The sequence below is a fragment of the Agromyces ramosus genome (genome assembly GCF_030817175.1).
Lineage (GTDB): Bacteria > Actinomycetota > Actinomycetes > Actinomycetales > Microbacteriaceae > Agromyces > Agromyces ramosus_A.
In genome coordinates, this window is sequence record NZ_JAUSYY010000001.1 from 3,049,435 (window position 1) to 3,106,138 (window position 56,704).

The window sequence follows — 56,704 nt, forward strand, 5'->3', positions numbered from 1 at the left end:
GGTGAGGTCGGCCGCGTGCTTGCCGCCGAAGTAGTACTGCGCGGCCGATTCGATGCCGTAGACCCGTCCGCCGAACGCGGCGATGTTCAGGTACCCCTTGAGGATCTCGTCCTTCGAGAACTTCTTCTCGAGGGCGATCGCGTAGCGCATCTCCTTGAGCTTGCGATCGGGCGAGGTCTCGGTCGCCGCCTCATAGGCCGCGTCCTTCTCCTCTTCCGTCTTCGCCTCGCGCACTCCGTTGTTGATCAGCACATTCTTCACGTACTGCTGGGTGATCGAGGATCCGCCCTGCGTCGCCCCGCCGATCACGTACTCGTTGAGCGCCGCACGGACCGTGCCCTGGATGTCGATGCCGCCGTGCTCGTAGAACCGGGGATCCTCACCGGCGATGGCGGCATCCTTCACGTACTGGCTGATGGCGTCCCACTCGACCTCTTCACGGTTCTCGTCGAAGAATGAGGCGAGGTGGTACGGCGATCCGTCGGCCTGGATCGCGTAGATGTCGGTCTTCTCGGACAACTCGTTGATGTCGAGGTACCCGGGAAGGTTCTCGAACACCGCGATGCCGTTGTTCGCGGCCATGCCGGTGACGGCGAGGGCGGGCGTCACGGCTGCTGTCACGAGGACGCCGGCGAGAGCGCTCAAGCCGACGAAGCCGAGGATTCCGGTGCCGACGTCGCTCATCGTACGTTTTTGGGCAGACATATAGTGGAGCTTAACGGAGAAGGCTGACAAATCCCGCTATGACGGTGGGTGCCGCGAGCGGTGCCCGCACACCGGCGCGCGGTCGATCAGTTCTCGACCGGCCCCACCGGAAGCACCAGAGACGAGGAGTCCCATGCCTGCCTGGGAGTACATCACCACCCCGCTGCTCATCCACAACACCGCGGCGATCCTGAACAACTGGGGCTCCGAAGGCTGGGAGCTCGTGCAGGTCGTGCAAGGACCCGAGGGTGGGCTCGTCGCCTACTTGAAGCGCCCGGTGGGCGGGGAGTCCTCGACCGCGGCCTCCGCCGGCGCAGCGGCCGCGGCGCAGGCCGCGAAGCAGTTCGAGGGCGAGGCCTGATGGCCGGCTTCGAGGCGCGGCTGGCCGAGCTCGGCATCGAGTTGCCCGAGGTCGCGCCGCCGGTCGCCGCCTACGTGCCCGCCGTGGTCACCGGCAGCTACGTCTACACGTCGGGGCAGCTGCCGTTCACGGCCGGTGCCCTGCCCGCCACCGGAAAGGTCGGCGACGGCGACGGCCTCGTGCCCGCCGCCGACGCCAAGGGCTATGCGCGCACCTGCGCGCTCAACGCGCTCGCCGCGGTGCGTGCCGAGCTGGGCTCGCTCGACCGGGTGACTCGCATCGTGAAGCTCGTCGGCTTCGTGGCATCCGACCCCTCATTCACCGGTCAGCCCGGCGTCGTCAACGGCGCGTCCGACGTGCTCGGCGAGATCTTCGGCGACGCCGGGCGCCACGCCCGCTCGGCGGTGGGCGTCACGGTGCTCCCGCTCGACTCGCCCGTCGAGCTCGAGCTCGTCGTCGAGTTCGCGTAACGACCGAGAATCGCGGATGCCGCGGCCGGGACTCCCCGCCGCGGCATCCGCCATTCTGCTCGAGGTCTCTACCTGACCTGCGCGCTGATGACCTGCATGATCGAGGTGTCGGCGAGCGTGGTGGTGTCGCCGATCTCGCGCCCCTCTGCGAGGTCGCGGAGGAGTCGCCGCATGATCTTGCCCGACCGCGTCTTGGGCAGCTCGTTGACGATGAACACCTGACGCGGGCGCGCGATCGCACCGATCTGGGTCGCGACGTGACGGCGCAGCTCTTCACTCGCCTCGGCGGGGTCGGTGACGAGCTCGGCCTGGCTCGCCTTCAGGATGACGAATGCCACGACGGCCTGCCCGGTCGTCTCATCGGAGGCGCCGACCACCGCGGCTTCGGCGGTCCACGGATGGGCGACGAGCGACGACTCGATCTCTGCGGTCGACAATCGGTGCCCTGAGACGTTCATGACGTCGTCGACACGGCCGAGCAGCCAGATGTCTCCGTCTTCGTCGCGACGTGCGCCGTCGCCGGCGAAGTACATCGCCTTCGTGGGCTCAGTGCCGAACTTCTCCCAGTAGGTCTGCTTGAAGCGCTCGGGGTCGCCCCAGATGCCGCGGAGCATCGACGGCCACGGTTCGGTGACCACGAGCAGCCCGCCGCCCTCGCCTTCGACCGGCGTGCCGTCGTCGCTGAGGATGTCGATCGAGATGCCGGGGATCGGCACCTGCGCGCTGCCCGGCTTGAGGTCGGTGATGCCCGGCAGCGCGGAGATCATGATCGCGCCGGTCTCGGTCTGCCACCACGTGTCGACCACGGGGATCGAGCCGCCGCCGATGACATGGCGGTACCAGATCCATGCCTCGGGGTTGATGGGTTCGCCGACCGAGCCGAGCAGCCGCAGCGAGCGCAGGTTGAACTCCTGCGGGATCTTCCGGCCGAGCTTCATGAACGAGCGGATGGCCGTGGGCGCCGTGTAGAGGATCGAGACCTTGTACTTCTCGATGATCTCCCACCAGCGACCCGGGTGCGGCGTGTCGGGCGTGCCCTCGTAGACCACCTGGGTGGCGCCGTTCGCGAGCGGGCCGTAGACCACGTAGGAGTGCCCGGTGACCCAGCCGACGTCGGCGGTGCACCAGTACACGTCGCTCTCAGGGTGCAGGTCGAAGACGTTCTTGTGCGTGAACGCCGTCTGCGTGAGGTACCCGCCGCTCGTGTGCAGGATGCCCTTCGGCTTGCCGGTGGTGCCGCTCGTGTAGAGGATGAACAGCGGATGCTCCGCGCCGAACGCCTTCGCCTCGTGCTCCGCAGAGGCCTCGCCGACGGTCTCGTGCCACCAGTGGTCGCGACCTTCGGTCCAGTCGACCTCGTTCTCGCCGCGGCGAACGACGAGGACGTTCTCGATGCTGCCGCCGGTCTTCGCGATGGCCTCGTCGACAGTGGGCTTCAGCGGGAAGACCCGCCCCTTGCGATACCCGCCGTCGGCGGTGATGACGAGGGATGCCTCGGCGTCGTCGATGCGTGACGCGAGGCTGTCGGCGCTGAACCCGCCGAAGACGACCGAGTGAACGGCGCCGATGCGGGCCACCGCGAGCATCGAGACGATCGCCTCGGGGATCATCGGGAGGTAGATGGCGACCCGGTCGCCCTCGCCGACGCCGAGATCGGTCAGCACGTTGGCTGCCCGCTTCACCTCGGCGGTGAGTTCGGCATAGGTGATGTCCCGACTGTCGCCCGGCTCTCCCTCGAAGTGGATGGCCACACGATCGCCGAGGCCCGCCGCGACGTGGCGGTCGAGGCAGTTGACGGCGACGTTCAGTTCGCCGTCGTCGAACCACTTGGCGAACGGTGGGTTCGTCCAGTCGAGCGTTCGGGTGAAGGGCTTCTCCCACTGGAGGAGATTGCGGGCCTGGTCGGCCCAGAATCCGAGGCGGTCGGCGCGCGCGGCGTCGGCGAGGGACTCGTCGGCGACGGCTTGGGCGGCGAACTCGGGGCTCGGGCGGAATCGCCTGATCTCCTCGAGCGCGTGATCGATCTGCACGGTCATGGTTGTCCGGTCGCTCCTTCGCGATTCACTTTCATCGGTTGGGTCGCCTGCCCCACCAGCACCCTACCGCCCGCTCACGACGTGCTCGTAACAGCTCGGTCACACTGCGCCCCCTGCTCTTCCGAGCATCCGTCCGACCCGTTACTGTGCACTTGCGCAGAGATTTCTGAGTGTCCGCACAAATGGGGACAAAAAATACTTGCGCATCCTTCGGCAAGCCGTATGCTGAGTACCGCCCGAACACTCGTTTCGTGGCCTGCAGCGCTCGTGATTCCCCCCAATCCCTGCGCTGCCGAGGCGGCACCTGTTCCCCCCAATGGGTGCCGCCCCCTTTCGTTAACAGCACTGTTCAGTCAGTGCCGATCGAGTCCTCCTCCACAACGGTGTGGGGGAGGCTCTTTCTGTCTGTGGTGCCGAGCGGATGCCTCGAAACCCGCTGCGCTGCCTACGCTCGCCGCATGAGTATCCAGTTCGTCGCGACTCCGTCGTGGCAACGGCGTGCCTCGCGCGTCGCCGAGGCGACTGACATGGCGTTCGCGCCACCCGGGTCCGCGGGCCGCGCTCCCGAAGCAGACGGCGGCGTGTCGGCGGCGACCGCGACGGCGACGCCGGCAGATGCGGCTCTCGACGACGCCCGAGGAGTCAGCGGTGTCGCGAGCTTCGACGCGAGCGACCTCTCGGTGCTCGGTCCGCTCGCACCGTTCGCCGAGTCCGGCCCGGTCACCGACCTGTTCGTGAATGGCGCGCAGGGCCTCTGGATCGATCGCGGCGGCGGTGCCGAGCACGAACCCCGGTGGAGCGCCGACGAAGCCGAGGTACGGGCGCTCGCGGTGCGGCTGATTGCACGCGGGGGTCGTCATATCGACGAGGCGACGCCCGCCGTCGATGTGCGGCTCGGGCGAGGCATCCGCGTGCACGCCGTCCTGCCGCCGGTCTCTCCGCACGGCACGCTCCTGTCGGTGCGCGTGCCGCGCGCGGCCGGGTTCTCCCTCGCCGCGATGACGCGGGCGGGCATGCTGGATCCCGGCCAGGCGGCGTTCCTCGGCGAAGCCGTCGCCACGCGCAAGAACCTCCTCGTGACCGGAGCTGGCGGCACCGACAAGACCACGCTCCTCGCCGCGCTGCTCGGCGAGGCGCCGCACCGCGAGCGCATCGTGGTCATCGAGGACGTCGCCGAGTTGCGCATCTCCCACCCGCACGTCGTCACCCTCGAGGCGAGGCAGGCGAATCTCGAGGGCACGGGCCGGGTCGGCCTCGACGCCCTCCTGCGCGAGGCGCTGCGCATGCGCCCCGACCGACTCGTCGTCGGCGAATGCCGCGGGCCCGAACTCCGAGAGCTCCTCGCGGCGCTCAACACGGGTCACGACGGCGGCGCGGGCACGCTGCACGCGAACTCCCTCGCCGATGTGCCGGCACGACTCGAGGCGCTCGGGTCGACCGCAGGCCTGTCACCCGACGCCGTCACGCGGCAGACGGTGAGTGCGTTCGACCTCGTGCTGCACCTCGAGCGCGTGGGCGCCGGGCGTCGTCTCGCGGGGGTCGGCCGATTCGAACAGCGCGGCGACCGCCTCGCCATCGAGGCGCTGTGACGCTCGCAACCGGCGGGGCGATCCGACGCCGCCTGCCACGTGTGGACTCGATGATGAACCGGCTTCGACCCGCCTCCCGCGATGCGGCCGCCGACCTCGACACCATCGCCGCGGTTGCCGAGCGGCTCTCGGTGCTGCTCACAGCCGGAGTACCGGCCTCTGCGGCGTGGGGACATCTCGGCAGCGGCACCGTCGACCAGGCCGGCGACGGCGTGGTGCTCGCCGCCGCCGCTCGCGCGGCGGCGCACGGTGATCCCGTGGCTGTGGCGATCGCCTCGGCGCGTGCCGCGCAGCCGGCGGCCTCCGCGGCGTGGCCGGTGCTCGCCGCCGCGTGGAGCGTCGCCGAGGAATCCGGCGCCCCACTCGCCGTGAGCCTGCGCGAGCTCGCGGCCGGACTTCGCGACGAAGCGCAGTTGCGGCGCGAGGTGCGTGCCGCGCTCGCGGGCCCGGCCGCGAGCGCGCGCCTCGTCACCACGTTGCCCCTCCTGGCCATCGGATTCGGCGCAACGCTCGGCTTCGACACACTGGTGGTGCTCTTCGCCAACCCGCTCGGTCTCGCATGCCTGCTCGTCGGGTCGGCGCTGCTCTGGGCGGGTCGGCGCTGGAACGCGGCGCTCGCCCGACGCGCCTCGCGCCGACGGGGCGACGCAGGCCTCGAGTTCGAGCTCCTCGCGGTCGCGATGTCGAGCGGCGCGTCGATCGATCGTGCCAGGGCGACCGTCGATCGGGCGATGACCGCGCATCGGCTCGACCGGCACGACGCCCGTGGCATCGACGCGATGCTCGCGCTGGCCGCGCGAGCCGGCGCTCCGGTCGCCGAGCTGCTGCGATCCGAGGCGTTCCGACTTCGTCGAGCAGGCCGGGCCGCGGGCGCCGAGCGGGCCGCCGCGCTCGGCGTTCGGCTCATGGTGCCCCTCGGCGTCTGTGTGCTCCCGTCGTTCGTGCTGCTCGGCGTCGCCCCGATCATGATCTCCGTCATCTCGGGAACCCTCGCCGGTGCCTCATGACGATCCACGACTCGTGCCGACACTCCGCCGGGCCCCCGGCACCACAGGAAGGAACCACACCATGCGTCAACCCTCCACACCGACGGTCGACGGTTCGCCGGCAGACGATGGGCCGCGCGAACCCGGTCGTCGCGTCATCCGCTCGCTGCGTCGCGTCACTCGCCGAGTCGCGGGTGAACGAGGCGCCGCCACCGCAGAGTACGCCGTCGCCACCATGGCGGCGGTCGGCTTCGCCGGGCTCCTCGTCATCATCCTGCGCGGCGACGAGGTACGCGGCATCCTCACCGATCTCGTACGGAATGCGCTCACGGTCGGCTGACGGCGATCGGGGCAGCGTGACGGCGGAGTTCGCCGTCGCGCTGCCGGCGATCGCCCTCGTCCTCGCGGCCTGCCTCGCGTCCGTGCAGCTCGTCGCCGAGCAGGTGCGGTTGACGGATGCCGCAGCCGACGCCGCCCGCGCACTCGGCCGCGGTGAGACCGAGGCGGTCGCGGCGGCGATCGCCGACCGCATTACCGGGGGAGCGGCGCTCGCCGTCTCGGCCGAGGCGCCGTTCGTCTGCGTGACGCTCAGCTCCGCGGGCGACGGGTTCCTGGCTGCGATCGAGTTGCGCGCCGAGTCCTGCGCCGTCTCGGGTGGGCTATGAGCCGGGGCACGAGGGTGGAGCCCGTCGCGGACATGCCGCGCTCGTCGCGCGTCGCTCGCGACGAGGCGGGCGCGGCGTCCGTCGCCGCGCTCGGCATCGTCGGCGCGATCGTCGCGGTCTCGATCGCCGTGGTGCCGGTGTTGGGTGTCTTCGTCGCTTCGCAGGAGGCGGCCAACGCCGCCGACGCCGCAGCACTGGCGGCCGCCGACGCCATCTCGGGCGCCGTGCCTGGCGTGCCGTGCGAGATCGCCGACGCCGTCGCCTCGCGCAACGGCGCGGCGCTCATCGGGTGCACCGCCGACGGACCGGCGGCCGTCGTGCACGTCACGACCGGGCGCCTCGGATTCACGATCGAAGCTGCGGCGCGAGCCGGACCACCGGGGTGGGGCGGGTGATCAGTCGAAGACGGTCTCGACGAATCGGTATTCGACCGCCGTCGGGCGGGCGTCGCCGGCCGCGTCGAATTCGAGGCCGGAGCCTCGGGCGTAGACGTAGTGCTTGCCCTGGTCGCCGCCGAGCTCGAGTCGCGGACGTGGATCGCCCGATTCGAGGAAGGCGGTGGCGACCGTCTTGCCCTCGAGCGGTCCGTCGATCAGCTTGGCTGTGTACGAGCTCGTCGATGACGTTTCCATACGGCAATTCTCCTCCCCCCGGCGGGAACCGCAAGAGCCGCCGCGGCGTCGTCCGACGAAGGACGATGCTGCGGGGTGTAAGTGCACTCACGGTGTGGGTGTGTATGGTGTGGCTGTCGGTGCAGCAAGCGCCGACTGACGGCACACCGCTCCGGGGGGCGCGGCATTCGATGTGCGTTCCCGTCTCAACTGTCGAACAAGAGGAGTCTGGTGTCAGGCACGAAGAAACTGGTCATCGTGGAGTCACCGACCAAGATGAAGTCGATCGCCCAATACCTGGGCGACGGCTACCAAGTGCTGTCATCGGTCGGGCACATCCGTGACCTCATCGAGCCGAAGAACCTGCCTGCCGAGCTCAAGAAGGGCCCGCTCGGCAAGTTCTCCGTCGACGTCGACAACGGGTTCGAGCCGTACTACGTGGTCTCCGACTCCAAGAAGAAGACGGTCGCCGAGCTCAAGCGCGCGCTGAAGGATGCCGACGAGCTCCTGCTCGCCACTGATGAGGACCGCGAGGGTGAGGCCATCGCGTGGCACCTCCTCCAGGAGCTGAAGCCGAAGGTGCCCGTGCGCCGCATGGTCTTCCACGAGATCACGAAGGACGCGATCGAGAAGGCGAAGGACAACACCCGCGACCTCGACACCGCACTCGTCGACGCGCAGGAAACCCGACGCATCCTCGACCGCCTGTACGGCTACGAAGTGTCCCCGGTGCTCTGGCGGAAGGTCGGACCCGGCCTGTCCGCCGGGCGCGTGCAGTCCGCGGCCACGCGGCTCGTGGTCGACCGCGAGCGCGAGCGACTCGCGTTCCGTGCGGCGGGGTACTGGGATCTGGCCGGACGCTTCTCTGCAGAGGCATCCGAGTCGGCCTCATTCGAGGCCAAGCTCGTGCGACTGGGCGGCGAGCGTGTCGCCACCGGCCGCGACTTCGACGACCTGGGCCAGTTGAAGGGCAAGGCGGTGGTGCTCGACGAGGCCACCGCGAACGCGCTCGTCGCAGCGCTGAGCGCCTTAGGCGTCGCCCGCACGGTCTCCAAGGTCGAGTCGAAGCCGTACTCGCGTCGCCCGGCGGCCCCGTTCACGACCTCGACCCTGCAGCAGGAGTCGGCCCGCAAGCTCCGCCTCTCCGCGCGCGACACGATGCGCGTCGCCCAGTCGCTCTACGAGAACGGCTACATCACCTATATGCGAACCGACTCGTCGTCGCTCTCGCAGCAGGCGATCGCAGCGGCCCGCACCCAGGCGACGAAGCTCTACGGCCCGGACTCGATCCCCGACAAGCCCCGCGTCTACGCGAGCAAGTCGAAGAACGCGCAGGAGGCGCACGAGGCGATCCGGCCCTCGGGCGAGGTCTTCCGCACCCCGTCCGAGCTGCAGAGCGTGCTGCGCGGCAGCGAGTTCAAGCTCTACGACCTCATCTGGAAGCGCACCGTCGCGTCGCAGATGGCCGACGCCAAGGGCCAGACGGCCACCGTCACGATCGAGGTCGGTCCGACGGCACCGGATGCCGCCTCGCCCGCCGAGGCGACCGTTCCCGTTGCCCGCACGATCGCGGAGTTCACGGCGAGCGGCACCGTGATCACCTTCCGGGGCTTCCTCGCCGCCTATGAAGAGAGCCGCGACGAAGAGCGGAACGCCGACGACGCGCCCGGCGAGGCCAAGTTGCCGCCCCTCACCGAGGGGCAGGCGCTGAACCTGGCCGACCTCGAGGCCAAGGGCCACGAGACCACGCCGCCGCCGCGCTACACCGAGGCGAGCCTCGTGAAGCGGCTCGAAGAGCTCGGCATCGGCCGGCCGTCGACGTTCGCGTCGATCATCTCCACGATCCTCGACCGGGGCTATGTCACGCAGCGCGGGCAGGCGCTCGTGCCGAGCTGGATCGCATTCTCGGTCGTGCGCCTGCTCGAAGAGCACTTCGGCGACCTCGTCGAGTACGACTTCACCGCCGAGATGGAAGACGACCTCGACCACATCGCGGCCGGCGAGGCCGACCGGGTCGACTGGCTCTCGAGCTTCTACTTCGGCTCCGACAAGCACCGCGGCCTCCGGCAGGTCGTCGACAACCTCGGCGAGATCGACGCTCGCGAGATCAACTCCGTCGTGATCGCCCCCGACATCACGCTGCGTATCGGCAAGTACGGCCCGTACCTCGAGGTCGTCGATCCCGACGCCGCGGCCGACGCGACGCCGCGCCGCGTCAACCTGCCCGAAGACCTCGCGCCCGACGAGCTCACCGAGGCGAAGGCCCGCGAGCTCATCGAGGCGCCGGTGCAGAGCGACCGCGTGCTGGGCGTGAATCCGGCGAACGGCAAGGAGGTCGTCGTGAAAGACGGCCGCTTCGGACCGTATGTGACCGAGGTCGATCCCGCACCGCAGGTCGATGCCGACGCATCCGTCGACCCGGCGACCGGCGAGGTCGTCGAAGCGCCGAAGCCGAAGCGCGGAGCGAAGAAGGCCGCCGTCGAGAAGCCGCGCACCGCCTCGCTCTTCAAGAGCATGCAGATCGAGGAGGTCGACTTCGAGACGGCGCTGAAGCTCCTCGACCTTCCCCGCGTCGTCGGCCTCGACCCCGAGTCGGGTGACGAGATCACCGCGCAGAACGGCCGGTACGGCCCGTACCTCAAGAAGGGCGCCGACACCCGCACCCTGCCGAGCGAGGACGCGATCTTCGAGATCGACCTCGACGGTGCACTCGAGCTCTACGCGCAGCCCAAGTACGGTGCGCGCAGCGCGTCGAGCGCGCTCAAGGAGTTCGAGAACGACCCCGTCAGCGGCAAGCCGATCAAGGTCAAGGACGGCCGCTTCGGCCCCTACGTCACCGATGGCACGACGAACGCGACGATCCCCCGGGCGGAGTCGGTCGAGGAGATCACGTTCGAACGCGCCGTCGAGCTGCTGCAGATCAAGCGCGACAAGGGCCCCGCGGCTCCTCGGGCGAAGCGCGCCACGACGAAGAAGGCACCGGCGAAGAAGACGGCGACGAAGAAGTGAGTCCGACGGGCCTCTTCATCACCCTCGAAGGCGGCGACGGCTCGGGCAAGACCACGCAGGCCGAGCGGCTCGCCGAGTGGCTCGCGGGCGAGGGCCGCACGGTGCTGCGCACCCGTGAGCCAGGGGGCACCGAGGTGGGAATCGAGGTGCGCGAGATCGTGCTGCACCATCGGGGCGACATCACGCCGCGCGCCGAGGCGCTGCTCTACGCGGCCGACCGTGCGCACCATGTCGCCACGGTGGTGCGCCCCGCGCTCGGGCGCGGCGACGTGGTCATCCAAGACCGCTACATCGACTCCTCGGTCGCGTACCAGGGTGCCGGACGCGTGCTCGACCCCGACGCCGTTCGCCGCCTTTCGGAGTGGGCCACCGAGGGCTTGCGCCCCGACCTCACGATCCTGCTCGACCTCGATGCCGACGCCGCGCGTGGCCGCCTCGACGAGGCGCGCACACGATTCGACCGGCTCGAGGCCGAGGCATCCGAGTTCCACGATCGCGTTCGCAGCGCCTACCTCGAGCTCGCGGCCGCGGAACCCGAGCGCTTCCTCGTCATCGATGCGGCACTGCCGGTCGACGAGATCGCGGCGGCGATCCGCGACCGGGTGGCCGGGCTGCTCTGAGCCCCGTCGACGCCACGGTCAGCGGCGGAAGGTAGCGTTGAATCGTGAGCGTATGGAGTGAGCTGACAGGGCAGGATGCCGCGATCGCCCTGTTCCGCGCCGCAGCGGAGTCAGCGCGCGCGCCGGCTGGCGCCGGCGCCCAGCAGATGACGCATTCCTGGCTCGTCACCGGCCCCCCGGGTTCCGGGCGCTCCAACCTCGCCTTCGCCTTCGCCACGGCACTCATCTCGGGCGACCCCGACGGCGACGCGACGACCCGCATCCAGGTCGAGGCCCGCAGCCATCCCGACCTGCACGTGCTCGCGACCGAGGGCGTCATCATCAAGCGCGACGACGTGCGCGAGATCGTGAAGCGCTCGCACTACTCGCCGTCGGTCGGCCGGCACCGCGTCATCATCGTCGAAGACGCCGATCGCATGACCGAGCAGACCTCGAACTTCCTGCTGAAAGAACTCGAAGAGCCGCCGGAACGCACCGTATGGATCCTCTGCGCGCCGAGCGAAGCCGACCTCATCCCGACCATCCGCTCACGGGTGCGCTCGGTGCGCCTGCAGGTGCCGAGCATCACGGATGTCGCGGCGCTCCTCGAGCGGCGCGACGGCGTCGATCCCGTGCTCGCCGAGCGCGCAGCACGCGAGGCGCAGAGCCACATCGGCATGGCGCACCGACTCGCCACGAACGACGAGGCGCGGCGCCGCCGCCGCGAGACGCTCGAACTCGCGCTCGCCGTGCGCTCTGCGGCGACCGCGGTCGCCACGGCAGCGCGCTTCCTCGAGATCGCCGGTGAAGACGCGAAGGCCATCACCGAGCTCCGCGACGCCGAAGAGCGCGCCAACGCCCTGCACTCGCTCGGCGTCGCGCCCGGCCAGGCGGTGCCGTCAGCGCTGCGCCCGCAGTTGAAGGCGCTCGAAGACGACCAGAAGCGCCGCGCGACGCGGAGCCTCCGCGACGGCATCGATCGCATCCTCGTCGACCTCTCCTCACTCTTCCGCGACATCCTGCTCGTGCAGCTCGCCGCCGACGTCGAGCTCGTCAACCGCGAGATGCTCGCCGCGATCGAGGCGGCTGCGGCATCCGCGAGTCCCGCCCGCACACTCGCGACGCTCGATGCCATCCAAGAGGCGCGCACCCGCATCGACGGCAACGTGGCGCCCGCGCTCGCGCTCGAGGCGATGCTCGTCTCGGCGATCCGACGACCGACCACCGAACGAGGGGCCGCATGACCGCCAGACCGACGCAACCGATCACGCGACGCATGCCCCGAGGCGGGCGTCGGGCGGCCGTCGCCGCAGGCATTGCAGCACTGCTGGCCCTCAGCGGCTGCTCGCCCTCGTTCTTCGGCTCCCCGCAGCAGCCCGATTCCACACCAACGGGCGAGCAGGTCGACGCCGAGCTCGAGCCCTTCTACACGCAGGTGCTCGAGTGGGAGTCGTGCGGCGAAGCGATGGGCTGCGCCACCGCCACGGCGCCGCTCGATTGGGAGAACCCCGACGCCGGCGAGATCGAGCTGGCGCTCGTGCGCCACCTCGCCACGGGCGATCGCATCGGCTCCCTGCTCGTGAACCCCGGAGGGCCAGGCGGCTCGGGCTACGACTTCGTGAAGGACACGCTCGCGTTCGCCGTCGGCGAGCCCCTGCAGCAGCGCTTCGACGTCGTCGGATTCGACCCCCGCGGCGTCAGTCGCTCGACCGCGGTCGCCTGCTACGACGACGCCGCGATGGACGAATTCCTCTACGGCGTCATCCCCGCCGAGCGCGGCAGCGACGAATGGATCACCGCGGCCGGCGCGAACGCTCGAGCCTTCGGCGAGGCCTGCAGCGACCAGACCGGCGACCTGCTCGCCAACGTCGACACCGTGAGTGCGGCTCGCGACCTCGACCTGCTGCGAGCGATCCTCGGCGATGAGGAACTCAACTACCTCGGCTATTCCTACGGCACCTTCCTCGGTGCGACGTATGCCGAGCTCTACCCCGAGAAGGTCGGCCGGCTCGTGCTCGACGGGGCGATCGACCCGTCGGCGAGCGACTTCGACGTGAACCAGGCGCAGGCGGTGGGTTTCGAGGGCTCGCTTCGCGGCTACCTCGAGCAGTGCCTTGCGGGCGACGACTGTCCATTCGACGGCACCGTCGATGCCGCCATGGACGAGGTCGGCCGCCTCCTGGCATCCGTCGACCAGAGTCCGCTGCGCGGAAGCGACGGGCGCATGCTGGGCGCAGACGCGCTGTTCACCGCGATCATCTACCCGCTCTACAGTCCCGATACGTGGCTCTACCTCAATGACCTGTTCGAGACGGTGATGTTCGGCGACGCCGACGTCGCGCTCACCTTCGCCGACGCCTACTACGGCCGTGACGCCGACGGCACCTACCTCGACAACTCCTTCGAGGCATTCCGAGCCGTCAACTGCCTCGATTACACGTACCAGTCCGACGTCGCGGTCATGCGCGAGAACGCGGCGCTGCTCGCCGAGGCGGCGCCGACGATGGGCCCGTACATGGCCTACGGTGATCTCGGCTGCGCGAACTGGCCGTACCGGGCCGAGCGCGAGCGCAGCCAGATCCATGCCGAGGGTGCGGCCCCGATCCTCGTGGTGGGCACCACCGGCGACCCAGCGACCCCCTACGACTGGGCCGTCGCACTCGCTGAGCAGCTCGAGAGCGGGGTGCTCGTCACCTACGACGGAGAGGGCCACACGGCGTACAACAAGTCGAATGCGTGCGTGAGCGACGCCGTCGAGTCGTACTTCATCGACGGCACGGTGCCGGCCGAAGACCCGAAGTGCTGAGCTCCCGAATGCAGCCGAGCGGCGCGTCGACTCGACGGGCGTGCGCCGACGCATCCGTGGTCATGACCGCCCCCGAAACCGGCTAACATAGATTCTCGTGCCAGCCGGTGCACTTCGTGTGAACCGGATGCCACGCCGCCTTAGCTCAGTCGGCAGAGCGTCTCACTCGTAATGAGAAGGTCGTGGGTTCGATTCCCACAGGCGGCTCCGCACACGCGAACGGCCCGGGTCTTCCGGGCCGTTCGTCGTTTCACCGCTTGAGTCGCCTTCGGCGGCTCAGATCGCCGCGAGGATCGCGTCCGCGTAGGCGGCGTAACCCGCCGCGTTCGGGTGGAATGCGTCGGGGGCGGGCGGCCCGACCAGCCAAGGATCGGCACTCCCGAGGCCGTGGCCGGCGAACTCCGACTCGACGTCCACGTACACGAAGTCGTCTCCCGCAGCCATGACGGTCGCCTCGATGACGTCGTTGAGCGCGGCCACTCCCGCGTTCACGAGCGCTTGCATCTGGTCGGCCGGGGCGTTCACGAGCAATGGATATCCGGTGACGATGACGGTCGCCTTCGGCGCTGCCGCATCGATCGCCGCGAGCGTCGCGCTGAGTGACGCGGCGAGCGGGCCGAGGTTCGCCTGAGCGGCCGCGATGGCGGCCAGGCACAAGTCGATCGGCCCGCCCAGGCAGGCCGCGCTGAGTGCATCGAGTCCGAGGTCGTTCGCTCCCACGGTGAGCGTCACGAGCTTCGTGCGGTGGTCGAGCCCCGCGAGCTGCGTCCGCACGACGTCCGTTGTGGACGCGCTGGCGCAGCCGCGCAGCGCGACGTGCACCATCCCCGGCCCGTCGGCAACGATCGAGGCATAGCTGTTCGGGCTCCGGAAGCAGGGGTCGAGGTACTCCCCGCCACCCACTCCGGCGGCATACGAGTCCCCGAGGGCGGCATACGCCACCTTGCCCGACGAGGACCCCGGCTGGCCGGGTGCAGCCTGCGCGGGGAGAGCGCTGAAGATCGCCGTACCGGCGATGAGGAATGACGCGCTGACGAGCGTCGCAAGACGCCGGGTTCTCGACTTCGTGGTCATGGGGCGCAGCGTACGCCGGCCGGAAAGGTGCCGCACCACCCAGTTCGGGGAGCGACTAGACCTCGTCGGTCCAGTCGTAGTCGACCGCCTTCGGAGGAGTGGTGTCGGTGCGGGCGACCGGCCACCTCGGCGCAAGCGCGGCGGTCAACCGGCGCAGGCGTTGCACGAGGGATTCGTCGGTGACCTCCTTGCCGGCACTCTCGACCGGTTCCCGTACCAACTGGCTCGCGGGGCCGAGCAGGAGGCTCGCGGTGCCGATGCTCCCGTCGGGATGCCTCACCGGGATATCCACGGATGCAGCAGTGCGCTGCTGGGCGAGTACCGCCGCGTACTCCATCAGGGCCTCAGCGATCTCGGTCCCTGTCACGAGCTCGTCACCGGCGTAGTGAATACGTTCCATAGTCCACCTTGAGATCAGCGATCGCGGTGCGTCAATCCCTTGCGCCGGATCACGGCGCGTGGCGTGTGAAGCGGGCGCAGGCGCGCCCGGACCATCTCGCCGACCCGGATAGGCTGTGCGGATGACGGATCGACTGCGCTGGGGCATTCTCGCAACGGGCGGCATCGCCCGCCTCTTCACGAACGACTTGAAGCTCAACGGCTTCACCGTGCAGGCGGTCGGATCACGCTCGCAGCAATCGGCCGACGCGTTCGCGGCGGAATTCGAGATTCCGACCGCCCACGGCAGCTACGAGGCGTTGGTCGCCGATCCCGACGTCGACGTCATCTACGTGTCGACGCCGCATCCGATGCACGCCTCGAATGCGATGCTCGCGCTCGAGGCGGGCAAGCACGTGCTCATCGAGAAGCCGTTCGCCGTCAACGCCGGCGAGGCGCAGGCCATCGCCGATCTCGCTCGTGCGAAGGGCGTGCTCGTGCTCGAGGCGATGTGGACCCGGTACCTCCCGCACATGGTGCGCATCCGCGAGATCATCGCAGCCGGCACCCTCGGCGAGGTGCGCACGCTCATGGCCGACCACACGCAGTTGCTCTCCGACGATCCCACGCATCGCATCAACGCGCTCGAGCTCGGCGGCGGCGCGCTGCTCGATCTCGGCATCTATCCGATCTCGTTCGCCTGGGATCTCTTCGGGGAGCCCGTCACCGTGCAGGCGACGGCGACGTTCAAGGGCACCGGCGCCGACGCGCAGGTGGCCACCGTCTTCGGATACGAGGGTGGCCGCGTCGCGTCGACGCTCTCGGCGAGCGACACGAAGGGGCCGAACGTCGCCTCCGTGCTCGGCACCCTCGCACGCATCGACATCGACGAGGTCTGGTACACCCCGACCTCGTTCCGAGTGGTGGCTGCCGACGGCACCGTGATCGAGGAATACAGCTCGGAGGTCGTGGGTCGCGGCATGCACTTCCAGGCCGAGGCCGTCGAGCGGCTCGTGGCCGAGGGCAACCTCACGGGCGACGTGCTCCCCATCGACGAGACGGTGGCGATCCTGGGCACCCTCGACGCGATCCGCGGGCAGATCGGGTTGCGCTACCCGGGCGAGTAGCCGGGCGCCCCCGATGCAGGTTCCGGTCAGGTTCATCATGGCTGATCCGCGTACAATTCCGGGGTGATCGACGAGTCGGATGCCGCGGGCGAGCCCACGACGCCCGTCGACCCCGCACCCGCCGCGTCGAGTGGCGGTGCATCCGCACCGAGCGCCGGTGTTCCTGACATCCGTGGCGACGTTCGCCAAGCAGCACAGGCTGGCGCTGGCGATGGCCGGCGGCGTGCTCGCCGTCGCGCTCCTCGGCACGGGGGCGGTGTTCGCCGGTTCGGCGCTGGCCCCTGATGGCGACGCCGACCCGGTCGCGGTCACTGCTCCCACGCCGACGCCGACGCCGACCGCCGACCCCGCGAGGCCCGTACCGGCCGCCGCCGCGCCGGCCAGCCGCATCCGCACGTGCTCCGTCGCCGACCGCGCCGCCGACGGTCGCCTCGCGAACCTGCAGGCGCAGGTGATGAACGCGGCGACCGGCGAGGTGCTGTACGACCGCGGTGGCACGACCTCGTCGAGGACCGCGAGCGTCATGAAGGTGCTCACCTCGGCGGCGGCGCTGGCGGTGCTCGGCCCCGACCATCGCGCCACGACGACGGTCGTCAAGGGTGCGGAGCCGGGCTCGGTCGTGCTCGTCGGCGGGGGTGACGTCACGCTCTCGCGCACGCCGAGCGGCACCGAGACGGTGTACCCCGGAGCGGCGCACCTCGATGAGCTCGCACGTCAGGTGCGCGACGCCTGGGCGGCCGACCCCTCGAATCCGCCGCTCACCAAGCTCGTGCTCGACGCGAGCTTCTTCAGCGGCGACGAGTGGGAGCCCAGCTGGGAGATCGCCGAGCGCGAGCTCGGCTACATGTCGAACATCACCGCCCTCATGGTCGACGGCGACCGCGACGATCCCGGCAGCAACACCTCGTGGCGCAGCCCCGATCCCGTGGGCCGCGCGGGCGATGCGTTCGCGGGTGAACTCGGCGGCATCAGCGTGATCGAGCGTGGAACCGCACCTGCCGGTGCGCAGCAACTCGGCCAGGTGGCATCACCGACCGTCGCGCAGCTCGTCGACAAGGCACTCGTCGTCTCCGACAACACCGTCGCAGAGATGCTCGCCCGCCTCGTCGCGATCGAGACGGGCTCGGGCAACACCTTCACGGCGATCAACGCCGGCGTGCTCCAGGGCCTCGCCGCATACGGCCTCGACACGACCGGCATCACCGTGGTCGACGGCTCGGGGCTGAGCGACAACAACGCGGTGCCGCCGTCGTACCTCACGCGGCTCTTCGTGAAGATCAATGCTCGCGAGGCCCACCTCGGCGTCATCATGGACGGCCTGCCCGTCTCAGGCCAGCGCGGGTCGCTCTCGTACAGCGACCGCTTCTCGGGTGACAGCGCGGTCGCCGATGGTGCGGTCTTCGCGAAGACCGGCTGGATCGACTCCGGCTATACGCTGTCGGGCGTGGTGCATGCTCAAGACGGCGCGACGCTCACCTTCGCGATCTACGCGCTCGGCGACGTGTCGGATGACACGAAGCAGGCGATCGACATCCTGACGACCGGCTTCTTCCTCTGCGGCGACAACCTCTCGAACCGATGACGCACGGTGCCGAGGTCGCGGCGCTCACCCGGCGCCTCGTCGCGATCGATGCGACGAACCCCTCACTCGTGCCCGGCGGTGCCGGCGAGCGGGAACTCGCCCACCTCATTGCCGAATGGCTCATCGCGCGCGGATTCGAGGCGCGCCTGCTCGGCGCCGACCCTGCCCGTCCGAGCGTGCTCGCGCGCCGGCGCGGCACGGGCGGCGGCCGAACGCTGCTGCTCGCCGGGCATCTCGACACGGTGGGCGGCGCGGGAATCGGCGCGGGCGAGGTGGGCCGGCCGGAGCGCGGCGGTCCGGTTGCCCCTGCCGACCGCATCGTCGGCCGTGGCGCGTACGACATGGCGGGCGGACTCGCCGCCGCGATGATCGCCGCGTCCACCGCACCCGCCGGGCTCCAGGGCGACCTCGTGCTCGCCTTTGCCGCCGACGAGGAGTTCGGGTCCGTGGGCATGGAGGAGCTGCTGGCGACGATGGGTGCCGACGCCGGCGTGGAGGCATCCGTCGACCGGCTACTGCCCGATGCCGCGGTGGTGCTCGAGCCGACCGACCTCGAGGTGACGCTCGCCCACCGCGGGTTCGCCTGGTACCGCGTCGAGTACGAGGGCCGCGCGGCACACGGCTCGCAACCCGCTCTCGGCATCGACGCGATCGACCGGGCGATCGACGGGCTCATCGCCCTGCGCGCGCTCGGTTCCCGGCTGGACGCCGCACCGGAGCATCCGCTGCTCGGCACCGGCAGTGTGCGGGTCGCGACGATCGAGGGCGGATCCGATGCCGCGACCGTCGCCGACCGGTGCGTGCTCGTGGTCGAACGCCGCACCCTGCCGGGGGAGGCCGACCCGCGTGCCGAGCTGGAGCGGGTGCTCGCGCCGTCGCAGCCGGAGCGCGTCGTGCCACTCGTCGCCCGGCCGGCGATGGAGGCCGACGCCGACTCGCCGATCGCCCGGGCGGTGCTGGCCGCCGTCGAGCGGGTGACGGGCCGACCGGCGGTGCGCCGCGGCGATCCCTGGTGGACCGACGCGGGGCTCATCGCCGAGGCTGGAATCCCGGCCGTGCTCGTCGGAGCGGCCGGTGGCGGCGCCCACGCCGACGAGGAATGGGTGTCGATCGACTCGCTTGATCGGCTCGTCGAGGTGCTCGAGGGGGTCATCCTGGCCATCTGCGGTCAGAATGGTAGCTAAGACGGAAGGAGCACTCGTGAGCCGCGCATTGTTCGTCATCGACGTGCAGAACGACTTCACCGAAGGCGGTGCACTCGGCGTCGACGGCGGCGCCGCCGTGGCGGCCGGCGTGACCGAGCTGCTCTCCCGTCACCGCGGCGAGTACGACCTCGTCGTGGCATCCCGCGACTGGCACTCGGCTGAGAACGACAACGGCGGGCACTTCGCGGTCGACGCCGAGCCCGATTTCGTCGACACGTGGCCGCCGCACTGCGTCGCCGGCACCGACGGCGCCGAATACCACCCGGCGCTCGACACCGAGCTGGTCGACGTGCACATCCGCAAGGGCCAGGGCGTTCCCGCGTACTCGATCTTCGAGGGCACGGATGACGCGGGCGACACGATCAGCGAAGTGCTCACCTCGCACGGAGTCACCGACATCGACATGGTCGGCATCGCGACCGACTACTGCGTGCGCGCGAGCACGCTCGACGCACTCGAGCACGGGCAGCACGTGCGCGTCTTCACCGACCTCATCGCCGGCGTCGCCGACGCGAGCTCCGCTGCCGCGCTCGCCGAACTCGGCCACGCCGGAGCCGAGATCGCCGAATCGACCGTGCTCGACGAGGCCGGCCGGTGAGGGTGGCCGGCAACGCGAAGGCACCGACCCTCTACGCGGAAGCGCCCGACGGCGTGCTGGTCGGGTACCACGTGCACGGCCGCGACGAGGGTGGCGGTGGCGGGGCCGCCGATGCCGCGCTGCCGCCGGTGCTCCTCGTGCACGGCTTCGCCTCCACTGGGCAGGTCACGTGGGAGGGCACGGGCTGGGTGAGCGCGCTGCTCGCGGCGGGGCGCGCGGTGATCACGCTCGACCTCCGCGGTCACGGTGAGAGCGACAAGCCGGTCGACGCCGACTCGTACACGCCCGAGCTGCTCGGTGCCGACCTCCTCGCAGTGCTCGACTCCGCCGGGGCCGACCTGGTCGACGTGATCGGCTACTCGATGGGCAACCGGGTCGTGTCGGCGCTGACGAGCCTCGCCCCCGACCGGGTGCGGCGAGTCGTCATCGGCGGTGCAGGGCCGCGAGAGCTCTTCGCATCATGGGATCTCGACGACGCGCGCGCGGTGCTCCTCCGCGGCGAGCCCGCGCGCAATCCGGTCATCGAGCAAGTGCTGCGACCGGCGATCGCCGCCGGTGCCGACCGCGAGGCGCTCCTCGCCTGCATCGCGGGCGTCCAAGGCTCCCCGCTCTCGATCCCGGGCGACACTCCGACGCTCTTCGTCGCCGGCGAGAACGATCCGGTCCCCGAGGGAGCGCAGGAGCTCGCTCGCGAGTGGGGGAGCGACTACGTCTCGATCCCGGGGCGCGACCACGTGTCGACGCTCACCGCGCGCGCCTTCAAGGACGCCGCGATCGCGTTCCTCGCCTGAGGATGCGGGGGAGGCCGCCGCGGGTGAACTGTTGCCGCGGGCTACAGGGTGTTGCCGAGCTTGAATCCGTGCGCCTCGTCGTCCTTTCGGGTGTACGAGAAGCCGTCGGCGCCGATCGTGACCTCCATCTCGGAGTCATCGGTGCGGGCGACCACGGGCCGCGGGTTGCCGTCGAGGTCCAGCACGAGCGAGGCATCCGTGTACCAGCTCGGCACCACCGGATTGCCCCACCAGTCGCGGCGCTGGTTGTCGTGCACGTCCCAGGTGACGACGGGGTTGTCGGGGTCGCCCGTGTAGTAGTCCTGCGTGTAGATCTCGACACGGTGCCCATCGGGGTCGCGCAGGTACAGGTAGAACGCGTTCGAGACGCCGTGACGGCCGGGCCCGCGCTCGATCACATCCGACAGGCGAAGCGCGCCGAGCTTGTCGCAGATCGCGATGATGTTGTGCTTCTCGTGCGTCGAGAACGCCATGTGGTGCATGCGGGGGCCATCGCCGCCGGTCATGGCAGTGTCGTGCACGGTCGGCTTGCGGCGCATCCATGCCGCATACGTCGTGCCCGCTTCGTCCTGGATGTCCTCCGTCACGCGGAATCCGAGGTCCTCCATGTACGCGACGGCGCGTGGCACATCGGGCGTGACCTGGTTGAAGTGGTCGAGCCGCACGAGCGTGCCGGGCGTGTAGAGGTCGTAGCGCCAGGCGAGGCGCTCGACGTGCTCGACCTCGTGGAAGAACTCGTACGGGAATCCGAGCGGGTCCTCGACGCGCACCGAGTCGCCGATGCCCTTCGTGAAACCCTCGGTGCGGCGTTCGACGCGGCATCCGAGCTCCTCGTAGAAGGCGACCGCGCGATCGAGGTCCTCGGGGGTCCGCACCCGGTAGGAGAATGCGGCGGCGGCGGCCACCGGGCCCGCCCGCAGCACGAGGTTGTGGTGGATGAACTCCTCCATCGATCGGAGGTAGACCGCGTCGTCGTCCTCCTCGGTCACCACGAGCCCGAGCACGTCCACGTAGAACGCACGCGAGGCGGCGAGGTCGGTGACGATGAGTTCCATGTAGGCGGCGCGCACGATGTCGGGCGGCGTTGCGGAAGGGGTGGGGATGCGATTCGCGGGAGCGGGCGCCGGGATCGGATCGGTCGTCGTGACGACGGGTTCGGGGATCTGCATGTCAGCTTCCTTGCTGGGGAGGACGGGAGGAACGGGCGGCGAGCGGATGCCGCGAGCAGCGGCATCCGCTCAGGGGTTCGCGGTGGCGACCGGCGCGGTCTCGCGGCGGGTGCCGAAGCGCGGTGAGTGCGCCTCGTTGAGGGTGATGTGCACCGCCTGCTGGTCGGTGTAGAAGTCGATCGAGCGGTAGCCGCCCTCGTGCCCGAGCCCCGACGCCTTGACGCCGCCGAACGGGGTGCGCAGGTCGCGCACGTTGTTCGAGTTCAGCCACACCATGCCCGCCTCGACGGACTGGGCGAAATTGTGCGCGCGCTGCAGGTCGTTCGTCCAGATGTAGGCCGCGAGGCCGTACTTGACGCCGTTCGCGAGGGCGAGGGCCTCGTCGTCGGTATCGAACGGGGTGATCGCCACGACCGGCCCGAAGATCTCCTCCTGGAAGATCCGGGCATCGGCCGGGACATCCGCGAACACCGTGGGGGCGACGTAGTTGCCGGTGTCGAGGCCGTCGGGGCGTCCGCCGCCGGCGACGAGGCGACCCTCGCCCTTGCCGATCTCGACGTAGCCCATGACCTTGTCGTAGTGCTCGGGGTGCACGAGCGCGCCGACCTCGGTGGCGGGGTCGTGCGGGTCGCCGACCACGATGTTGCGCGCGCGCTCGGCATACCGCGACACGAAGTCGTCGTAGATCGCGCGCTCGACGAGGATGCGCGAGCCCGCGGTGCAGCGCTCGCCGTTGAGCGAGAACACGCCGAACACGGTGGCGTCGAGCGCCGCCTCGAGATCGGCGTCGGCGAACACGACGGCGGGCGACTTGCCCCCGAGCTCCATCGACAGGCCCTTCAGGAACGGGGCGGCGTTCGCGAAGATGAGCTGCCCGGTCGAGCTCTCACCGGTGAAGGAGATGAGCGGGACATCCGGATGCTTCACGAGCGCGTCGCCCGCCTCTTCGCCGAGCCCGTTCACGAGGTTGAACACGCCGTCGGGCACGCCCGCTTCGCGGAAGATCTCGGCCCACAGCGACGCGGAGAGGGGCGTGAACTCGGCCGGCTTGAGCACGACGGTGTTGCCGGTGGCGAGCGCCGGGGCGAGCTTCCAGGATTCGAGCATGAACGGCGTGTTCCACGGCGTGATGAGACCCGCGACGCCGATGGGCTTGCGGTTCACGTAGTTCACCTGCCGGCCGGGGACCTTGTAGGTGTCATCGCGCTGGGCGACGATGAGGTCCGCGAAGAAGCGGAAGTTCTCGGCGGCCCGTTGCGCCTGGCCGAGCGCCTGGGTGATCGGCAGGCCGGTGTCGAAGGTCTCGAGCTCGGCGAGGCGGCGGTCGCTCGCTTCGACGAGGTCCGCGATGCGATGCAGCACGCGGGCCCGGGCGCGGGGCAGCATGCGCGGCCACGGTCCGTCGGTGAACGCGCGCCGGGCGGCGGCGACCGCGAGGTCGACATCGGCCCGCTGGCCGGCTGCGGCCTGGACGTAGGTCTCGTTCGAGACCGGGTCGAGCACGTCGAAGGTCTCGCCGCCGACCGAGTCGACGAACTCCCCGTCGATGAAGTGCCGGATGCGGTCGGGGAGCCCCTCGGGGATGTGGTGGGTCATTGCGGTCCTACTCGGTTGCGGTTGCGGTTGCGGCTGCGGTTGCCGCCGCGGTCGTGATCGTGGTCTCGGTGGAGGTGGCCTCGGACGTGGCGGTCGCGACCGGCGCCGCTGCGGCGCGCGTCTTGTGCGCCGACTGGTAGGCGAGCATCGCGTCGAGCGTCGCGGTGCGGTGGCGCCTCGCGGCGAGCTCGATGACGATCGGGTCGGCGCCCGCCTCGATGAGCCCGATGATGCGCTCGTGCTCGTCGACCGACTCCCGGGCGCGCCCGGGCACGAAGCTGAACGAGGAGTCGCGCAGCATCTTCATGCGATTCCACCCGCGATGCACGAGGTCGAGGATGTGCGGGTTCGGGCACTCCTCGAAGAGCACGGCGTGGAACTCCAGGTTCAGCGTGGTGAAGCGGTGCGGGTCGAAGTCGTCGAGGGTGCGGCGCATGCGCTCGTTGAGCTCGCGTGCACGATGCAGGTGGTCGATCGTCAGGTGCGGCGCCGACATCGAGGTCGCGGCGCCCTCGACGAGCGCGAGCGTCTGCATGGTGTGCAGGTACTCGGTCTCCTTGATGAGGGCGACCTGCGCCCCGACGTTTCGCTCGAAGGTGACCAGGCCCTCGGCCTCGAGCCGGCGGATCGCCTCGCGCACGGGCACCACGCTCACGTCGAGCTCACGCGCGATCTGGCCGAGCACCAAGCGGAATCCGGGCACGTAGCGGCCGTCGTCGATGCGCTCGCGGATGAACCGGTAGGCGAGCTGGGACTTGCTCTCCTCGTTCATCGGCCCTCGGCTTCGTAGCGGGCGCGCCATTCGGAGTTCATGGGGAAGAGCCCGTCGACGGATGCCCCGGCGGCGACCTGCTCGGCCACCCACGCGTCTTCGCGCTCCTGGGCGGCCGCCTCGGCGACGACCTCCTCGACGAGCGACGGCGGAATGACGATGACCCCGTCGCCGTCGCCCACGATGACGTCGCCGGGCTGCACGGCGGTGCCGCCGCAGGTGATCGTGCCGTCGGTCTCCCAGGGCACGTGCCTGCGGCCGAGCACGGAGGGGTGCGGTCCCTGCGAGAACACCGGGATGTCGAACTCGGCGATCGCGTCGGCGTCGCGTACCCCGCCGTCGGTGACGATGCCGGCGGCACCGCGGACCTGGGCGCGCAGCGCGAGCACGTCGCCCACGGTGCCGGTGCCGCGCTCGCCGCGGGCCTCGATCACGAGCACCTCGCCAGGGTTCACGGTGTCGAACGCCTGCTTCTGCGCATTGAAACCACCGCCGTGGCGGTCGAAGAGATCGGGCCGGAAGGCCACGAAACGCAGGGTCTTCGCCCGCCCCACGACGCGACGGCCGGAGCGGTTCGGGTGCACCCCCTCGATGAAGACGTCGTGATAGCCGCGCTTGCGGAGCGCGACCGAGAGCGTGGCGACACCGACACTCATGAGGCGTTCGCGAAGCTCGGGCGTCAACTCGAACGCCGGTGCGGGTGCGGGCAGCCCCGCGCGATCGCGATCCCCCCACGCCTCGACGCGCTGGATGTCGTCGACTGAGGGCTTCGCACCGAAGTCGCCGTAGGCCCCGGTGCCGTCGGTGACCGTCGTGACGAGGCGGCCTGAGGAGGGCGCGCCGAGCGCATCAGGGGCATCCACCTCGACCTCGACGACGTCGCCGGGTACGACGACCGACGAGCCGGCGGGAGTGCCGGTGAGGATGACGTCTCCGGTTTCGAGCGTCATGTGCTGCGAGAGGTCGGCGACGAGCTGCCCGAACGGGAACAGCAGCGTGCCGCTCGAATCCTCCTGTACGAGCGTGCCGTTGACCCACGTCCGAATGCGGAGACGCTCGGGCTCGACGGATGCCGCCCGGATGAGTGCCGGACCGATCGGCGTGAATCCGTCGCCGCCCTTGGAGCGCAGGTTCGAGCCCTTGTCGGCGGCGCGCAGGTCGTAGAGCCCGAAGTCGTTCGCGGCGGTGACGGATGCCACGTGGCTCCAGCCGTCGGCGGGGGAGACGCGCCGCGCCGGCCTGCCGATGACGATCGCGATCTCGCCCTCGAAGGCGAGGAGCTCGGTGCCCGCCGGGCGTTCGATGGTGCCGCCGGACGCGGCGAGGGAGCTCGAGGGCTTCAGGAAGTAGCTGGGACTCGCCGGCGTGCGGCCCCGTTGCGCGGCGCGGGACGGGTAGTTCAGGTGCACGGCGATGATCTTGCCTGGCATGGCGATGCCGTCGATGGTCATGAGCATCCTCGTCTCGTGGTATCTGAAATGATATACGATCGGTGCTGCTGACGCGACCGTGATCGCCGTTTCAAGCCGATGGTGCGCCGATGAACCGATCGGCGAGTGCCTCGCTCGCTCGCGCGAGGAGCGCGACGTCCGCACCGACCAGCACGAGCGAGGCGCCCGCCTCGACATAGCGATCCGCCGCCGTCGGCGCGAACGCGTTGACGCCCGCTGGCTTCCCGACCGCGATCGCCGCCGCGATCGAACGGAGCACGCCCGCCACGACCTCGGGGTGCTCCTGCTGCCCGAGGAACCCCATCGATGCCGCGAGGTCGGCCGGGCCGATGAGGATGCCGTCGACACCCTCGACCGCGGCGATCTCCTCGACGTGGTCGAGCGCCGCCGCCGACTCGATCTGCACGAAGAGCGACACGCTCGACGCGGCATCGGTCAAATAGCCCTCGACGCGGTTCCAGCGCGACGCGCGAGCGAGGGCACTGCCCACTCCTCGGATGCCGTGCGGGGGATAGCGCACGGCACGCACCATCTCCTCGGCGTGCGCCGCCGAGTCGACCATGGGGATCAGGAGGTTCTGGACCCCGAGGTCGAGGTACTGCTTGATCACCACGGCGTCGCCGAACGGCGGTCGCACGAGCGCGCTCACCGGGTACGCCGCCACGGCGTGCAGCTGCGCGAGGATGGACTCCAGCCCGTTGGGCGAGTGCTCGGCGTCGATGAGCACGACATCGAGCCCGCTGCCGGCGGCGATCTCGGCGTTGACGGCGTTCGCCGAGCAGACCCACATGCCGAACTGCGGGCGATCGGATGCCGCGATGCGCGCCGCGAGCGTGGGCGGGAGGGTCATTCGAACCGGCATGTGATGGATCCCAACTCTCGGTAGTCCGCGTGAACGATGTCGCCGCGCTCGACCCACATCGGCCGGGTGAACGACCCCGCGAGGATGATCTCACCGGCGCCGAGGCCCTGCCCGTGCTGGGCGAGCTTGTTCGCGAGCCAGGCGACGCCCAGGGCGGGATGCCCCAGCACGGCGGCGGCGACGCCCGACTCCTCGATCGTGTCGTTGCGCGAGAGCAGCGCCGAGACCCAGCGCAGGTCGACCTCGTCGACCTTCACGGGGCGGCTGCCGATCACCATCGCGCCCATCGCCGCGTTGTCGGAGATCGTGTCGACGATCGTGCGGCCCGGCATCTCGATGTGCGAGTTCAGGATCTCGAGCGCAGGGAGAACGTGGGCCGTCGCGTCGAGCACCTCGTCGACCGTCGTGTTCGGACCCTCGAGCGGCTTCGCGAGCACGAAGGCCAGCTCGACCTCGATGCGCACGTTCGAGAAGCGGTCGAACTCGACGGATGCCCCGGACTCGATCACCATGTCGTCGAAGATGACGCCGTAGTCGGGCTCGGTGATGCCGGTAGCCACCTGCATGACCTTCGAGGTGAGGCCGATCTTTCGGCCCACGATGCGATGCCCGGCCTCGACGCGCCGTTCGGCCCAGACTCGCTGCACCGCGTAGGCATCATCCACCGTCATGCCTGGGTTACGGACGGTGAGGAGCGGGACGATCGTGCGATCGCGATCGGCGGCGACGAGCTCGTCGGCGATCTCGGCGATGCGAGAGGGATCAAGCACGCGTGCTCCACTTCATTGTCGATGTTTCACGGCGATCGTATACGATGCCGCGCCGCGCGGCATCCGCCCCGGCGCCACTCGCCTCCGCGCGATGGAAGACTGGTCGGGTGAAGACCATCCAACTGCGCCGGTACACGCTCGTCGACGGCGAATACGACGACTTCGTCGCGTGGTGGCGCGACGCCATGCCGGCCGTGCGGCCGCCTGCCGGGTTCACGATCGAGTTCGCCTACGGCCTCCGCGAGTCCAACGAGTTCGTCTGGGCCGTGAGCGTGCCGGGCGATCGAGCGGAGTTCTCCCGCCTCGAGGAGGCGTACCTGGGCTCGCCTGAGCGTGCGGCGGTGTTCGAGGGCGTGCCGCAGCGGGTGGCGGTCTATGACATCCGCTTCGTCGACGATGACACGCTCGACGGCTGAGGGTCTCCCGACCGCGGAACCGATGAGCGCCGCGGCGGCGGTTCGCGGCATCCGTGCACGCCGTCATGTACAGCGCGGGTGACGGGCTGGTTCGTAGAATCGAAGCACCCCCGAACGCCCTGCGGTCGGCGCTGCCCCTCGGCATGCCCGCCCGCGACGGAACCTGGTCGCCGACGCCCACCCGCGTGCGCGGCCGAGAAGGAAGATCGTGAGCCACGAGTTCGACGCCCGCCGCATGGAATGGATCGCCAAAGAGGAGCTCGCCGAGCGGATGATCCCGCTCATCGGCGCCCTGTACCGAGACCACGGGGTGGTGACCTCCATCCACGGCCGCCGCCTCATCAACCGGTCCGCGATCGCGCTCCTGAAGGCGCACCGATTCGCCCGGCAGGCGGGCGAGGTCGAACTCGACCTCGCCGACACCATGCGCGTGCTCGAGGCGCTGCGCGAGATCGGGCCGGGTCCGGCCTCCATCGACGTCGCGCGGCTCGTGGCGCGCTACGCGGACGCGGTGGGCGAGGGCGATGCCCGGGAGCTCGCCGACTTCGTGCGCGACGAGCTCGTGTCCGTGATCGCCGCCGACGGCACACCCGAGCCCGAGGGCACGGATGTCGTGCTCTACGGCTTCGGACGCATCGGGCGTCTGCTCGCCCGCATCCTCATCGCGCACTCCGGCAACGGCCGCGGCTTGCGCCTCCGCGCCATCGTGGTGCGCAAGGGCTCCGCGAACGACCTCGTCAAGCGGGCGAGCCTGCTGCGCCGCGACTCGGTGCACGGGCCCTTCGCCGGCACGATCGAGGTCGATGAGGCGGCCAACACGATCCTCGCGAACGGCACGCTCATCCAGGTCATCTACTCGAACGACCCCGCATCCATCGACTACACGGCCTACGGCATCCGCGACGCGATCGTCGTCGACAACACGGGTCGCTGGCGCGACGAGGAGGGACTGTCGCAGCACCTCCGGTCGGCCGGCGTCGCCCGCGTGCTGCTCACGGCACCCGGAAAAGGCGCCATCAAGAACATCGTGCACGGCATCAATCACGACGACATCGACGCCGCCGATGCGATTCTGTCGGCCGCCTCGTGCACGACGAACGCCATCACGCCCGTGCTCAAGGCGGTCAACGACGCCTACGGAGTCGTTCGCGGGCACGTCGAGACCGTGCACTCGTTCACGAACGACCAGAACCTCATCGACAACTTCCACTCCGGCGACCGCCGCGGCCGCTCGGCGGCGCTCAACATGGTGATCACCGAGACCGGCGCGGCGAATGCCGTCGCGAAGGCGCTGCCCGAGCTCGCCGGCAAGCTCACCGGCAGCGCCATCCGGGTGCCGACCCCGGATGTCTCGCTCGCGATCCTGAACCTGCAGCTCGAGCGTCCGGCCACCAAAGCCTCGCTGAACCGGTACCTGCGACAGGTGTCGCTCACCTCGCCGCTGCGCCAGCAGATCGACTACATCGAGTCGCCCGAGGTCGTGTCGACCGACTTCGTCGGCTCGAACCGTGCAGGCATCGTCGACGGGCTCGCCACCATCGCCGACGGCACCGACGTGGTGCTCTACGTCTGGTACGACAACGAGTACGGCTACTCCTGCCAGGTCGTGCGGGTCATCGAGGCGATGGCCGGGTCGCACCCCGTGGTGCTGCCCGAGCGGCAGTTCGTGATGCACGAGCGCGAGGTCACCGTCACCGCGTAGGGCTCGCCGTGCGCTCGACAAGGCGGATCCCGTCGGGGCTCGCCACGTCGATCCAGGCCGACGGGGTCGCGCCGAGGCGAGCTCAGCGGCTGTGGATCGCTTCGATGAGGATCCGGCCGTCGGCACCGGCGGGCGCGTCGTAGCCGAGGAGGGCGGCGATGGTCGGCGCGATGTCGATGTGCCGCGGATCGACCGGCCCGACGTTGGGGCGGACACCGGACCCGGCGAGCACCAGCGGCACATCGAGGTTGCGGCTCGTGCCGTGGACGCCGGCAGGATCGGCGGGCGTCGCGCCGAGCGACCAGCCGTCGTCGGGCTCGATGATGAGCTCGCCGTACTTCGGCGACATGTGCATGGCCTGCTGCTCGGCCTTGTCGTAGACGGCGGCGACATGCGGGAGCGCGGCGACGGCCTCCTCGATCTCGGCTGCAGCTCCCGGATCTCCGGCGGCGTCGCCGAGCAGGTGGAGTGAGCCGACACCACCGACGACGATCACCACCTCGGTTCCGGCCTGGGGCGCGCGTCCGGCGGCGAGGAGCTCCGCGTCGTACCCGAGCGCCTCGATCGCCCCGAGCAGTGTGCTCTCCATCCCGTGCGTGAATGTGCCCATGCCATGGTCGCCGGTGATGACGAACGCCGTGCGTCCGTAGATGCCCGCGTCCTTGGTGGCCTGGACCACTCGGCCGATCTGCTCGTCGACCTCGGCGAGCGCTGCCGGCATGCCGGCGGCGTAGGAGCCGTCGGCGTGGCCGAGCACGTCGAGGGTGTCGCAGTAGACGGCGATGAGATCGGGGATTCCGTTCGCCGCAACCATCTGGCCGCCGCTGTTCACGGCGTCGCCGTTCAGCACGGCGATGGCGTCGTCAGCGCGCTTGGCGCAGGTTCCGCCGGGTTGCGTGTAGAGCGCGTCGGGGTCGGCGTAGACGACACCGTAGTTCTGCAGGATGAACCACTGCGCGGACATCACGGTGCCGCCCTGTTCGCGGATCGCCTGCGCGATGGTCGGCACGGCGAGGTCGCGCTGTTGGCTGCGAGCGGTGCCGGTCTCCTCGTCGTACCAGTACGCGGTGTTCCGATGCGTCTCGGGCCAGGCGCCCGTGGCGATGGACGACCAGGACGGATTGGTGATCGAGGTCATCACCCCGGTGGAGGTCGTGAGGCTGCCTCGAGTGGCGAGCTGGCGGAGGTTGGGCATGGGCGCATCGTCGAGGTAGCTCGCGTCGAATCCGTCGAGGGCGATCAACACCACATGCTCCGCCGCTGGCGGTGACGACGCGACCGCGGCCGTCGCGGCAGCTCCGCCGATTCCGGCGGAGGCGAGAGCCGCCACGCCCAGCGCGACGAGGGAACGGGATCGGATGCGCATCATCAAGGCTCCAGAAGATCGCGACGGACGGACACCGGGCGATCCCGGATGGCACCGACGCTGGCGTGCGGGGAGGCGATCGGTCAACCGCCGGCCGCTGCCGTGCAAGGAATCGGGAATGACGAGGCCGCGGTTGACGGGATTCGACACCTCGTCGCGTCCACCTCCCCCGGATGACGGTTTCTTGCGCCGATCGGCGATGGCGTATCGATCCCTCGCAAACGACCGCTCCGTCCTTGGCAGCGGGGCTCGGCGGCCGATTGGGTGCCCGTGGGAGCAACCCGGCCGACGAAGCGGAGGATGAGCACAGTGGACGGAACGAACGGTACGGAGGAGCAGCGGCCGCGGCTGAGTCGGCGCGGGTTCATCGGCGTCTCGGCGGTGGGCCTCGGCCTGGGGATGACGGGGACCGGGTGGGGACCGTGGCCGGGGGCTGCGGTCGGCGCGGCACGAGCAGCCGACGAGCAGGGCGGACTGCGCTTCGTCGTGCTCACCGACACCCACGGCAATGACGAGGAGACCGCTCGGCTGGCGAATCTGGCGCTGGTGTTCGCGGCCGTCGAGGCGGAGAACCCCGAGTTCGTGCTGCACTGCGGCGACATCACGGACTACGGCGACGACAGTGGATTCGCGGCGTACCGCTCGTGCATTTCCGACGGGCTGTGGGACCGCATTCGCCACGTGCCCGGCAATCACGAGATCCGGTGGGATGTCACGGCGCGCGAGCGGTTCGAGCAGTGGTTTGGGCCGACGAGCTACAGCTTCGATGCCGGAGGAGTGCACTTCGTCGCACTCGACCCCACGCAGGCATTGCAGGAGCCCGGCCTGTTCGGCGACGACCTCGACGCGATCCGCCGGGACCTGGACGCCGCGGGCGAGACGCCGAGCGTGATGTTCCTGCACTTCCCGCTGGCGGGACGCAACCACTACGTGAACGATGCCGACGAACTGTTGCGCACCATCGAGCCGTTTCCTGTGCGTGGCATCTTCGCCGGGCACATCCACCGCAACGAGATCGATCGGTTCAACGGGCTCACCCAGGTCGCCGCGGTCGCCACTCGCAGCGGGCCCTTCTACCTGCGGTGCACCGAACGCAACGACGAGGCCGGCCGGGTTCTCGTGGTCGAACAGGTCACGCTCGGCGCGACCCTCGCTGACGCGCCTGTCGTCGATCTGCTCACGGAGATCCCACTCGATGCAGGTCCAGGAGAGCTGGCCGGACCGGTCCACGCCGGTGGTCGTGCCACCGGCCCCAGGATCGACCTGAGCGCGACGGCCGGGCCGGCCGCAGTCGGTCTGGAGGCACAGGTGTATCCGCAGGAGCTGTTCGGCACGGCGGTCGATCGAGCCTGGAGGCCGCTGGAGCGAGCTGGAGGTTCGTGGCACGGCGCCCTCGACGCATCCGCACTCGCGACCGGTGTGCATCGGGTTCGGCTTCGGGCCACGGATGAGTCGGGTGCCTTCTGGCACGAGACGGTCACCGTCGAACGGCACGGGAGCGCGCGGACGAAGTTGCGATGGGATGACCCGATCGGCGGGCAGATCCAGGGTGCGCTCGCCGCGTCCGGAAACACCGTCGTCGCGGCGTCCACATCGGGCCGGGTGGTCGCGTTGCGCGTCTCCGGTGCCGCGCGGCATGAGCGCATGTGGGTGACCGACCTCGGCGCCGTGCACCGCGGTGCGGCCTTCGCGAGCGACGGCTCGACCGTGTTCGTTCCGAGCGCCGACCACACCATCACCGCGCTGGAGGCCGAGACCGGCCGAAGCCGGTGGACTGCGGATCTGGGCCGGCCCGTCATGTCCACGCCCGCCGTCTTCAATGTCGGCGGTGTCGACCGCATCGTCGTGACGGCCGGAGACCGACTCTTCTGCCTCACTACGTCGGGGACGACCGTGTGGGAAGCCGAGGTGCCACGCCTCTCCGCCGGTCGAGCGGCCTCCGACGGCGAGCGCGTGTACGTCGGCGCCGGCGACGGGCACGGCTACGCCTACGACCTCGCGACCGGGAACCGCCTATGGTCGATCCTCACCAACACCCGCACGGACTCCTATCGCCAGCTGATCTACGGGCCGTGGGATGACTGGATCGAGATCCTTCCGACCGGAGCAGTGCTCTTCAGCACCGTGGCCAACGCGATCGCGGTGGATCCCGTGACCGGATCGGAGCTGTGGCGGAGAGACGGCAGTTACCTCTACGCACCGAGTCTGATCCTCGAGGATGGGAGCGTCCTGCTGACGACGGAATGGGGTGTGGTCGACCTCGTCGACCCGACCACCGGTGTTGCGCACTGGAGCACGCAGGCGGTTCCGCGCGCCGTCAACGCCGGCCCGGTGCGGGACGAACGCACCGGCACCGTCTGGCTCGTCAGCGTGGGCGGTCTCGTCGTCGCGATCGACCCTGCGAGCGGGGCCGTGACCGTGGACCGGCAGCTGTTCACGTCGAACACATTCTCCACCCCGGTGATCGTCGACCGGCAGCTGGTCGTCGCTGCGCAGGACGGCGTCGTGAGAGGTGTGGCCATCTGACGAGGCCGCGGATCAGGCGCCCGCGCGGATACGGCCGGCGCGCTTGAGCGATTGCAGCGCGACGGCCACATCGGCGTGCTGCAGGCCCGGCAGACCGCCGATCGTGTCGGAGATGAAGCCGTACAGCGCTGCGTCCGACCCGAGGGCGATCTCGCCGCACAGGTTCCGGTCACCGGTCGTCGCGGCCATCATCAACACCGACGGGTGCTCCGCGAGCAATTCGCCGGCCCGCCCCAACTGCGTCGGATTCACGTTGAGCGACACGAACGCGTTCACGGGCAATCCGATGCGCTCGGGCTCGACGACAGTGCGCATGCGCAGCGCCCCCGATGTCATCATCGCCTCGGTGCGGCGCCGCACCGTCACGGGGTTCGCATCGCACCGCTCGGCGAGCCGTTGCCAGCCGAGCCGTCCGTCGATCGCGAGCTCGGCGGCGATCCGCTCGTCGAGGGGATCCGTGGTCGCCGAGCGATCAGGGAGCGGATCATGCCAGGGGTCGAGGCGCTGAACCCGCAACTGCTCGACCAGCTCGTCGGCGAGCAGTTCGGGGAGCCAACTGTGGGGGGTGGCGAAGCGACGGATCACCTGGTTGCTCCACACGGCGAGCACGCCATCGAGGGCGGGAAGCTGTTCGAGGGTGATGGCGAGCAGGTGATCGTTCGTGGTGTAACTGATCTCCGCGATGCAGTCGACGCTGCCGGTCAGCAGCTTGACGGAGCCGCACTCGGGCCACGCCGAGAGTCGCTCGGCCGAACGATGGGCTTCGCCGGGGCGGCAGCGCAGTCGCACGAACAGGGATCGCGTGCGACGCGTGGCCTCGCCGTCGAGCACGCCCATGACGTGCACCGTGCCGTCGCGGATGAGACGTGACACTCGCCGCGACACCGTCGCCTCCGACGTGAAGACGACCTCGCTGATCTGTGTGTTGGTCGCTCGCGGATTCGCCATCAGGGCGCCGACGATGCGGCGATCGAGATCGTCCAGAGTGCACCTTCGTTTCAGGAGAGCGGTGGAGGGAGATGCTTTCTTGCAACCTACTCCCAGAAGTCGTCGAGGACACTCAAGTGGCGGCATGATCGGCGTACCCGTGCGGTGGGCGAGAAGCCACACCTGCGGAAGCAACGGCGCCCGTCGCCACGACACCGAGGAGTGACGCACATGACCCACACGTTCAGGCCGCGCATTGCGGCATCCATCGCGGCCGTGGCCGTGCTCGGGTTGCTCGCCGGATGTACCGGCGGCACCGCGGAGGAGACCACTGAGCAGACCGTGACCTTCTGGACTCCGCAGGCCACACCCGAGCGCCTCGCCGCGCAGGAGGACATCGCAGCGGCGTTCACGGAGGAGACGGGCATCGAGGTCGAGGTCGTGGCGATGGCGGGCGCCGACCAGGATCAGGCACTCGTGACGGGCGCCGCGTCGGGGGATGTGCCAGACGTGATCCTGCACGCCTCGACGCAGACCGGTGCGTGGACGTCGCAGGGCCTGCTCGACACCGAGGCAGCGGCCGCCGTCGTGGACACGCTCGGGCAGGAGACGTTCAACGAGCACGCCATCGAGGCCGTCACGCTCGACGACCAGATCTCCGCTGTGCCGAGCGACGGCTGGACGCACGTGATCGCCTATCGCACCGACCTGCTCGAGCAGGCGGGCGTCGAAGTCCCCACGAGCGTCACCGAGCTCGCCGAGGTCGCGACGACGATCAAGAGCGAGCTCGGCATCACCGGTCTCGCCTTCGGAACCCAGGCCGGTACCGCGTCGGCGACGGAGGGCATCCAGTCGATCTTCCAGGCCGCGGGCTGCGACCTCGTCGTCGACGGCGAGGTGACGATCGATTCGGCCGAGTGCACCGAGGCCGCCGAGCTGTTCCTCACGCTCCGCAACTCCTCGGTCGCCGGCGACTTCGACGTGACCAGTGCACGTGCCGCGTACATGAACGGCGACGCCGCCATGCTGCTGTTCTCGACCCACATCCTCGACGAACTCGCGGGCCTCGACGAGGCGACGCCGGCGACGTGCGCCGAGTGCGTCGACAGTCCGACGTTCCTCGCCGACAACACGCAGTTCGTCACGGTGCTCGACGAGGAGAATCCGGCCCAGTACGGGGCGATCCTCAGCTACGGGATTCCGACCGGAGCGAACGTGGAGGGCGCTCAGCAGTACATCGAGTACGTCATGAGCAACGGCTACGTCGACACGCTCGGTGTCGCGACCGAAGGTCGTATACCGCTGCGGAACGGCATGGCCGACAACCCGACCGAGTTCATCGATGCCTGGGGTGCGCTCGGCATCGGCCCGGCGCACGAGCGGACCTCCGTCGACCTGTACGGCGAGGAGTTCGTCGGCGGAATGGCCGAGGGCATCAACGCCGTGTACCTGTGGGGCATGGGCACGGATGACGCAACGCTCGCCGGTCTCGTCGCGAGCCAGGGCGTGCTCGCAGGGCAGATCGAACAGCTGTACAACGGCGCAGCAGCCGAGGACGTGACGTCGGCGATGAAGGCGGCCGTCGAGGAGGTCCAGGCGAGCCTGTGACCAGCGTTTCTCCAGACCGGGTCCGCCGGGGACGGCAGCTCAGCCGCCCCCGGCGGGAGAACCGGAACGGCCTGATCCTTACGGCTCCGACGCTCGTCGTCGTGCTGTTCGCGTCGATCCTGCCGCTCATCCTCGTCTTCGTCTTCGCATTCAGCGAGGTCCGCCTCGTCGACATCCCTCGCCTCGGCACCGAGCCGATCGACTGGACCCTCGACAATTTCACCCGTGCCCTGAACAACCCGTCGTTCTGGCAGGCGCTCGGCACCACGCTGCTCTACTCGACGCTCACCATGATCGGATCGGTCGGTGTGGGCCTCGTGCTGGCACTCGCACTGCGCCGGCCGTTCCGGGGGCGCGGTCTCGTTCGGGCACTGCTGCTCGTGCCCTTCGTGCTTCCGGTCATCGCGGCCGTCACCATATGGCAGACGATGCTCAACCCGCAGTACGGGCTGGTCAACACCTTCGGTCGCGAGTTCCTCGGCTGGGAGACCGCGGTCGGGTTCCTCAACACGACGAGCTACGAGGTGTGGGGCATCCCCATCCCGTTGTCGCTGCTCGTCGTGGTGCTCTTCGAGATCTGGACGTCGGCCCCCCTGTCGTTCCTGTTCATCACCGCTCGGCTGCAGGGCGTCGCTCCGGGCATCGAAGAGGCCGCCGCTCTCGACGGCGCGAACGGAGCCCAGATCGTCACCAGAATCGTCATGCCGCAGTTGAAGGGCGTCATCCTGCTGCTCTGCCTCCTGCGGTTCATCTGGAGCTTCCAGAGCTTCAACGAGGTCTACCTGCTCACCGAGGGTGCCGGTGGCACCCAGGTCATGGCGCTCAAGGTCTACACCGAGCTCATCACCCGCGCCGACATCGGGAGCGCGGCAGCCTATGGTCTTCTCATGTCGGTGATCCTGGTGGCTCTGCTGGCCGTGTACGTCGCACTCTCACGCAGGAAGGTGGATGTCGAATGAGCCGCCGTCGCTCCGCGCTCGCCCCGCGTCCCGCGGCCCGGGTGGGACGATTCATCATCGTGGCGCTCGCGCTCGTCATCTCGATCGGGCCCGTGCTCTACGGAGTCCTGTTGTCGCTGCGGCCATACTCGGCGATCGTGCGAGCCCCTCTCGACCTGTTCCCGTCGCTCGACGAGATCGATCTCTCCGCGTACACGACGGCGATGCTCGACGAGTCCCAGGGCGGGTTCGGGCTCGGCCGCTTCGTGCTGAACTCCCTCATCGTCGCCTTCGGCACCGTGGTGCTGTCGATCGTCGTGTCGATCCTCGGAGCGTACGCCGCGGCGCGCCTGCGCTACCGCGGCCGCGGCGGCGTCAACGCGGTCATACTCGGGGTCTACCTGTTCCCGGGCATCGTGCTGGCGGTTCCGCTGTTCGTGCTGCTCGCAAGGGCAGGACTGACCGGATCGCTCGTGGGCCTGTTCTTCGTGTACGTCGCGATCACGGTCCCCGTGTCGATCTACATGATGCGCAACTACTTCCTCGCGTTGCCGGAGAGCGTCGAGGAGGCGGCGATCATCGATGGCGCGTCAATGCCGCAGATGCTGCGGAGCGTCGTGCTGCCCATCGCTCTCCCGGGCATCGTCGCAACCGCGATCTACGTGTTCATGATCGCCTGGAACGAGTACTTCTACGCGTTGCTGTTCCTCGTGCAGGACCGCGCCTTGTGGACGGCGCCCCTCGGCATCTCCCAATTGAGCGACTTCAACGTGCCGGTCACGGTGCTGCTCGCGGGATCCATCGCAATCACCGTCCCCGTCGTGGTCCTGTTCTTCTTCGCACAGCGCTACCTCGTCGACGGCCTGACCTCGGGAGCGGAGAAATGAGCGCCGTGCCTCAGCGGATCGTCATCATCGGCGCGGGCGGGCGCGGTCGCGACGCATACGGGCGCTGGGCGATCGAGCACCCCGACGAGGCGACGGTCGTCGCGGTCGCCGACATCGATACGGGCCGCCGCTCGGCCCTGGCGGAGGCCGCCGGGGGAGCAGCGCAGTACGGCGACTGGCCGGAGGTCGTGGCCGACTTCGCCGAGCTCGCGGTCGATGGCGTCGTGATCGCCGTGCCCGACTCGATGCACGTCGACGTCGCGATCGCCGTGGCCGACGCGGGCGTGCCCTTCCTGCTCGAGAAGCCGGCTGCTCCGACGCTCGCCGAGCTGGAGCGGCTCGCGCTGCATGCCGGACAGGTCTCGGCTCGGCTCGCCATCGGGCATGTCCTCCGGTTCACCCCGTTCTGGCGCACGATCAAGCAGATCGTCGACTCAGGAGCGATCGGCAGGCTCATGACGATCGAGGTGCGAGAGAACATCGGGTTCTGGCATTTCGCCCACTCCTACGTGCGTGGCAACTGGCGCCATACCGCGACCTCCAGCGCGATGGTGCTGGCGAAGACGTCGCACGACCTCGACCTGATCCGATGGATCGCGGGGGATGCGCCCGAGACGCTGTACAGCATCGGCGAGCTCACGTGGTTCCGACGCGAGAATGCGCCCGACGGAGCACCCGCGTTCTGCGTCGACGGTTGCCCGGTCGCGGACACCTGCCCATTCTTCGCGCCGCGCTACTACATCGACGCCCTCGCCGGCGTGCACGGCCATCCGGTGCACCTGCTCAGCGACGACACGTCGATCGCCGGCCGGCTCGAGGCCCTGCGCACCGGCGACTACGGTCGTTGCGTGTTCAGGAGCGATAACGATGTGGCCGACCATCAGCAGACGACCATGCAGTTCCCGGGCGGCCTCACGGCGACCCTGACGGCGTCGGCGTTCACCGCCGAGAACACGCGAGTCGTCGCGATCACCGGTGCCGCCGGCCAGCTCACGGGGCACATGGAGCGCGGCGAGCTCGTGGTCGACCTGTTCTCACCCGGAGCGGCGCTGCCCGAGGGATTGCCGGTCGCCCGCCGCGAGGTGAGCACGATGAAGCCGATGGGGCACGCCCGGCACACGCTTCACGTGGCGATGCCGAGCGCCGATCTCGGTGACCACGCCGGTCACGCCGGCGGCGATGCCGGCCTCATGGCCGAGTTCGTCGCCGCCCTCGGGCGCGGCACGGTGGGCTCGGGCGAGCTCTCGTTCAGCACCGCGCTCGACAGCCACCTCATGGCGTTCGCGGCCGAAGCATCCCGGCTGAGCGGCACGCGCATCGAGTTCGCCGAATGGGTGTCGTCGCTCGGCATCACGCCGGCGCCGGCTGAGAGAGGCTGAGAATGTCGACTGATCCACAGGGGCTCGCCGAAACGGTGCGCGGAGTCGTGGCGCGCATCGGCGGTGACGCGTCGCGGGTGCTGGTGGAGCACATCGACGCCGGAGCAGATGGCGAGGCGATCGGTGCGTACGAGGCGTCGGCCGGGCTGCTCACGCTCCGCGGCACCGACGCCGTCGCCGCAGCCAGTGCCCTCTCGCGCTACCTGCAGCGCAACGGACGCCGCATCACGTGGGAGTCGCCGCGCCTCGAGCCGGCGTTCGACGCGTGGCCCGATGCGCCGCAGACGACGATCCGTACCCCGTTCGCGATCCGCTACTACCTGAACATGGTCACTCACGGGTACTCCGCGCCGTACTGGGACTGGCCCCGTTGGGAACGCGAATTGGACTGGATGGCGTTGCACGGGGTCACACATCCGTTCATGCTCACGGCGTTCGAGGTGGTGTTCGCGGAGACCCTCCGCCGATCGGGGGTGCCGAGCGACGAGGCGCAGGCGTGGATCGGCAGCGCTGCGCACACGCCGTGGATGTCGGTCGGCGGGGTGCATGACTTCGGCGGGCCACTCCCCGCGCGTTGGGCAGGGGAGCGTGTCGAGCTCGCGCGGCGCATCGTGCGGCGCGCGGTGGACCTCGGCATGACTCCGGTGCTGCCGCTGACCGGTGGGCACGTGCCGCGATCGCTCGCTGGTGCCGAGGCCGACGAGATCGAATGGCAGGGCTGGCGCTCGCCGATGATCGAGCCGTCGTCGCCCGACTACGCACGGCTCGTGCGGACGTTCCTCGAGGTGCAGCGTGAACTGCTCGGTGATCCGGGCCCGCACCCGGTGATCGCCGTGGATCCGTACATCGAGTCCCTGCCGCCGTCGGGCGACCTCGCGGCGCTCGCCGCCGCCGGCCGGGGCATCCATCGCGCGATCACCGAGGTCTACCCAGGGGCGACGTGGCTACTGCAGGGCTGGCCGTTCCATTACCACCGTGGATTCTGGACGCCCGATCGCGTCGCGGCGTACCTGTCGGAGGTGCCGCACCAGGGGCTGCTGCTCATCGACCTCTGGGGTGAACACGCGCCGATGTGGCGCGACGGCATGCACGGACGGCGATGGATCTGGACCGCGGTCCACAACTTCGGCGGGCGGTTCGCGCTCTTCGGTGACCTCGCCGGCCTGGCGCGAGACGTTTCGGAGCTCGAAGCGGAGCGGCCCGAGCGACTGGAGGGCATCGGGCTCGCGCCGGAGGCCATCGAGAACAACACCGTGTACTACGAGTTGGCGACGGATCTGGCGTGGGGCGCCATCGAAGTGGATCACTGGCTCGACGAGTTCGCGGTGCAGCGCTACGGCATCGACGACGATCGTGCCCGTGAGGCGTGGCGCCTGCTCGCCGCGACGCTGTACGCTCCGGGCCGCACGCGCTCGATCCCGTCGCCGGTGATCGCGCGCCCGTGGAGCGCCGACGCTCCATTCGCGACACAGCGGCTCGCCGGCGAGGCCCTTACTGCAGGACCCGCACGGATGTCGGCGAACATCGACGCCGAGAACGATCCGGCCGTGCTCGGCGACCTGCCGTGCATCGCCCGTGCGGCTCGTCTCCTCATCGCGCTGTCGGACCATGCACCGCTGCGCGATGCGCTCGAGCACGACGTCGTCGAGCTGGCCGGCCATGTGCTCGCGCAACAGGCACGCCTGCACATCCGAGGCATTCTCGCCGCCTTCGAACGCCACGACGCCGACGGCATCCGGGCGAACGCCGAACGCCTGCGCGTCGACCTGCTCGACCTGGACGCGCTCGCCGCCACGCGCCCGGAGTCCCGGGCGTCGACGTGGATCGACTCCGCCCGCGCGTGGGCCGGCACCCCCGCCGAAGCCGTCGCGATGGAGCGCGACGCCCGGAGCCTGGTCTCGGTGTGGGGGCATCAGGCGAGCGATCTCCACGACTACTCGGGCCGTCACTGGGCCGGATTGATCAGCGAGCTCTACGTGCCTCGCTGGCAGGCGTGGGCCGACTGGCTCGCCGACGCGGCCGAGCATGATGTCGCACCAGACGTCGAGCGGTTACGCGCACGAATCGTGCGGATCGAGGAGGACTGGCGCGGTGCCGTGGGCAGCGACGACGCCTCAGACCTCGCCCCGACCGCTGCGGCATCCTCGGTGCTCACCGGCCTCGGCTACTGACTCGTCTCGTGCAGGCCGCGGGGCCGACCTAGGCTGGACTCATGAGCACCGAAGCCGTCATCGTCGACGTCGTCCGAACGCCCGTGGGGCGGGGCAAGCCCGGGGGCATCCTCTCGGCCGTGCACCCCGTCGACCTCCTCGCCGGCGTGCTCGACACGCTCGTGAACCGCTCCGACCTCGATCCCGCCCTCATCGACGACGTGATCGGCGGATGCGTCAGTCAGATCGGCGAGCAGAGCTACAACATCACCCGCAACGCCGTGCTCGCCGCGGGGTTCCCCGAGACGGTGCCAGGCACCACGATCGACCGCCAGTGCGGCTCGAGCCAGCAGGCGGCGACGTTCGCCGCGCAGGCGGTGCTGTCGGGCCACGCCGACATCGCCATCGCGTGCGGCGTCGAGTCGATGAGCCGCGTGCCGCTCGGCTCGAGCACGGCGGGCGCCGACCCGTTCGGCTCGCGCCTGGGCAACCGGTACCCCGACGGACTCGTGAACCAGGGCGTCTCCGCCGAGCTCATCGCCGCGAAGTGGGGGTTCTCGCGCGAGGAGCTCGATGATTTCGCCGCCCATTCGCACACGCTCGCCGCGGTGGCGCAGGCGTCGGGAGCCTTCGCGAGCGAGGTCGTGCCCGTGGTGGGCGTCGACTCGCTCACCGACGAGACCGTGCGGCCGACCACGTCGGCAGAGTCCCTCGCCGGCCTGAACCCGGCCTTCCGCACCGAGGAGCTCGCCGAGCGGTTCCCCGAGCTCGAGTGGCGCATCACGCCGGGCAACTCGTCGCCGCTCACCGACGGGGCCTCCGCGGCGCTCATCATGAGCGCCGAACGTGCCGAGCAACTCGGGCTCACCCCGCGGGCCCGGTTCCGATCATTCGCGGTCGTGGGCAGCGACCCGCTCTACATGCTCACCGGCGTCATTCCCGCGACGGCGAAGGTGCTCGAGCGGGCCGGGCTCGACCATGACGACATCGACGCCTACGAGGTCAACGAGGCGTTCGCGTCGGTGCCGTTGGCGTGGCTGCGCGAGACCGGGGCGGATGCCGCGAAGCTGAACCCCCGTGGCGGCGCGATCGCACTCGGGCACGCGCTCGGCTCGTCGGGGACGCGCCTGCTCACGACCCTCGTCAACCAGCTCGAGGCATCCGGCGGACGCTATGGACTGCAGACGATGTGCGAGGGTGGCGGCATGGCGAACGCCACGATCATCGAACGCATCTGAAGGAGCACACATGGAACTCGACGGCGCATCGGCGATCGTCACCGGAGGGGCCTCTGGCCTCGGGCGCGCGACGGCGCGCGCACTCGTCGAGGGCGGGGCATCCGTCGTGCTCGTCGACCTTCCCGGGCCGCGCGGCGAGGACGCAGCCGCCGAACTCGGCGACCGCGCCCGGTTCGTCGCTGCCGACGTCGCGAACGAGGCCGAAGTGCACGCTGCCGTCGAAGCGGCATCCGCCCTCGGCCCGCTCCGCGTCGCGGTCAACTGCGCCGGCATCGTCACGGCGAACCGCACCGTCGGGCGCGACGGGCCCGCGCCGCTCGACGCGTTCGAGCGCACGATCCGGGTGAACCTCATCGGCACCTTCAACGTGACCCGGCTCGCGGCCGCGGCCATGGCCGCAACCGACCCCGTCTCCGGGGCGCTGCCCGGCGGACCGGCCACCGAGGAGCGGGGCGTCATCGTGAACACCGCCTCAGTCGCCGCCTTCGACGGGCAGATCGGCCAGGCCGCCTACTCGGCCTCGAAGGCCGCGGTCGCCGGCATGACCCTGCCGATCGCCCGCGACCTGTCGAAGCTGCTGATCCGCGTCGTCACGATCGCGCCCGGCATCTTCGAGACGCCGATGATGGCCGGCATGTCCGACGAGGTGCGAGGGTCGCTCGAGGCGCAGGTGCCGCACCCGTCGCGCCTCGGCCACCCGACCGAGTACGCGGCGCTCGTGCGGTCGATCATCGCGAACCCGATGCTGAACGGTGAGACGATCCGCCTCGACGGCGCGATCCGGATGCAGCCGAAGTAGCCGTCACCGGCACGCGGATGCCGCGGGGCGCCGACTCGCAAACGAGGCGGCCCTCTGACAGCCGAACCGTGTCATGCGCTCGCACGCATCACGGACCGAGCTCGTGCGGTCTTGATGAATCCGTCGATCACGTCCCACGTGGCGATGCCGATGGTGACGATCACGATGATCGTCACGACGATGGTGCCGGCTTCCTCACTCCACGGCCAGTGGATGACCTCGAGGATCGCCGGATCGAGCAACTGGCCGCTGAGGAAGAGCCAGAGCGCCGGCACCACGAACGCCGCGTTCAACGGGATGTTCAGGATCGCCCACGTCCAGCTCCAGCCACGCACGTAGATGACGATGGCGAACAGCATCTCGAGCACGATCAGCCCGAGGAAATACGGGATCCAGAAGGACCACAGAGCTGGGTCGAGCACCGGGATCGGCTCGCGAACCCCGTCGCGGAACACGACGCCGAACTGCTGCCACACGAGCGCCACCGCGTACAGCATGAGGAAGACGAGCGAGGCGATGAGCTCGCTGAGCCGGCTCGACCGACGCAGGTCGGGAAGCGGCGGGAGCATCTCCGTCTCCCACAGCGTCGGCAGCGTCGTGTTGGGCGTGCGTTCGATCACGGCGAACGCGAGCGTGATCCAGAACCCGAGGTGCACCGCGATCGCGAGGATCGTGGCGACGGAGTCGCCGATGGCTTCGCCGAAGTTCGCTTCGGTGAGCAATTGCGCGAGCACGATCGCCCCTGCCGCGAGCGGCAGCACGAGGGTGTACATGAGCTTCATCAGGCGCCACCAGGTGAGGTAGTACCTCGGCCCGATCAGGTACAGGGGCCGATCGACGTAGCCGGCGGCAAGTGCAGCCGGGTCGCCCAGGTCACGGAGGACCGAGCGTTCGGCGTCGGACGGCGATCGGCCGCGGTCGACGAGCGCATCGATCTGATCGCCGATGCGCTCGCGCAACTCGCGGTCGAACTCGGGGCGCTGCGCCTCGGGGATGGTGCGGGCGGCGGCCCACACGTAGCGGTCGGTCAGGTCGGTCATGATTCGTCTCCGGTGGTGAGTCCGGCGAGCGCCCTGTCGACGCGTCGCCAATCGGTCATGAGAACGTCGGCGAGCTGCTCGCCAGTGGGGCTCGTGCGGTAGAACTTGCGTGGCCTCGCCTCGTCGGTGTTCCACTCGCTCGTCAGCAGGCCCTGCTTCTCGAGTCGCCGCAGCAGGGGATAGAGCGTGTTCGCGTCGACGAGGATGCCGAGCCCGTTCAGCGACTCGAGCAGCGCGTAGCCGTAGTCGGGTGTGCGCAGTCGGATGAGGCAGGCGAGCACCACGGTGCCGCGCCTCAGCTCCTGGATATGCCCGGCGGTCGTCTCATCGGTGGCCATGAGTCACACGTTACTGTGCGACACACACTAATGCAAGATGCGCTTCATAGCGCGACGGACGCTCCGTGCTCACGACGTGCGTGACGCAACGGGGCGTGGCTGACGGGGCGGCGCGTGGCGCCTACTCCTCGGCGTGCGCCTCGAGGAACTGATACACCGAGGCGTCGTCGACCCCGGGGAAGGTGCCAGACGGCAGCGGTGAGAGCACGTGCGCGTGCAGGCGCGCACTCGGCCACGCCTTGCCGGCCCAGCGCTCGGCGAGGCCGTCGGGCGCGCGCCGGCAGCACGCCTCGTCGGGGCACGTCGACGAGGCACGCAGGGTGGTCTCGCGGCCACGGAACCATTTCGCCTGGTTGAACGGGACGCCGACGGTGATCGAGAACTCCGCGGCATCCGTGCGCCCCGTCTGGGTCGCGCACCAGAACGTGCCCACCGGCGTGTCGGTGTACTGGTAGTTCTCGGTCGTGCGGTTCGTGTGCCCGAACGCGGTGCGCGCGCTCCACTTCTTGCACACCCACTGACCCTCGATCGAGCCGGTGACGTCGGTCGGCAGCGGCAGCCCGTCGTTCTCGTACCCCTTGAGCAGGGCGCCGTCGCCGGCCACGCGGAGGAAGTGCAGCGTCATGTCGAGGTGGCTCGTCGCGAGGTTCGTGAACCGCAACGCCGCGGCCTCGTGCGTCACGCCGAAGGCGTCTCGGAAGTCCTCGATCGCGAGCCGCTTCTCCTTCTTGGCGGCATGGAGGAAGGCGACGGATGCCTCGCGAGGCATGAGGCACGCGGCCGCGAAGTAGTTGATCTCGAGGCGCTGCCACAGGAACTCGGCGTAGCTGTCGGGGCGCTCGTGACCGAGGAGCCGGTGCGCCATCGCCTGCAGCGCCATCGAGCGCAGGCCGTGCCCGCCGGGGATCGACGCCGGCGGCAGGTAGATGCGCCCGTTCGCGAGATCGGTGATCGACCGGGTCGAGTCGGGGAGGTCGTCGACGTAGATGAGCTGCAGCCCGAGCCGCTCGGCCATGACGCTCACCTCGCGGTGCGTGAGCGCGCCGGAGCGGTGGCCCGAGGCGCGCACCTGGTCTTCGGCGAGCTGCTCGATCTCGGGCAGGTGGTTGTCACGCGCCCGCATGCGCTCGCGCAGCTCGGTGTTCGCCCTGCGCGCCTCCTCGGGCGTCGCGATGGCCTCGCTCGCGCGCCGCTGCAGCTCGCGATGCAGGCCCACGATCGCCTCGAGCGACTCGTCGGAGATGCCGCGCGACGCCTTGATCGATGGCAGCCCGAGGGCCGCGTAGAGCGGGCTCGACTGCACCCGCCCGAGCTCGAGCTCGAGCGCGGCCCGGGGGCTCGGGGCTTCACGGGCGAGCAGGGCCGAGAGCTCCACGTCGAGCGCGGCCGAGAGCGCGTCGAGCGTGGAGAGCTTGGGTTCGCGCTTGCCGTTCTCGATGAGTGACAACTGGCTGCCCGCCATGCCCACCGCCGCGCCGAGCTGGTCGAGCGTCAGTCCGCGTTCACCGCGGAAATGGCGGATTCGTTGGCCGAGCGTTGCGAGATCTGGTGAGCCTGCCTTCATGTCTTAAGAATAGTGAAAGATTCGAAATTCTTAACGTCCCTTTTGTTCGCTCGGATGCTCCGAATGCGCGCATTCTTGAAATACAAGCTCCTCCGGCCGCTGGTCGGCACCATTGGAAGGGACGACGATGACCATCTCCGAGTTCTCGATCGGCACCGAGGCATCCGACGCCGCAGCACCCACCCGGCGCGGCACGACCGATCCCGCACTCCGTGCCTGGGTCGACGAGATCGCCGGTCTCACCAAGCCCGACGAGATCGTCTGGTGCGACGGCTCGCAGCACGAGGCCGACCTCCTGACGAAGCAGCTCGTCGCCGAGGGCAAGCTCATCAAGCTGAATCCGGAATGGCGGCCCAACAGCTACCTTGCGCGCACCGACGCCGACGATGTCGCCCGCGTCGAGGACCGCACCTTCATCTGCTCGACCTACGAAGAGGACGCCGGTCCGACGAACAACTGGCGCGACCCGCGTGAGATGCGCGAAGAGCTCACCGACGTCTTCGACGGTTCCATGAAGGGCCGCACGATGTACGTCGTGCCGTTCTCGATGGGCCCGCTCGGCGGCCCGATCTCGCAGCTCGGCGTGGAGATCACCGATTCGCCCTACGTCGTGCTCTCGATGGGCATCATGACCCGCATGGGCGAGGCCGTCTACCGCCTGATCGAGGCGGGCGAGCCGTGGGTGCGCACCGTGCACTCGGTCGGGTACCCGCTTACCGACGGCGTCGGCCACCGCCGCGCCGAGGTCGATTGGCCCTGCAACGAGACGAAGTACATCGTCCAGTTCCCCGACTCGCGGGAGATCTGGTCGTACGGCTCGGGCTACGGCGGCAACGCCCTGCTCGCGAAGAAGTGCTTCGCCCTGCGTATCGCGAGCGTGATGGCCCGCGACGAGGGCTGGCTCGCCGAGCACATGCTGCTCATCAAGATCACCTCCCCGGCGGGCAAGTCCTACCACGTTGCCGCCGCCTTTCCGTCGGCATGCGGGAAGACGAACCTCGCGATGCTCCAGCCGACGATTCCCGGCTGGAAGGTCGAGACCATCGGCGACGACATCGCCTGGATGCGTCCCGGCGACGACGGCCGGCTCTACGCGATCAACCCCGAGGCGGGCTTCTTCGGCGTGGCGCCCGGCACCGGCGAGACGACCAACCCGACGGCGGTGCAGACGCTGTGGGGCAACACGATCTTCACGAACGTGGCGCTCCGGCCCGACGGCGATGTCTGGTGGGAGGGGCTCACCGACGACCCGCCCGCCGAGCTCACCGACTGGGAGGGCAACCCGTGGACACCGGCATCCGATCGCCCCGCCGCGCACCCGAACTCGCGCTTCACGGTCGCGGCCGCGCAGTGCCCGCAGATCTCCGACGACTGGGATGCGCACGATGGCGTGCCGATCGACGCGATCCTCTTCGGAGGACGCCGTGCGACGAACGTGCCGCTCGTCGCCGAGGCCCGCTCGTGGAAGCACGGCGTGTTCATGGGCGCCACGATCTCGTCCGAGCAGACCGCGGCGGCCGAGGGCGTCGTCGGCGAGCTTCGCCGCGACCCGTTCGCGATGCTCCCCTTCTGCGGCTACAACATGGCCGACTACTGGGGCCACTGGGTGAAGATGGGACGCATCCTCGGCGAGAACGCGCCGAAGATCTTCCAGGTCAACTGGTTCCGCAAGGGCGCCGACGGTTCGTTCCTCTGGCCCGGCTTCGGCGAGAACTCGCGGGTGCTCGAGTGGATCGTCGGACGCCTCGAAGGCGACGCCGACGCGGTCGAGACGCCGATCGGCCTCCTGCCGGCACCGGACTCGCTCGACCTCGACGGCATCGAGATCACGGATGACGCGATCGCGCAGCTGTTCAAGGTCGACCGTGACTCGTGGCTCGCCGAGTGCGAGCTCACCGACGAGTACTTCGTGCAGTTCGGCGACCGCGTGCCCGCCGCGCTGAAGGCCGAGCTCGCGAGCCTGCGGTACCACCTGCAGCACTCCGAGTAGGCGGATCTCACGACGGAGGGCGGATGCCGCGGCATCCGCCCTTCGTCGTGCCTGCCGTTTCCCGGCACGTCGCACGGGCTCGAGGCCGGGTCGGCGCTAGCGTGTGCCGCGAGGGTGAGGAAGCGCGATGGAATTCGGCCAGATCATCGAGGCGACCGGTGAGGTCATCGACGTCCTCGGCGTCGTTGCGATCGTCGTCGGCGTGCTCTACGCCATCGTCGACGCCGGTCTGCGCGGCCTGCGCCGGGTGAGCCCCGTGTACTCGCGGTTCCGTCGTGTGCTGGGGCGCGCCATCCTCCTCGGCCTCGAACTGCTCGTCGCCGCCGACATCATCAAGACGGTCGCCGTCACGCCGACCCTCGATTCGGTTGTGGTGCTCGGCGTCATCGTGCTGATCCGGACCTTCCTCAGCTGGTCGCTCGAACTCGAGATCTCGGGCCGCTGGCCGTGGCAGAAGCGCGGGACGCCGGTCGACGCGCCTGCAGACGTCGAGGCGGCCGACGCGCACTGACGCCGGGAGCCGCGCGACCCTCCGCGCGCGACACGCCGCACCTGCGTCATCCGCTGGCCGCAAGTGGTGCCCGAGCATCCCGCCGTGGCACCCATTCGTGGCCATTCGACGCAGCGGCCCGGCGTGTCATCGGACCCAGCCACGCGTGGTGAGCGTGCGCTCGATCAGCGCCAGCGTGTCGGCAAGGTCGAGCCACGTTCGCGGGCGAGGTCACTCGCGCGTCGCCCGTCTCGACGAGCTCGCGCCGACGGAGCTGCAGACGATGACCGCGGATGCCGGCTCCGCGCGGACGGGCAGACGGCGCCGAGACTCCGAGCCCGGGTGAGCGGCGAGGGCGGCACGTCCACCGCGTGACGGATGCCCCACGCCGGGGCGTCGAGGTCGGAAGCGCGCAGCCGTGCCCGGGATACTCCTTCGTCCCGCGCGGCGGCCACGAAACGCGCGTGTCGGGCGGGAACGCCGACGACCCGTGGCCTCTCGCGGCGTGGCCATGGCGTCCCCGTGCGCCGAGGGGCCGGCGCGGCGATCTGGGGCAGAGAGGCGTGCGGGATCAGCCGGATGCCTCGCCGAGGCGCCAGGCCGCGACGACGCTGCGGTGGTGGGACCCGGCGGCGGGGTTCATGTCGACGAGGGCGACCGTCTCGAGCACGATGGGCTCGCCGGGCCGCAGTTGGCGGTTGTGCTTGCGGGTGACGTGCGGACGGAAGTCGGGCCGCACGCGTCCGAGGTCGACTCCTGCCTCGCCGAGGGCCGCCAGTGCACGCTCACGGAGCAGTCCGAGCGCCCCGCGCTCCCGCACGAGCGTGACCGGCACGTCGCGCCGCCGGCCGAACATCGCCTCCTCGCCGCCGCTCGCGCGGACGGGCTGCGCATCGCCGGAGACCCGGCCGACCACGTCGGCCACCGCTGCAGCCGGCAAGTCGGTCTGGAACGGCTCGACGAGCGTGACGTGGAGCGGCCAGTCGGCCACCGTGAACTCGTCTCCCGCGGCAAGCGGCACGAGCGGAAGCACGACGACGAAGCGCGCCATTCGGCGAGTCTAACGGGGGCCGCTCGTCGGGCGGGATTCAGTCGACGCGGTGCGGTTCGTCGAGTCGGCCGAGCAGGCGGAGCATTGCGGCCGGCGCGTAGCGGAACTCGATCGTGCCACTCGCACCGGGCTCCGACGGGCCGATCCACGTGCTCGAGCCCTCGTGCACCCGCACCCAGCCGTCTTCGAAGAGGAGGTCGGTGCCGATGACGAACGCCATCGCGGGGGTGTCGCCCTGGCGCACGGCGATGGATCCCTCGAACACCTGCGACGCCTCTGCCTCCGCGTCGGCCCGGCACTGCACGCCGACGAGCGGGCGGGCGATCGGGGTCGCGAAGCCCGGCGTGTGGAACGGGCTCGCCTTCGCGGCATCAGCGACGATGCCGAAGTTCACGCTCGTCGAGACGAGACTGAGCGAGGCCTGGCCGTCGAGCACGAGGCGGCTCGCGACGCGGAAGCGGTAGTACAGCCGGCCCGACTCGCGCGCCGGCGGCAGCACCGCGAGGCTCGCCCAGTTGCGTGACCAGTTGAGCGGTTCGCCGTCGCGGTTCGGCGGGTCGTAGACGCTCGCGGTGACCCGCACCGCGCCGTCGTCACGGGTGGGCGCGGCCTGCAGTGCGCTGCGCCCGCGGTCGCCGTCGGGCATCACGTTGCGTACGGCGGTGAACGCGGGCAGCCGCTGCGGCTCCCAGTGCCGGAGCCAGCCCTGGATGCCGGCCTGGACGCGGTCGAACGAGTCGCCGAGTCCGTTCCGTGCCGAGGCTGCCGTGGCCGTCTCCGTGCCGTCGGCCGCGTTCGGCAGCTCGTCGATGAGGTCGACGGGAAGCTCGGCGAGTCGCGAGAGATCGCGGGCGGGTACGGTCGCGATGGTCATGGTCGTTCCTCCGGGAGGGGCGCGGGTTCGGGGCATCCGAGAACCGGATGCGGATCCCACGCTACGGAGGGGCGTGCCACGCCCCATCCCGGCTACCCCCCAAAATGCCCCGGGGCTAGCCCTGAGCCGGTTCTCAGGCGACGTCGATGCAAGTCGGCTCAGACGAGCAGCTGGTGTTGCGCGAGCTCCCGGTAGAGGGGCACGGAGGTCACGAGCTCGTCGTGCGTGCCCTCGCCGATGACCTGGCCGCCGTCGAGCACGATGATGCGGTCGGAGTCGACGACCGTCGACAGCCGGTGCGCGATGACGATGAGCGTGCGTCCGGCGGACACCGCATCGATCGCCTCGCGCATCATGCGCTCGTTCATGCCGTCGAGCGACGAGGTGGACTCGTCGAGCAGCAGGATCGGCGGGGCCGCGAGCAACGCGCGGGCGATCGCGAGTCGCTGGCGCTCGCCGCCCGAGAGCATGATGCCGTCGTCGCCGACCGCGGCGTCGAGGCCTGCAGGGTCGCGGTCGAGCACGCTGCCGAGGTTCACCGCGCGCAGCACGTGCTCGCACTCGACATCGGTCGCGTCGGGACTGCCGAGCTTCAGGTTGTCGCGAAGCGAACCGGCGAGGACGGGGGCGTCCTGCTCGACGTAGCCGATCTGCGCGCGCAGCTCGGTGCGGTCGAGCGAGCGGATGTCGAGCCCGCCCATGCGCACGGTGCCGACGCTCGGGTCGTAGAACCGCTCGACGAGCGCGAGGATCGTGGACTTGCCGGCGCCCGACGGGCCGACGAGTGCGATGCGCTGCCCGCGCGGCACCTGGAACGAGACGCCCCGCAGCACCGGCTGCCGATCGGTCACCGAGGGTTCGGGCAGGTGCTCGTCGGGCGATTCGTTCGCGGGGTCGGCGGGGTCCGACCGCGTGGTCGCGTAGGCGAAGTGCACATCGTCGAACTCGATTGCGGGGGCATCCGGCAGCACCGCCTCGTTCGCGTGCCCCACCATGAGCGCGAGGGGAGCGAGTTCGCGGTCGTGGGCGTCTTCGTCGGGCAGGTCGAGGATCTCTTGGATGCGGCCGAGCGCACCGAGCGCGAGGTTCACCGACGTGATCGCGCCGAACGCCTGGCCGAGCGGCAGGATCATCATGAAGAGGAACAGGATGAACGCGACGAGGTTCGCGACCGTGATCGCGCCGCTCGCCACGCGGAACCCGCCGACGCCGAGCACGACGAGGAACGACACCTGCATCGCGATGCCCGCGATCGGCACGATGAGGGCCGAGATCTTCGCGACCTGCACGCCCATGCGCCAGGCGCCCTCGGCCTCGGCGTCGACGCTCGCGATCTCGCGTTCGGTGGCTCCGGCGGCGCGAATCGTGCGCACGGAACTGATGGCGCGTTCGACGGATGCCGCGACGTCGCCGATCTTCTCCTGCGCCTGGTGCGACGCCTCGCGCACTCTGCGGGAGAGCAGCGTGACGGTGGTGATCGCGATGGCGATGACGAGCACCGTGAGGCCGAGCAGCACGGAGTCGAGGATGAGCATGGCGATGATCGCGCCGACGAACGTGACGGCGCCGCCGATCGCCTCGACGAGTCCCTGCGTGAGCACCGCACGGAGCATCGTGGTGTCGCTGCCGACCCGGGAGACGAGGTCGCCGGTGCGCCGCGTGTCGAACTCCGCGATCGGCAGGCGCAGGAGCTTCGCGACCAGCCGGCGGCGACTCGAGAGCACGACGCCCTCGCCGGTGCGCTGGAGGAGGTAGTGCTGGTAGCCGCTGATGACGCCGCTCACGATGACGAGCGCCACGAGCAGCCAGACGAGCGCGCCGAGGGGGTCGCTGGCTTCGACGGTGGTGATGACACTGCCCACGAGCAGCGGCTGCGCGAGGCTCGTGAGGGCGCCGATGACGCTGAGCACGGCGACCCAGATGAGCACCGGGCGGTGCTCGAAGATGAACGGCAGCAACTGCCTGAACGTGGCGCGCGGCCCGGTGGGCGCCGCACGTCGGGCGAAGGGGCTGCGTCGGGTCTCGGCTCGGGTTTCGGTGTCGCTCATGATCTCTTCCTGGTCGACGCGGTGAGCGGATGCCGCACCGCTCGAATGCCGCGCCATCGCCGCCTTGCAGCCTACGTGCTCGGGCTGCGTGGGTATTCTCAGCTGCGCTCGTGCGCGCTAGCCGCGCCCGTACTTCTTGTGTACCGCCTGCTTCGACACCTCGAGCGCGAGTGCGATGAGCTGCCAGCTGGAGCCGGCCGCTCGTGCCCGCCGCACGGCGACCGTCTCGGCGCGGTCGAGCTCGCGGTTGAGCTCGATGCGCGCGCGGTGCAGTTCGCGGAGCGCGCGGTAGGGGTCGTCGCCGTCGGCGGCGGCGATCGCGGTGCGGAGCGTGCGGTCGTCCATGGCGTCAACCGTAATTGACGAGCATCACGAAGTCAACTGGGGTTGACGGTCGGCGCCGTCGTGTGCGCACCCGGGTTCGTGAGCACGGATGCCGCGGCGGCGTGCCCGGCGAGGCACGCCGCCGCGGCATCCGTACCCCGCAGCGTGGCCGCGAGGAACCCGGCGGCGAACGCGTCGCCCGCCCCGGTGAGATCGCGAATGCCCGCGACCGGCGCGACATCGACCCGCGCCACCAGCCTGCCCGCCTCGATGACGTCGGTCGGCAGCGGGCCGTGCTTCACCACCACGGTGGGAGCGACGGATGCCGCCACCTCGCCGCCGCCCGCGAGCCCGAGCAGCTCGGCCTCCGCCTCGTTCGCGAACAGCACGTCGGGCGCGACACGGCGCATGAGCGCGAGCGCCGCCTCGACGCCGAGCCCGGCGAGGAGTCCCGTCGATGACGCGTCGAGCGAGACGCCGGCCCCGCCATCCCGCGCGAGCGCGGTCAGGCGCACGATCTCGGTGCGCATCGGCTCGCGCTCGAACCCGTACCCCGGAGCGTGCAGCCACGTGATGCCGTCGAGCCAGGCGGGGTCGACGCCCTCGAGCAGCGCCGATGCGCCGCGGTCGGGGAACATCGTGCGCTCGCCGTCGGCGTCGACGAGGAGCACGACGGTGCCGGTGCGTCCGTCGTGCTGCACGCGCACGTCGACCCCGCCGTTCGCCAGCTCGGCCACGAGCACCGCGCCCGCGGCATCCGCGCCCACCCGGCCGATGAACCGGGTCGGCACCCGCGAGGCCGCGAGCGCCGCGACGTTCGCGCCGCTGCCGCCGCGCGCCCGGAACACCTGCGCGGCCGTGTCGGTGGCCGCACGCACGGGTTCGCCGGCCCACACGACGATGTCTTCGACGAGGTCGCCGACCACCGCGAGCACGCCAGGGTTGCTCGCGGATGCGGCTGCGCCGCCCTCGGTCGCGCGTCGCTCAGCCGGCGACGGCACGAGCGATCTCCGCACCGAGCGCGACGTTGCCGCGGTAGACCTCGAGGTTCACCTCGAGGCTGCGCCCGCCCGTCGCGCGCTGCACGTAGTCGAGGAGGAACGGCGTCGTGTCGTGACCGGTGATGCCGGCGTCGGATGCCGCGGCGAGCGCCTCGGCCAGCACGCGGTCGTGGAAGGCGGGGTCGAGCTGCTTCGCCTCGTCGACCGGGTTCGCCACGAGCACGGCCGACGCCAGGCCGAGCTCATCGCGGGCGAGCGCGAGCACCGCGGCATCCGCTGCGCTCTCGATGCGGTAGTCGAGCGCGAAGCCCGAGTCGGCGATGTAGAAGCCGGGGTAGCGGTTGGTGCGGTAGCCGACCACGGGGATGTTCAACGTCTCGAGGCGCTCGAGCGTCGCGCCGATGTCGAGGATCGACTTGACGCCCGCGCTCACGAGCGTGATGGGCGTCGTCGCGAGCGTGCCGAGGTCGGCCGACTCGTCGAACGTCTCGCTCGCACCTCGATGCACGCCGCCCAGGCCACCGGTCGACATGACCCGGATGCCGGCGCGATGCGCGAGCCAAGCCGTGGCGGCGACGGTCGTGCCGCCGTCGAGCCGCTTGGCGCGGGCGATCGGGAGATCGCGCACGCTCACCTTCACCACCTCGGCCGCCGTGCAGAGCCGCTCGAGCTCGGCGGGGGAGAGGCCGACCACCGGCTCGCCGTCGATCACGCCGAGCGTCGCGGGCACGACACCCGCATCGCGCACCTGCTGCTCGGAGGCGAGGCCGACCTCGAGGTTGCGCGGACTCGGCAGCCCGTGGCTGAGGATCGTGGACTCGAGGGCGAGCACGGGTGCCCCCGCCTCGAGGGCCCGGCGCACGTCGTCGCCGAGGCGGATGCCGCGTGGAGGAGTCTGCATCCCGCCATCGTAGAAGGAGCGTCCGACAGATGTCAGGACCCCGCACTATCGTGGTGGATTGTGCCGGAACCAGTCATCGTCGCCCGTGATCTCGTGAAGCGCTACGGCGACTTCGCCGCCGTCGACGGCATCTCCTTCGAGGTGGCGCCCGGCGAGTCCTTCGGCCTGCTCGGCCCCAACGGCGCGGGAAAGTCCACCACCATGCGAATGGTCGGCGCGGTCTCCACGCGCACCTCGGGCGAGCTCTCGATCCTCGGGCTCGACCCCGACGCCTTCGGCCCCGAGATCCGCTCGCAGCTCGGCGTCGTCCCGCAGGCCGACAACCTCGACACCGAGCTCCGCGTTCGCGAGAACCTCCTCGTCTACGGCCGCTACTTCGGTCTGCCGGCCAGGGTCGTCGCGAAGCGCGCCGACGAGCTGCTCGCCTTCGCCCAGCTCGAGGAGAAGGGCAAGGCGAAGGTCGACTCGCTGTCGGGCGGCATGAAGCGGCGCCTCACCATCGCGCGTGCCCTCATCAACGACCCGCGCGTGCTGCTGCTCGACGAGCCGACCACCGGCCTCGACCCGCAGGCGCGCCACATCCTCTGGGACCGCCTGTTCCGCCTCAAGGAGCAGGGCACCACGCTCCTGCTCACGACCCACTACATGGACGAGGCCGAGCAGCTTTGCGACCGCCTCGTGGTCGTCGACAAGGGCACGATCATGGCCGAGGGTGCACCATCCGAGCTCATCCGCCGCTACTCCTCGCGCGAAGTGCTCGAGGTGCGATTCGGCAGCGACCGCAACAGCGAGGTCGCCGAGCGGCTCACGGGCATCGGCGACCGCATGGAGGTGCTGCCCGACCGCATCCTCGTCTACAGCAACGACGGCGAGTCCGAACTCGTGAAGATCACCGAGGCGGGGTTCCACCCGATCACGAGCCTCGTCCGCCGATCGAGCCTCGAAGACGTCTTCCTCCGCCTCACCGGACGGACCCTCATCGAATGAGCCAGAGCCTGTCCGGCACGGTGCGGAGCGACACTGCACGCGCAATGGCCGCCGGAATCAAGCCGCGCCGCTGGGGCGCGTGGTACGTCGCGCTCCATCGCTTCCGGGTGATGAAGAGCTATACGGGCACCGTCGTGGTCGCCGGCATCGGCAGCCCGCTCATCTACCTCTACGCGCTCGGCGTCGGCCTCGCGACGATCGTCGACGCCGGCGGCGCGGGAGTCGGCGGCGTGAGCTACCTCGTGTTCGTCGCGCCCGCGCTGCTCGCGAGTGCCGCGATCACGGTGGCGAGCGAGGAGTTCACCTATCCCGTCATGCTCGGCTACAAGTGGAACCCGACGTTCACGGGCATGAGCGCCTCCCCGCTGCGGCCCACGCAGATCGCCGACGGGGTCATCATCTCGGTCGCCATCCGCATGATCGTGAACCTCGTGCTGTTCTTCGCGCTCATCCTGGTGTTCGGTGCGGCTCCCTCTCCGGCCGCCTCCCTGATGATCCTCGCCGGGCTCCTCGGCGGCCTCGCGTTCGGCGCGGTGCTCATGGGGTACACCTCGACCCTCGAAGAGGACACCGGCCAGCTGGCGATGGTCATGCGCTTCGTCGTGCTGCCGATGACGCTCTTCTCCGGTACCTTCTTCCCGCTCTCGACCTTCCCCACCTGGCTGCAGCCGATCGGCTGGATCTCGCCGCTGTGGCACAGCACCGAGCTCGCGCGGGTGTTCTCCTATGGCTACGCCGAGCCGATCTGGCTCACGGTCGTGCACGTGGCCTATCTCGTGGCGCTCATCGTCATCGGCTGGGTCTGGTCGCGCCGCATCGCCGTTCGGAGGCTCGGCAAGTGAGCGGCACGACCGAACGCGACCTCGCGCGGCCGTCGGCACGCCCACGACCCGTGCGCTCGCTCTACGCCGGCAACGCTCGCGCGGTCATGCTGCGCGGCTGGCGCGC

The 56,704-nt window shown here is 70.1% G+C and carries 52 protein-coding genes, 1 tRNA gene and 1 pseudogene (2 of these 54 running past the window's edge); 32 read left to right on the forward strand and 22 right to left on the reverse strand.

What is annotated here, in order from left to right:
- On the reverse strand, positions 1–684 hold the beginning of the coding sequence (locus QFZ26_RS14300) for a transglycosylase domain-containing protein (protein WP_307043230.1). It extends 1,920 nt beyond the left edge of the window; the window shows 684 of its 2,604 coding nt (coding positions 1–684); the start codon lies at positions 682–684; its stop codon lies off the left edge, out of view.
- 154 nt (positions 685–838) lie between these two features.
- Here QFZ26_RS14300 and QFZ26_RS14305 point away from each other — a divergent pair, with 154 nt between their 5' ends.
- Together QFZ26_RS14305 and QFZ26_RS14310 are read left to right on the forward strand one after the other, a co-directional pair.
- Positions 839–1,066, forward strand: a complete 228-nt coding sequence (locus QFZ26_RS14305; protein WP_307043232.1) for a hypothetical protein — start codon at positions 839–841, stop codon at positions 1,064–1,066.
- A complete protein-coding gene (locus QFZ26_RS14310; RefSeq protein WP_307043234.1) occupies positions 1,066–1,536 on the forward strand; it encodes a RidA family protein in 471 nt (156 codons plus the stop codon). Before QFZ26_RS14305 ends, QFZ26_RS14310 begins: the two co-directional genes overlap by 1 nt.
- A gap of 68 nt (positions 1,537–1,604) precedes the next feature.
- Here QFZ26_RS14310 and acs read toward each other — a convergent pair whose 3' ends face one another.
- Positions 1,605–3,572 carry an acetate--CoA ligase gene (gene acs / locus QFZ26_RS14315; RefSeq protein ID WP_307043237.1) on the reverse strand — a complete coding sequence of 656 codons (1,968 nt, stop codon included), beginning with the start codon at positions 3,570–3,572 and terminating at the stop codon, positions 1,605–1,607.
- 458 nt (positions 3,573–4,030) lie between these two features.
- On the opposite strand from acs, the gene QFZ26_RS14320 reads away from it, so the two are divergent.
- From QFZ26_RS14320 to QFZ26_RS14340, 5 genes are all read left to right on the forward strand, one after another.
- Positions 4,031–5,161 carry a TadA family conjugal transfer-associated ATPase gene (locus QFZ26_RS14320; RefSeq protein WP_307043239.1) on the forward strand — a complete coding sequence of 377 codons (1,131 nt, stop codon included), beginning with the start codon at positions 4,031–4,033 and terminating at the stop codon, positions 5,159–5,161.
- The gene (locus QFZ26_RS14325) at positions 5,158–6,168 is read left to right on the forward strand and encodes a type II secretion system F family protein (protein ID WP_307043241.1); all 1,011 of its coding nucleotides are present in this window, start codon (positions 5,158–5,160) and stop codon (positions 6,166–6,168) included. Before QFZ26_RS14320 ends, QFZ26_RS14325 begins: the two co-directional genes overlap by 4 nt.
- Positions 6,169–6,229: 61 nt before the next feature.
- Positions 6,230–6,487 carry a DUF4244 domain-containing protein gene (locus tag QFZ26_RS14330; protein ID WP_307043244.1) on the forward strand — a complete coding sequence of 86 codons (258 nt, stop codon included), beginning with the start codon at positions 6,230–6,232 and terminating at the stop codon, positions 6,485–6,487.
- 16 nt (positions 6,488–6,503) lie between these two features.
- Complete coding sequence (locus QFZ26_RS14335; protein WP_307043245.1) at positions 6,504–6,812, forward strand: TadE family type IV pilus minor pilin; 309 nt, start codon at positions 6,504–6,506, stop codon at positions 6,810–6,812.
- Positions 6,813–6,844: 32 nt separating this feature from the next.
- Positions 6,845–7,207 carry an Rv3654c family TadE-like protein gene (locus QFZ26_RS14340; protein ID WP_307043247.1) on the forward strand — a complete coding sequence of 121 codons (363 nt, stop codon included), beginning with the start codon at positions 6,845–6,847 and terminating at the stop codon, positions 7,205–7,207.
- On the opposite strand, the gene QFZ26_RS14345 is transcribed toward QFZ26_RS14340, so the two are convergent.
- Entirely contained in the window at positions 7,208–7,444 is a 237-nt protein-coding gene (locus tag QFZ26_RS14345; RefSeq protein WP_307043249.1) for a hypothetical protein, read from the reverse strand.
- Positions 7,445–7,654: 210 nt separating this feature from the next.
- Between QFZ26_RS14345 and topA the strand changes: the two genes are divergently transcribed.
- From topA to QFZ26_RS14370, 5 genes are all read left to right on the forward strand, one after another.
- Positions 7,655–10,432: a type I DNA topoisomerase gene (topA, locus tag QFZ26_RS14350; protein ID WP_307043251.1), complete on the forward strand. Its 2,778-nt coding sequence runs from the start codon at positions 7,655–7,657 to the stop codon at positions 10,430–10,432.
- A complete protein-coding gene (tmk, locus tag QFZ26_RS14355; protein ID WP_307043254.1) occupies positions 10,429–11,052 on the forward strand; it encodes a dTMP kinase in 624 nt (207 codons plus the stop codon). The genes topA and tmk overlap by 4 nt, the downstream gene beginning before the upstream one ends.
- A 44-nt stretch (positions 11,053–11,096) precedes the next feature.
- Complete coding sequence (locus QFZ26_RS14360; RefSeq protein ID WP_307043255.1) at positions 11,097–12,275, forward strand: DNA polymerase III subunit delta'; 1,179 nt, start codon at positions 11,097–11,099, stop codon at positions 12,273–12,275.
- Positions 12,272–13,837, forward strand: coding sequence for an alpha/beta hydrolase (locus QFZ26_RS14365; protein WP_307043256.1), 1,566 nt, complete (start codon positions 12,272–12,274; stop codon positions 13,835–13,837). The genes QFZ26_RS14360 and QFZ26_RS14365 overlap by 4 nt, the downstream gene beginning before the upstream one ends.
- A 134-nt stretch (positions 13,838–13,971) precedes the next feature.
- Positions 13,972–14,044: transfer RNA gene (locus QFZ26_RS14370), tRNA-Thr, on the forward strand.
- Positions 14,045–14,113: 69 nt separating this feature from the next.
- Here QFZ26_RS14370 and QFZ26_RS14375 read toward each other — a convergent pair.
- Both QFZ26_RS14375 and QFZ26_RS14380 read right to left on the reverse strand, forming a co-directional pair.
- On the reverse strand, positions 14,114–14,911 hold the full coding sequence (locus QFZ26_RS14375; protein WP_307043258.1) for a GDSL-type esterase/lipase family protein: 798 nt from the start codon (positions 14,909–14,911) through the stop codon (positions 14,114–14,116).
- Between the two features lie 55 nt (positions 14,912–14,966).
- On the reverse strand, positions 14,967–15,311 hold the full coding sequence (locus tag QFZ26_RS14380; protein WP_307043260.1) for a hypothetical protein: 345 nt from the start codon (positions 15,309–15,311) through the stop codon (positions 14,967–14,969).
- A gap of 121 nt (positions 15,312–15,432) precedes the next feature.
- Between QFZ26_RS14380 and QFZ26_RS14385 the strand changes: the two genes are divergently transcribed.
- The 5 genes from QFZ26_RS14385 to QFZ26_RS14405 all read left to right on the forward strand — a co-directional run bounded on the left by QFZ26_RS14385 (position 15,433) and on the right by QFZ26_RS14405 (position 20,592).
- On the forward strand, positions 15,433–16,416 hold the full coding sequence (locus QFZ26_RS14385) for a Gfo/Idh/MocA family protein (RefSeq protein ID WP_307043262.1): 984 nt from the start codon (positions 15,433–15,435) through the stop codon (positions 16,414–16,416).
- A 136-nt stretch (positions 16,417–16,552) separates the two neighbouring features.
- Complete coding sequence (locus QFZ26_RS14390) at positions 16,553–17,998, forward strand: D-alanyl-D-alanine carboxypeptidase/D-alanyl-D-alanine-endopeptidase (RefSeq protein WP_307043264.1); 1,446 nt, start codon at positions 16,553–16,555, stop codon at positions 17,996–17,998.
- Positions 17,995–19,182, forward strand: a complete 1,188-nt coding sequence (locus QFZ26_RS14395) for a M20/M25/M40 family metallo-hydrolase (RefSeq protein WP_307043265.1) — start codon at positions 17,995–17,997, stop codon at positions 19,180–19,182. The genes QFZ26_RS14390 and QFZ26_RS14395 overlap by 4 nt, the downstream gene beginning before the upstream one ends.
- Positions 19,183–19,198: 16 nt before the next feature.
- Positions 19,199–19,801, forward strand: a complete 603-nt coding sequence (locus tag QFZ26_RS14400) for an isochorismatase family protein (RefSeq protein ID WP_307043267.1) — start codon at positions 19,199–19,201, stop codon at positions 19,799–19,801.
- Positions 19,798–20,592 carry an alpha/beta fold hydrolase gene (locus tag QFZ26_RS14405; RefSeq protein ID WP_307043269.1) on the forward strand — a complete coding sequence of 265 codons (795 nt, stop codon included), beginning with the start codon at positions 19,798–19,800 and terminating at the stop codon, positions 20,590–20,592. Before QFZ26_RS14400 ends, QFZ26_RS14405 begins: the two co-directional genes overlap by 4 nt.
- 41 nt (positions 20,593–20,633) lie before the next feature.
- Here the strand turns inward: QFZ26_RS14405 and hpaD are convergent, their stop codons facing one another.
- From hpaD to QFZ26_RS14435, 6 genes are all read right to left on the reverse strand, one after another.
- Positions 20,634–21,761, reverse strand: a complete 1,128-nt coding sequence (gene hpaD / locus QFZ26_RS14410; protein ID WP_307043271.1) for a 3,4-dihydroxyphenylacetate 2,3-dioxygenase — start codon at positions 21,759–21,761, stop codon at positions 20,634–20,636.
- 69 nt (positions 21,762–21,830) lie between these two features.
- Complete coding sequence (hpaE, locus tag QFZ26_RS14415; protein WP_307043273.1) at positions 21,831–23,357, reverse strand: 5-carboxymethyl-2-hydroxymuconate semialdehyde dehydrogenase; 1,527 nt, start codon at positions 23,355–23,357, stop codon at positions 21,831–21,833.
- Positions 23,358–23,364: 7 nt separating this feature from the next.
- A complete protein-coding gene (locus QFZ26_RS14420; protein ID WP_307043275.1) occupies positions 23,365–24,129 on the reverse strand; it encodes a GntR family transcriptional regulator in 765 nt (254 codons plus the stop codon).
- Positions 24,126–25,580, reverse strand: a complete 1,455-nt coding sequence (locus QFZ26_RS14425) for a fumarylacetoacetate hydrolase family protein (protein WP_307043277.1) — start codon at positions 25,578–25,580, stop codon at positions 24,126–24,128. Before QFZ26_RS14425 ends, QFZ26_RS14420 begins: the two co-directional genes overlap by 4 nt.
- Before the next feature lie 70 nt (positions 25,581–25,650).
- Positions 25,651–26,442: an aldolase/citrate lyase family protein gene (locus QFZ26_RS14430; RefSeq protein WP_307043279.1), complete on the reverse strand. Its 792-nt coding sequence runs from the start codon at positions 26,440–26,442 to the stop codon at positions 25,651–25,653.
- Entirely contained in the window at positions 26,427–27,212 is a 786-nt protein-coding gene (locus tag QFZ26_RS14435; RefSeq protein ID WP_307043282.1) for a 2-keto-4-pentenoate hydratase, read from the reverse strand. The genes QFZ26_RS14430 and QFZ26_RS14435 overlap by 16 nt, the downstream gene beginning before the upstream one ends.
- Positions 27,213–27,319: 107 nt before the next feature.
- On the opposite strand from QFZ26_RS14435, the gene QFZ26_RS14440 reads away from it, so the two are divergent.
- Both QFZ26_RS14440 and QFZ26_RS14445 read left to right on the forward strand, forming a co-directional pair.
- Positions 27,320–27,628, forward strand: coding sequence for a hypothetical protein (locus tag QFZ26_RS14440; protein ID WP_307043284.1), 309 nt, complete (start codon positions 27,320–27,322; stop codon positions 27,626–27,628).
- Between the two features lie 235 nt (positions 27,629–27,863).
- On the forward strand, positions 27,864–29,330 hold the full coding sequence (locus QFZ26_RS14445) for a glyceraldehyde-3-phosphate dehydrogenase (RefSeq protein ID WP_307045091.1): 1,467 nt from the start codon (positions 27,864–27,866) through the stop codon (positions 29,328–29,330).
- An 82-nt stretch (positions 29,331–29,412) separates the two neighbouring features.
- On the opposite strand, the gene QFZ26_RS14450 is transcribed toward QFZ26_RS14445, so the two are convergent.
- Positions 29,413–30,699, reverse strand: coding sequence for an alkaline phosphatase family protein (locus QFZ26_RS14450; RefSeq protein ID WP_307043286.1), 1,287 nt, complete (start codon positions 30,697–30,699; stop codon positions 29,413–29,415).
- 306 nt (positions 30,700–31,005) lie between these two features.
- Between QFZ26_RS14450 and QFZ26_RS14455 the strand changes: the two genes are divergently transcribed.
- On the forward strand, positions 31,006–33,222 hold the full coding sequence (locus QFZ26_RS14455; RefSeq protein WP_307043288.1) for an outer membrane protein assembly factor BamB family protein: 2,217 nt from the start codon (positions 31,006–31,008) through the stop codon (positions 33,220–33,222).
- Positions 33,223–33,234: 12 nt separating this feature from the next.
- Here the strand turns inward: QFZ26_RS14455 and QFZ26_RS14460 are convergent, their stop codons facing one another.
- Positions 33,235–34,296: an Lrp/AsnC family transcriptional regulator gene (locus QFZ26_RS14460; RefSeq protein WP_307043290.1), complete on the reverse strand. Its 1,062-nt coding sequence runs from the start codon at positions 34,294–34,296 to the stop codon at positions 33,235–33,237.
- An 84-nt stretch (positions 34,297–34,380) separates the two neighbouring features.
- Between QFZ26_RS14460 and QFZ26_RS14465 the strand changes: the two genes are divergently transcribed.
- The 7 genes from QFZ26_RS14465 to QFZ26_RS14495 all read left to right on the forward strand — a co-directional run bounded on the left by QFZ26_RS14465 (position 34,381) and on the right by QFZ26_RS14495 (position 43,148).
- Entirely contained in the window at positions 34,381–35,757 is a 1,377-nt protein-coding gene (locus QFZ26_RS14465; RefSeq protein WP_307043292.1) for an ABC transporter substrate-binding protein, read from the forward strand.
- Between the two features lie 101 nt (positions 35,758–35,858).
- Entirely contained in the window at positions 35,859–36,716 is an 858-nt protein-coding gene (locus QFZ26_RS14470; RefSeq protein WP_307043294.1) for a carbohydrate ABC transporter permease, read from the forward strand.
- Positions 36,713–37,582: a carbohydrate ABC transporter permease gene (locus QFZ26_RS14475; protein WP_307043296.1), complete on the forward strand. Its 870-nt coding sequence runs from the start codon at positions 36,713–36,715 to the stop codon at positions 37,580–37,582. The genes QFZ26_RS14470 and QFZ26_RS14475 overlap by 4 nt, the downstream gene beginning before the upstream one ends.
- Entirely contained in the window at positions 37,579–38,961 is a 1,383-nt protein-coding gene (locus QFZ26_RS14480; protein ID WP_307043298.1) for a Gfo/Idh/MocA family protein, read from the forward strand. Before QFZ26_RS14475 ends, QFZ26_RS14480 begins: the two co-directional genes overlap by 4 nt.
- A gap of 2 nt (positions 38,962–38,963) precedes the next feature.
- On the forward strand, positions 38,964–41,132 hold the full coding sequence (locus QFZ26_RS14485; protein WP_307043300.1) for an alpha-N-acetylglucosaminidase: 2,169 nt from the start codon (positions 38,964–38,966) through the stop codon (positions 41,130–41,132).
- A gap of 41 nt (positions 41,133–41,173) precedes the next feature.
- Positions 41,174–42,349 (forward strand): thiolase family protein, encoded by a 1,176-nt coding sequence (locus tag QFZ26_RS14490; RefSeq protein WP_307043302.1) that lies wholly within the window; start codon positions 41,174–41,176, stop codon positions 42,347–42,349.
- A 10-nt stretch (positions 42,350–42,359) separates the two neighbouring features.
- Positions 42,360–43,148 (forward strand): SDR family NAD(P)-dependent oxidoreductase, encoded by a 789-nt coding sequence (locus QFZ26_RS14495; RefSeq protein WP_307043304.1) that lies wholly within the window; start codon positions 42,360–42,362, stop codon positions 43,146–43,148.
- Between the two features lie 71 nt (positions 43,149–43,219).
- Here the strand turns inward: QFZ26_RS14495 and QFZ26_RS14500 are convergent, their stop codons facing one another.
- The 3 genes from QFZ26_RS14500 to QFZ26_RS14510 all read right to left on the reverse strand — a co-directional run bounded on the left by QFZ26_RS14500 (position 43,220) and on the right by QFZ26_RS14510 (position 46,090).
- Positions 43,220–44,188 carry a permease prefix domain 1-containing protein gene (locus QFZ26_RS14500; RefSeq protein ID WP_307043306.1) on the reverse strand — a complete coding sequence of 323 codons (969 nt, stop codon included), beginning with the start codon at positions 44,186–44,188 and terminating at the stop codon, positions 43,220–43,222.
- Positions 44,185–44,526, reverse strand: a complete 342-nt coding sequence (locus tag QFZ26_RS14505) for a PadR family transcriptional regulator (protein WP_307043308.1) — start codon at positions 44,524–44,526, stop codon at positions 44,185–44,187. The genes QFZ26_RS14500 and QFZ26_RS14505 overlap by 4 nt, the downstream gene beginning before the upstream one ends.
- Positions 44,527–44,647: 121 nt before the next feature.
- Positions 44,648–46,090, reverse strand: a complete 1,443-nt coding sequence (locus tag QFZ26_RS14510; protein ID WP_307043310.1) for an XRE family transcriptional regulator — start codon at positions 46,088–46,090, stop codon at positions 44,648–44,650.
- Positions 46,091–46,217: 127 nt separating this feature from the next.
- Here QFZ26_RS14510 and QFZ26_RS14515 point away from each other — a divergent pair, with 127 nt between their 5' ends.
- Together QFZ26_RS14515 and QFZ26_RS14520 are read left to right on the forward strand one after the other, a co-directional pair.
- Complete coding sequence (locus tag QFZ26_RS14515) at positions 46,218–48,080, forward strand: phosphoenolpyruvate carboxykinase (GTP) (protein WP_307043311.1); 1,863 nt, start codon at positions 46,218–46,220, stop codon at positions 48,078–48,080.
- A gap of 127 nt (positions 48,081–48,207) precedes the next feature.
- The gene (locus QFZ26_RS14520; RefSeq protein ID WP_307043313.1) at positions 48,208–48,591 is read left to right on the forward strand and encodes a DUF1622 domain-containing protein; all 384 of its coding nucleotides are present in this window, start codon (positions 48,208–48,210) and stop codon (positions 48,589–48,591) included.
- 550 nt (positions 48,592–49,141) lie between these two features.
- Here the strand turns inward: QFZ26_RS14520 and QFZ26_RS14525 are convergent.
- The 6 genes from QFZ26_RS14525 to QFZ26_RS14550 all read right to left on the reverse strand — a co-directional run bounded on the left by QFZ26_RS14525 (position 49,142) and on the right by QFZ26_RS14550 (position 54,769).
- Positions 49,142–49,621, reverse strand: coding sequence for a 2'-5' RNA ligase family protein (locus QFZ26_RS14525; protein WP_307043315.1), 480 nt, complete (start codon positions 49,619–49,621; stop codon positions 49,142–49,144).
- Between the two features lie 37 nt (positions 49,622–49,658).
- A complete protein-coding gene (locus QFZ26_RS14530; RefSeq protein ID WP_307043317.1) occupies positions 49,659–50,495 on the reverse strand; it encodes a hypothetical protein in 837 nt (278 codons plus the stop codon).
- 158 nt (positions 50,496–50,653) lie between these two features.
- Positions 50,654–52,543 carry an ABC transporter ATP-binding protein gene (locus QFZ26_RS14535; RefSeq protein ID WP_307043319.1) on the reverse strand — a complete coding sequence of 630 codons (1,890 nt, stop codon included), beginning with the start codon at positions 52,541–52,543 and terminating at the stop codon, positions 50,654–50,656.
- A gap of 117 nt (positions 52,544–52,660) precedes the next feature.
- Positions 52,661–52,888 carry a hypothetical protein gene (locus QFZ26_RS14540; RefSeq protein ID WP_307043322.1) on the reverse strand — a complete coding sequence of 76 codons (228 nt, stop codon included), beginning with the start codon at positions 52,886–52,888 and terminating at the stop codon, positions 52,661–52,663.
- A gap of 32 nt (positions 52,889–52,920) precedes the next feature.
- Positions 52,921–53,868 (reverse strand): carbohydrate kinase family protein, encoded by a 948-nt coding sequence (locus tag QFZ26_RS14545; RefSeq protein ID WP_307043324.1) that lies wholly within the window; start codon positions 53,866–53,868, stop codon positions 52,921–52,923.
- A complete protein-coding gene (locus QFZ26_RS14550; RefSeq protein WP_307043326.1) occupies positions 53,852–54,769 on the reverse strand; it encodes a pseudouridine-5'-phosphate glycosidase in 918 nt (305 codons plus the stop codon). Before QFZ26_RS14550 ends, QFZ26_RS14545 begins: the two co-directional genes overlap by 17 nt.
- A gap of 60 nt (positions 54,770–54,829) precedes the next feature.
- Here QFZ26_RS14550 and QFZ26_RS14555 point away from each other — a divergent pair, with 60 nt between their 5' ends.
- The 3 genes and pseudogenes from QFZ26_RS14555 to QFZ26_RS14565 form a co-directional block, all read left to right on the forward strand.
- Entirely contained in the window at positions 54,830–55,756 is a 927-nt protein-coding gene (locus QFZ26_RS14555; protein ID WP_307043328.1) for an ABC transporter ATP-binding protein, read from the forward strand.
- Positions 55,753–56,598 (forward strand): ABC transporter permease, encoded by an 846-nt coding sequence (locus QFZ26_RS14560; protein WP_307043331.1) that lies wholly within the window; start codon positions 55,753–55,755, stop codon positions 56,596–56,598. Before QFZ26_RS14555 ends, QFZ26_RS14560 begins: the two co-directional genes overlap by 4 nt.
- A pseudogene (locus QFZ26_RS14565) lies at positions 56,595–56,704 on the forward strand (ABC transporter permease) (it continues 724 nt past the right edge of the window). The gene QFZ26_RS14560 and the pseudogene QFZ26_RS14565 overlap by 4 nt, the downstream one beginning before the upstream one ends.

Bases quoted from the DNA above. Each gene is read 5' to 3' on its own strand.
- QFZ26_RS14515 (WP_307043311.1), top strand. From the start codon at position 46,218: ATGACCATCTCCGAGTTCTCGATCGGCACCGAGGCATCCGACGCCGCA.
- QFZ26_RS14425 (WP_307043277.1), bottom strand. From the start codon at position 25,580: ATGACCATCGACGGCATCGCCATGCCAGGCAAGATCATCGCCGTGCAC.
- QFZ26_RS14430 (WP_307043279.1), bottom strand. From the start codon at position 26,442: ATGCCGGTTCGAATGACCCTCCCGCCCACGCTCGCGGCGCGCATCGCG.
- QFZ26_RS14495 (WP_307043304.1), top strand. From the start codon at position 42,360: ATGGAACTCGACGGCGCATCGGCGATCGTCACCGGAGGGGCCTCTGGC.
- QFZ26_RS14445 (WP_307045091.1), top strand. From the start codon at position 27,864: ATGGAATGGATCGCCAAAGAGGAGCTCGCCGAGCGGATGATCCCGCTC.
- QFZ26_RS14420 (WP_307043275.1), bottom strand. From the start codon at position 24,129: ATGAACGAGGAGAGCAAGTCCCAGCTCGCCTACCGGTTCATCCGCGAG.
- QFZ26_RS14490 (WP_307043302.1), top strand. From the start codon at position 41,174: ATGAGCACCGAAGCCGTCATCGTCGACGTCGTCCGAACGCCCGTGGGG.
- QFZ26_RS14560 (WP_307043331.1), top strand. From the start codon at position 55,753: ATGAGCCAGAGCCTGTCCGGCACGGTGCGGAGCGACACTGCACGCGCA.
- QFZ26_RS14395 (WP_307043265.1), top strand. From the start codon at position 17,995: ATGACGCACGGTGCCGAGGTCGCGGCGCTCACCCGGCGCCTCGTCGCG.
- QFZ26_RS14500 (WP_307043306.1), bottom strand. From the start codon at position 44,188: ATGACCGACCTGACCGACCGCTACGTGTGGGCCGCCGCCCGCACCATC.
- QFZ26_RS14305 (WP_307043232.1), top strand. From the start codon at position 839: ATGCCTGCCTGGGAGTACATCACCACCCCGCTGCTCATCCACAACACC.
- QFZ26_RS14480 (WP_307043298.1), top strand. From the start codon at position 37,579: ATGAGCGCCGTGCCTCAGCGGATCGTCATCATCGGCGCGGGCGGGCGC.
- QFZ26_RS14530 (WP_307043317.1), bottom strand. From the start codon at position 50,495: ATGACCATCGCGACCGTACCCGCCCGCGATCTCTCGCGACTCGCCGAG.
- QFZ26_RS14510 (WP_307043310.1), bottom strand. From the start codon at position 46,090: ATGAAGGCAGGCTCACCAGATCTCGCAACGCTCGGCCAACGAATCCGC.
- QFZ26_RS14465 (WP_307043292.1), top strand. From the start codon at position 34,381: ATGACCCACACGTTCAGGCCGCGCATTGCGGCATCCATCGCGGCCGTG.
- QFZ26_RS14475 (WP_307043296.1), top strand. From the start codon at position 36,713: ATGAGCCGCCGTCGCTCCGCGCTCGCCCCGCGTCCCGCGGCCCGGGTG.
- QFZ26_RS14505 (WP_307043308.1), bottom strand. From the start codon at position 44,526: ATGGCCACCGATGAGACGACCGCCGGGCATATCCAGGAGCTGAGGCGC.
- hpaD (WP_307043271.1), bottom strand. From the start codon at position 21,761: ATGCAGATCCCCGAACCCGTCGTCACGACGACCGATCCGATCCCGGCG.
- QFZ26_RS14385 (WP_307043262.1), top strand. From the start codon at position 15,433: ATGACGGATCGACTGCGCTGGGGCATTCTCGCAACGGGCGGCATCGCC.
- QFZ26_RS14550 (WP_307043326.1), bottom strand. From the start codon at position 54,769: ATGCAGACTCCTCCACGCGGCATCCGCCTCGGCGACGACGTGCGCCGG.
- QFZ26_RS14460 (WP_307043290.1), bottom strand. From the start codon at position 34,296: ATGCCGCCACTTGAGTGTCCTCGACGACTTCTGGGAGTAGGTTGCAAG.
- QFZ26_RS14320 (WP_307043239.1), top strand. From the start codon at position 4,031: ATGAGTATCCAGTTCGTCGCGACTCCGTCGTGGCAACGGCGTGCCTCG.
- QFZ26_RS14450 (WP_307043286.1), bottom strand. From the start codon at position 30,699: ATGATGCGCATCCGATCCCGTTCCCTCGTCGCGCTGGGCGTGGCGGCT.
- QFZ26_RS14485 (WP_307043300.1), top strand. From the start codon at position 38,964: ATGTCGACTGATCCACAGGGGCTCGCCGAAACGGTGCGCGGAGTCGTG.
- QFZ26_RS14535 (WP_307043319.1), bottom strand. From the start codon at position 52,543: ATGAGCGACACCGAAACCCGAGCCGAGACCCGACGCAGCCCCTTCGCC.
- QFZ26_RS14310 (WP_307043234.1), top strand. From the start codon at position 1,066: ATGGCCGGCTTCGAGGCGCGGCTGGCCGAGCTCGGCATCGAGTTGCCC.
- QFZ26_RS14520 (WP_307043313.1), top strand. From the start codon at position 48,208: ATGGAATTCGGCCAGATCATCGAGGCGACCGGTGAGGTCATCGACGTC.
- acs (WP_307043237.1), bottom strand. From the start codon at position 3,572: ATGACCGTGCAGATCGATCACGCGCTCGAGGAGATCAGGCGATTCCGC.
- QFZ26_RS14540 (WP_307043322.1), bottom strand. From the start codon at position 52,888: ATGGACGACCGCACGCTCCGCACCGCGATCGCCGCCGCCGACGGCGAC.
- hpaE (WP_307043273.1), bottom strand. From the start codon at position 23,357: ATGACCCACCACATCCCCGAGGGGCTCCCCGACCGCATCCGGCACTTC.
- QFZ26_RS14365 (WP_307043256.1), top strand. From the start codon at position 12,272: ATGACCGCCAGACCGACGCAACCGATCACGCGACGCATGCCCCGAGGC.
- QFZ26_RS14330 (WP_307043244.1), top strand. From the start codon at position 6,230: ATGCGTCAACCCTCCACACCGACGGTCGACGGTTCGCCGGCAGACGAT.
- QFZ26_RS14525 (WP_307043315.1), bottom strand. From the start codon at position 49,621: ATGGCGCGCTTCGTCGTCGTGCTTCCGCTCGTGCCGCTTGCCGCGGGA.
- QFZ26_RS14375 (WP_307043258.1), bottom strand. From the start codon at position 14,911: ATGACCACGAAGTCGAGAACCCGGCGTCTTGCGACGCTCGTCAGCGCG.
- QFZ26_RS14345 (WP_307043249.1), bottom strand. From the start codon at position 7,444: ATGGAAACGTCATCGACGAGCTCGTACACAGCCAAGCTGATCGACGGA.
- QFZ26_RS14380 (WP_307043260.1), bottom strand. From the start codon at position 15,311: ATGGAACGTATTCACTACGCCGGTGACGAGCTCGTGACAGGGACCGAG.
- QFZ26_RS14340 (WP_307043247.1), top strand. From the start codon at position 6,845: ATGCCGCGCTCGTCGCGCGTCGCTCGCGACGAGGCGGGCGCGGCGTCC.